This is a genomic window from Pseudidiomarina halophila (assembly GCF_003987215.1).
In the GTDB taxonomy this organism is placed as follows: Bacteria; Pseudomonadota; Gammaproteobacteria; order Enterobacterales; family Alteromonadaceae; genus Pseudidiomarina; species Pseudidiomarina halophila.
Map to the genome: position 1 here is coordinate 1 of NZ_PIPW01000004.1, position 57,501 is coordinate 57,501.

Genomic DNA, 57,501 nt, shown 5'->3' on the forward strand with positions numbered 1-57,501 from the left:
TTTATGCCTGCAAAACAAACAGCAAAAGCGTTGTTCGTTGCTCGTACGTTCGGCGTTGCCTCACTGCTCGTACGCTACGCTGCTCGTTTGTAATTCGAACAGCGTAGCGCACGAACAACGAACAGCGAAGCGTACGAACAACGCTCTTGCTCTTATCACTTCTGCATATCTTAGACTAAAGTCAACTGAGCAGTCTCGTGATCCATTGTTATCATTGTCGCACTAAAAATAAGTGTCACAAGATTCATGAGAGGTTCAGACAATGCAGATAAATAAAACGCTACTCACAATGATAAGCGCTGGAGTCGTAACTGGCACCGCAGCCTTTAGTACCGGCGTGTTCGCTCAGGAGCAAGAGGGTACTGCAATAGAAGCTGAAGAGCGCATTCAGGTTATCGGCTCCCGGTTATCGATGCGCACCGCGACCGATGGTGCGGCTCCGGTTGATATTATTTCCAGTGAAGAATTAACGGCTAGCGGTATTACCGAAACCGCCCGCGCATTACAGTACGCAGTGCCAAGCTTTAACTTCCCTTCTTCATCTATTACCGATGGATCTGATGCAGTACGACCTGCGTCATTACGCGGTTTATCACCTGATCACACCCTGGTTCTGGTCAATGGTAAGCGGCGTCATATGAGTGCATTGGTCCACTTAAATGGTACCACCGGTCGGGGTAGTTCCAATGTCGATCTTAATGCTATCCCAATCTCGTCGATAAAGCGTATCGAAGTATTACGTGATGGTGCCGCTGCGTTGTACGGCTCAGATGCCATTGCCGGCGTAATCAATATCGTCCTCAAAGATCAAGCTGAGGGCGGCAGTCTGACCGCAGTCACCGGGCAAACATACGAGGGTGATGGTGAGCAGTATAAAGTCCACGGTAATGTTGGCTTCGAATTAGGTAATGACGGACATCTAACCTTATCTGCCGAATATCACCATAAAAACAAAACCAACCGCGCTGGTTTTGATCCACGCCAGCAGTATCCTCTGGTAGACGGTGAGCTTGACCCACGTGAACAAACGTTCGATCGCCTGAATCACCATGTCGGCGATGCCGAGTTTGAGAACAAAGCATTGTTTGCCAATGCCAGCATCGCTCTGGGCGACGGTGAGTTATACGCATTCGGTGGGGTAAGTGACCGCACCACGCAATCTGGTGCATTCTACCGGCGCGCGCTTGATTCGCGGAATATCATCGAAGTTTATCCGGATGGCTTCTTACCTCTGCTGACACCGGAAACCAGTGACGTCTCAGGCTACGTCGGCTACCGGTTTGATTTGGGTCAGTGGCAAGTTGACGCGAGTACGGGCTACGGCGAAAGCGAGTTCCAATACCGCGTCGAAAACTCAATAAACGCCTCAATTGGTCCCTCTTCGCAAACTGAATTTGATGCCGGAACTCTCATCACCGATGAAATGACCGCGACCGTCGATTTTTCACGCTTTGTTCCCTTTGTAAATAACTCGGATCTTTCGGTTGCCTTTGGCATTAGCTACCGTGAAAACAGTTATCAAATACGCGCTGGTGAGGAAGCTTCTTACATCGATGGCGGTTATAACGGACGTGCAGCGGGGAGTCAGGGCTTTACTGGCTTTAAACCTGAGTCGGAAGTTGACCAGTCACGCGATAATACCGGCGTCTATGTTGAAGTCGAGAATATGCTCACCGCCGATTTTCTGTGGGGAGCAGCAGTTCGTTATGAAGATTATTCTGATTTCGGTAGCAATACCAGCTGGAAGGTATCAGGCCGCTACGACCTAAGTGACGAATGGGCTATCCGTGCCACGGCAAACACTGGCTTCCGCGCACCCAGCGTGCAGCAGTTGTATTTCTCCAACATTTCGACACTTTTTGTCGATCGGGGCAATGGCTTACAACCTGAACAAAGCGGAACCTTCAACAATATCAGCGATGTAGCGCGCGAGTTAGGCATTGAAGGACTTGAGCCGGAAGAATCGCAAAGCTTTAGCGCTGGATTAGTATTCAATGGTTATGATGGCTTCACTCTGACTATAGATGCGTTCCAGATTGCCATCGATGATCGCATTATTCTCTCCGGCGACGTCAGTCCGCAAGACTCTGCTGCTGTAGCAGATGCTCTGGCTGCAAGTGGTGCGGATAATGCACGGTTCTTTGTAAATGCTGTCGATACCACCACGCGTGGGGTTGATGTTGTGGCATCGAAAACCTTCCAGTTCGCTGAGTACGGTGAACTGCGCACGCAACTTGCTTATGGTTACAATAAAACCGAAATTGATGACGTCAATTTACCGGCGCTGCTTGATGGTCTGGAAGACAACCTGTTCGATGGTGTAGAACGCACCCGGATGACACGCTCGGTGCCAAGAAACAGCGGTAGCATTGCGTTTACCCATACCCTGAGTGATTTAGAAACACGATTGGCATTTAACTACTTCGGCGATTACACACTGGAGAATAGTCAGGGCGTACAGACAGAGTTTGGCGCTAAGTGGGTGACCGACTTGTCAGCTAAGTATCGTCTGAACAACCAGCTTTCAGTAAGTGCTGGAGTACAGAACCTATTTGACGAGTATCCTGATAAGCAACGTCCGGGCAGTCAGTTCAATGGTATTTTCATGTACCCGCTGACTAATGCGCCATTTGGTTTTAACGGCGGCTATTACTATGCCGAACTGACGTATAACTTCTGATCCCTGCGTCGTTAAACCTTTGTCAAAACCGCCACTTTGTGGCGGTTTTTTTATACCAAAAAATCCTATTCTCAACAATAGTCGTTTTAAAACAATCACCTAACATGCTGGCACGTTTCTTGTATTACTTTAGGGGCAACGTCTTGAAGTGCTATCTATTGGAGAACATCATGGGAAACAAATCTACCTGGTTATGGGTTGTCGCGGCAATTATCGGTCTGGCACTTTTCGGTGATGAAGTACTGGGTTTGCTGGGTGCAATTATCGGCTTGGTAATAAGTATTGGTATCACTGGATTATTGATGATCGCAATAGCGCTGGGTGCTTTTGCTTTAGTGGTAATGGTCGGCGGTAGTGTTGCGGTGGGCTTGATGGTCGCTGCTGTAGCTTTGGTGGCAGTCTTATTTAGTTGGTTGTGGCCGTACTTGTTGTTATTCGGAATCATCTACTTATTGGTTCGTAAACGTCCGAAAGCTGTGTAAACTAAAGCCTTCTTTGATGAATGAATAAGGCAAAGTTATGAAACAGCTGGTGGTAGGCTTGGTGTGTTTGTTACTGAGTGTCAGTGTGCAGGCAGCGCAAGTCGAAGTTACTGAAGCATGGGTGAAACCAACGATTCCGGGTACCGTTAATGGTGCCGGTTATATGGTCGTGCGCAATCATGGTGATAAAGCAGTAACCCTACGCGGAATAGAGACTGCGGCGGCGCGTGCCGCTGAGGTGCATCAGCATGTGACCGGTGAAGACGGCATGATGCGCATGCGCCGGGTACCTGAGCTGGTGATTGGCCCTAACGAGTCTGTGACCTTTGAGCCTGGCGGCTACCACGTGATGTTCTTTGGTGTAAAGATTCCGTTTAAAGTGGGCGAAGAGGTTGCTTTTCAACTGCAGTTCGCTGATGCTGAGGCGCTAACGGTGAACGCCGAAGTGCGGCCGTTGCACTAACCTAAAATCTTCGCTCAGAATCGCAAGGAAAGTTGTCATGGTAGATGGTAAAGGTATCAAACTCGCCACACTGCTCGCGTGTAGCGTTCTCTCTGCGCCTGTCGCAGCCGATACAGTATTTGGGGTTTATGCCGGCGGGCAGTTTTGGCAAACGGACACCTCTGGCAGTTTCGGCAGTACTAATAACAATCCAGAGTTTGCCTTCGACGACGAGCAACAAAGTAGTTATTACCTTGCCCTGGAGCATCCGATTCCGTTATTCCCGAATTTAAAAGTACGGCATAACGAGCTCGTGAGTAACGGCCAGCAACGATTGAGTCAGGACTTTAGCTTTTTCGGCACTACCTTCAGTGCGGACAATCCCATAAATTATCAAACTGACCTTAGCCACACCGACTACACGCTCTATTATGAGCTGTTTGATAATGACCTGCTGACTTTTGATCTGGGTGTCACTGCCAAACGCGTGGAAGGCAATCTTGAAGTGCGTAGCCAGGAATTCATGCGGGCGAGCGCAACTGATGGGTGGATACCGACACTTTACAGTCAGTTACGGGTTGGTATTCCAGCTACGCCGTTTACCGTTTACGGCATTGCAAATGCGTTGAGCATTGACGACTCGAAAATTGAAGATTATGAAGCTGGGATTGAATACCGGGTAGTAGAAAACCTGGCTGTCGACCTGAATCTGCAGCTCGGTTACCGCGTCTTTAATATCGAGCTCGATGATTTAGATAACATCTACAGTAACCTTGAGTACCGCGGACCCTATCTGGGTCTCGAGGTACATTTTTAGGCTTATCCACCGTAGGGTGTTACCGTCGCGGCATCAAGCTGATAGCCAACCACGGCGAGCTCACCATCGGCCCGTTCAACTGTGACAGTGCCTTCGACCCAAACCGGGTTGAAGGCCTGACGTATCGGATAACCTTCCGGGAAACGAACCAACAATACCTGATTTGGTGGCGGTGGCGGCACGTGAATACAGGCGCCTTCATAGGGCACTAACAAGAACTCGGTGACCTTACTGTCTTCAGCTTGTAGCTGCACCACAAATCCCGGAATACGAATCTTCTGGCCATCTAAAGCTTCCACCACAGGCGCGTTTATTTCAGGTTGGCCCATCGCTTCAGGATTCATGTCATAGTAAGCCTGACTGCGCACCGGCGGTGGCGTGTAACCTTCAGGAATCAGGTTCTTCCATTCGATCTCGCGATAATCACTGGCACTGGCCGCTCCTACGGAAAACAATGCCACGACCGCCAAACTCGCTAACCAACTTTTCATCATAACTTCACCGTTAATCCATCAGCTAAAGCATTGCGATAGGCTCGCCATGCCGGATAGAAACTTAAGACGATGGCAGCGCCAATAATGGCTGCCAACAAGTATATTTCCCGCAAGGTTAACAGGCTGGCGGTGACCTGGATGCCCAGAGTGTTTTGTAACATATCAGCTCCGAGTACCAAAACTGCATAGAGCGCACCGGTACCTAATGCGGTACCTAAAATAGTGACCGCAGCGGCTTCGCAGACCAGCAGTCCCAGAATGGTGACTGGACCGGCACCAATAGATCGTAAGACCGCCATTTCGCGCCGACGTTCACGTAAACTGGCTAAAAGCGTGGTCAGCATGCCTAATAACCCGGTAATGACGACCAGTACTGAAATGGTCATCAGAGCGCGTTCGAACAGGTTTAAGGTGCGCCAGAAGTTCTGCAGTGCAAGACCGGGCATAATTGCTGACAAAGCTTCTTCATCATAGGTGTTTATCATGCGCTGCAGGCGCAGCGCAAAGGCGCGGTTTTCCAGGCCAAGCAGCACGGCACTCAAAGTATAGACCGGCGGTGCGGCCGACTCGCCTTGCTGGCTGTCAGCATGAGCGTAATCATGGGCGCTGTCATTGTCATGGGCGTGGTCACCAGCATGCTCATCGGCGTGTTCATCTTCCGGCTGATACTCGCCATGTACCAGTCCCTGACCGGCCAACGGAATAAACACGCCGCGGTCAATAGGAGTACCTGTGCGCGCCAGCACGCCTGCTACGGTAAAAGGATGCGCATCATGGGTGCTGAAACTGATATCGCCCGTACCATGGGATATGGTGACAGGATCATCGACGTTTAATTGCAACTCTGCAGCTGCCTCAGCACCTAGCACGGCGACAGTAGGCGTGGTATGGCTGGAAAAATCGGCGCCTCGCGCAAAGCGTAAAGGCTGTTTGCTGCCATACTGAAAGTGTTCAAATAGTGCGTCAGTAGTGGCAATTACCGGTAAGCCCTGCACACTATCACCCATCGCCATGGGGATATGCCATTCGACGCTGGGGAGTTGCTGAAGATAAAGGTAACTCTCCCAGCTCAGAGTGTTGGATAGATTGCCGATATGAAACACGCTGCTTAACAGGAGTTCCGTTGAACCGGTACGCGCGCCAACAATCAAGTCGGTGCCAGATATGGTGTTAGCGAAGTTTTCCTGGGTTTGCACACGGATACGCTCAACGCCAAGTAGCAATAAGGTACTTACGGCGATGGCGACAATGGTGAGCCAGACACTACCGCGGCGGTTCCACAAACTCGCTAAGGCTAGTTTAAACATGCTCACCTGCCGCGGCCTGATTGATTTCCTGTAACTCGATCGCGCGTGGAAAGTGGGGCGCTAGCGTCGCGTCGTGCGTGACAAAGAGTAAGGTGGTTTCTTGCTCTGCACAGGCCTCAAACAATAGCTGAATAAAGTCATCGCGGTGGGCCTGGTCAAGTGCCGAAGTGGGTTCATCGGCGATAATCAGTGCTGGGCTGCCCAATAGTGCGCGGGCTGCTGCAACCCGTTGTTGCTGGCCGACACTCAGTTGATGAGCGGGCTGCTGCTGTTGCTCCGCGCTCAGACCCAGTCGATCCAGCAAAACTGTGGCGCTTGCATTAATGGATGTTCCCGCCAGCCGTTGTCGGCGCGCCGGCGCGAACTGGCAGGCAAGGGTGACATTAGCAATGGCCGACAAATAGGGAAGCAGATTAAATTGCTGAAAAATATAACCAATCTCATTGGCGCGTAAGCGATCACGCTGGTGCTGGTTAAGCTTGGCAAGATCATGGCCAAGCACTTGCACTTGTCCGGGTGCGGTGGTGTAAATGCCCGCAATAAGACTTAACAGGGTAGATTTACCGCTACCGCTCGCGCCACGCAACAATACCCGCTCACCACGGGCGAGAGAGAGCTGTGGGATGCTCAGTAACGGCGACTGAGCACCCGGCCAGCTAAACTCAAGTTGATTTAGCTCAACACAGGTGCTCATTTGGCTTATTTAGCTTGTGCGCGTTCGAATGAGCTCAGGATTTCATCTTTAGCTTCATTGATGTCGCCCCAGCCTTCAATTTTCACCCATTTGCCTTTTTCGAGCTCTTTGTAATGCTCAAAGAAATGGGTGATTTGTGCTTTTAGCAGCTCTGGCAGGTCGTTCACATCTTTGATGTGATCATATTCTTTGCTCAGCTTGCTCACAGGAACAGCGACAACCTTAGCATCCTGACCTGCGTCATCGGTCATTTTCAAAACGCCAACGGGACGACATTTGATTACTGAACCAGGTTGTAATGGATGAGGTGTGGGCACCAGTACATCAACCGGGTCGCCATCAAGAGATAAAGTGTTGTTCACGAAGCCGTAGTTGCAAGGGTAAAACATTGCAGTAGACATAAAACGGTCGACCCAAAGGGTACCGGTTTCTTTGTCGACTTCATATTTGATTGGATCCGCATTGGCTGGGATCTCAATGATGACATTGACTTCTTCTGGCAAGTTTTTACCTGCACTTACATCACTCAAACTCATGATCGTTCCTGTTTGCTTAATTATGATAGAAAAATTAGGTGACTTATTATACGTCGGTTGCCGTCGAATGCGAATCCTGCGAGTCGGTTAAGTACTCCAAACAGGTTGTTACTTCCTGTGCCGAGCCTAAAATAACACCCACGCGTTGGTGTATGTGTTCAGGCTGCACTTCGAGAATCCGCTGTTCACCGGTATGCGCCAGGCCGCCGGCTTGTTCAACCAGCATCGCCATCGGGTTACCTTCGTACATTAAGCGTAATTTGTAGGGCTTATTGGGTTTGCGGTTATCGCCGGGGTAGGTAAATAACCCGCCACGGCAAAGTACGCGATGGACGTCGGCAACCATTGCCGCGATCCAGCGCATATTAAAGTTTTTGCAGCGTGGTCCGGTTTCACCCGCCAGTAAGTCGTCAACGTAGTGACGCATCTGCGGTTGCCAATGGCGATAGTTCGACATATTGATGGCAAACTCACAGGTCTCATTTGGTATTTCGATATCAGTATCAGTAAGTAAGAATTCGCCCACTTTCTGATCCAGCGTAAACATCCGTACGCCGCGACCTGTGGTGAACACTAACATGGTCGATGGACCATAAAGGACATAGCCTGCTGCTACCTGGTTAGTTCCCGGTTGCAGAAACATATCCTCACCTGAGGTGGTCTTGTCAGGTGTCGGCAGAATTGAAAAGATGGTGCCGACCAGGCTGTTGATATCGATATTAGAACTGCCATCGAGCGGATCAAAAGCGACCAGGTACTCGCCCGTTTTTTCGCCTTCAACGATCCCATCTTCTTCTTCAGAAGCGACCGCGCGAACATGTGGGTTTTCCAGCAGAATATCTTTAAGCAGCTGATTCGCAAGAACGTCGAGCATTTTTTGCGTTTCGCCCTGAATGTTCTCGTCCAGAGTGGAGCCGAGCACGCCAGCCAACTCACCTTGATGGAGGCGGAATGAAATTTCTTTGGCACAAATCTGCAGTGTATTTATGACTGAAAGAAGTCCCTCATCGACCTGATCACGGCGTAAAGTGGGAATTAAGCGTTGCATAACGTCCTCATTTGATGTGCTGCTCAAAATCGCGGCTAAGTTTACCGCAAAAAGAGGTAAAATGCCTGCAAGAATCTCCGTAAATTATGCCTGCATGCTACACTAGCCCCGTTTTTTAGCGCACGCAGTAATGCGATGGAACCACTGGACGAAATTATGCACATTCATATTCTTGGTGTCTGCGGCACCTTTATGGGCGGAATAGCCGCGTTGGCGAAGGCTATGGGGCACCATGTTACTGGCAGCGATGCTGCAGTCTACCCACCTATGAGCGATCAACTGGCGGCGTTGGGTATCGATGTTTACCAGGGGTATGATCCGGCTCAGCTTGAGCCACGACCTGATCTGGTCATCATCGGCAACGTGCTTAGTCGTGGTAACCCTGCGGTAGAGGCGGTGCTGAACCAGCGTATTCCGTATCGTTCCGGCGCCCAGTGGCTGCATGATGCCTTACTGCAGGATAAATGGGTACTCGCAGTCGCAGGTACCCATGGCAAAACGACCACCGCCAGTATGTTGGCCTGGATTTTAGCGCAAGCGGGTTATCAACCGGGATTTCTGGTGGGTGGCGTGCTGGCGAATTTTGGCTGTTCCGCACAACTTGGTGCAAGTGACTTCTTCGTTATTGAAGCGGATGAATACGATACGGCATTTTTTGATAAACGTTCCAAATTCGTACATTACCAGCCGTCAACTTTGATCCTGAATAATCTTGAGTTCGATCATGCGGATATCTTCCCTGATCTCGCGGCAATTCAGACCCAGTTTCATCATTTGGTTCGGATCATTCCGGGCTACGGTAAAATCATTTATCCGGTTGCTGACAGCAACATCGCCGAAGTGCTGGAACGCGGTTGCTGGAGTGAGCGGGCGACATTGGCATTGGCTGCCGACGGACCTGCCGCAGACTGGCAATTTGAGCTCAGCCAAGCCGATGCCAGCAGCTTTGTTGTCAGCCACGGCGCTGCGAGTGCGAGCGTATCCTGGGGGCTGGTCGGTGAACACAATGCCGCCAACGCCGTAATGGCAATGGCGGCGGCGCATCATGTTGGGGTCCCGTTAGACGTGTCCGCTGCGGCTTTAGGCGAGTTTAAAAACACCAAACGACGACTGGAATTGCTGGGTAGCCCAAATGATATTGCGATTTATGATGATTTTGCGCATCATCCGACGGCTATTACGAGCACACTCAATGCGTTGCGTGCGAAAGTCGGATCTGCGCGCATCGTTGCGGTACTTGAACCTCGCTCGAACACCATGAAGCGGGGCGTTCATGCCGACCAGCTCGGTGCAGCACTAAGTGCCGCCGATGCCTGCTTTATGTTACAGCCTGAAGGGTTACAATGGACCATCGCGGATTATGTTCCTGCGGCCACTGTGGCTCATTCGGTCGATGAACTTGTGGCGCAGCTGATGCGTACTCTGGAGCCTGGTGATCAGGTTTTGATCATGAGTAATGGCGGCTTCGGTGGCTTACATCAACGCCTGCTGCAAGAATTAGCTGACCAGAAATAAACAAAAGGTAGCTCTATGACGGTTTCAAGCCAGGCGATAACACTCGCCATCACCGGCGCTTCGGGTGCACCTTATGCGGTGCGTTTGTTAGAATGCCTGCTGCAGCAACAGCAGCAGGTTCATGTGCTGATGTCGAGCGCCGCGCGTGTGGTTTTCGCCACCGAGCTCAACTGGCAGCTACCTGCGGCTCCGCAAGCGATGGGTGATGCCTGGCGTGAGCACTTTAAGGTTAGCGGCGAACAATTGCAGGTCTATGGCAAAGAGCAGTGGTTCGCGCCTTCAGCGTCAGGCTCGGCTGCGCCAAAACGTATGGTGGTGTGTCCGTGTTCCACGGGCACCTTGTCAGCAATTGCCAGCGGCGCCAGTGATAACCTACTGGAACGCGCTGCAGACGTGGTTATTAAGGAACGCGGGCAACTGCTATTAGTGCCGCGGGAGATGCCACTCTCGGCGATACATCTGGAAAATATGCTTAAATTGGCGCGCTTGGGAGTCACAATTATGCCCGCAGCGCCAGGTTTCTATCATCAGCCAAAAAGTATTGATGATTTAGTTGATTTTGTGGTTGCGCGGGTGCTTGATCACCTCGGTTTAGAGCAAACTTTGCAGCCTCGCTGGGGCTACGGAGAGGAGTCGTAATTCGACATGAAAGCTTTATCGATTAGTAACTTACGAAAGACCTACAAAGGTGGGTTTGAAGCCTTAAAAGGTATTGACCTCAATGTTGAGGAAGGTGATTTTTTTGCCTTATTAGGCCCCAACGGTGCCGGTAAATCGACCACCATCGGCATTATCTCGTCGTTAGTAAATAAGACTGAGGGTAAGGTCAGTGTGTTTGGTTATGACCTCGACACCCAGTTGGTTGAGCTAAAACGCCAAATCGGTCTGGTACCGCAGGAGTTTAATTTCAATCAATTTGAAACGGTGCGTCAGATTGTCGTAAATCAGGCCGGTTATTATGGTGTGCCACGCCAGGTTGCCCATGAGCGCGCTGAACACTATCTCAAACAATTGGGATTATGGGACAAGCGTAATGATCCGGCACGTATGTTATCAGGCGGTATGAAACGCCGGCTGATGATTGCCCGGGCCCTGTTGCACGAACCCAAACTGTTGATTCTTGATGAACCCACGGCCGGTGTCGATATTGAGTTACGGCGCAGCATGTGGGACTACCTGCTGGAGATTAATAAGCAGGGGATTACGATTATTCTGACCACGCACTATCTCGAAGAAGCCGAGACCTTATGTCGCAATATCGCCATCATTGATCACGGGGCAATTGTCGAGAACACCTCAATTAAGCGCTTATTGGCGACCTTAAATCGTGAGACCTTTGTGCTCGATTTAAGTCGTGACGAAGATCAGCGCATAGAGCCTCAGCTAGAAGGTTTCACTATGCGGCAAACGGATGACCACACCATTGAAGTTGACGTGGAAAAGTCGCAAGGCCTGAACAAAGTATTTGATCAGCTCAGCGCACAAAACATTAAAGTATTGTCGATGCGTAATAAGGCGAATCGTTTGGAAGAGCTATTCGTCGACCTCGTGGAACGTGGTCGTTCGGCAAAATCAGCAGCGGGAGCTTAACATGACAGCGTCCTACAGTTTTATCGCGCTAAAAACCATCTGGATTAAAGAATGCACCCGCTTCCTGCGTATCTGGGTGCAGACCTTAGTGCCACCAGCCATTACCATGACCCTTTATTTTGTCATCTTCGGCAGTATTGTCGGTGAGCGTATTGGCGATATGAGTGGCCGTCCCTACATGGAGTTTATTGTCCCTGGACTGATCATGATGTCGGTGATCACCAACTCCTATTCGAATGTTGCATCCTCATTCTTCAGCGCGAAATTTCAGCGCAATATAGAAGAAATGCTGGTTGCGCCGGTGTCGACGCCGGTGATTATTGCTGGCTATGTTGGTGGTGGTCTGGTACGCGCGTTAATCGTCGCAGTGATCGTAACCTTAGTGTCCTTTACCTTTGTCGAAAACGTGAGTATTAATCACGCGGGTATTCTGGTGCTGACAGTAGTGCTGACCTCGACGCTGTTTTCACTGGCGGGGTTAATCAATGCAATTTACGCCAAAACCTTTGATGACATTTCCATTGTGCCGACCTTTATTCTGACACCCCTGACTTACTTAGGTGGGGTATTCTTTAGTGTCAGCTTATTGCCAGGCATCTGGGAAACTGTGGCGCGTGCCAACCCGGTGTTGTACATGGTCAATGCGTTCCGCTATGGCTTTCTGGGTGTTTCTGACGTCAATATTAGCGTCGCGCTGAGCGTGATTATTGGCTTTAATCTGGTGTTTTTCGTCACTGCTTACACCTTGTTGCAACGCGGGATAGGTATTCGTTCGTGAGTGCAATGGAATCGCGCCCGGTGACTACCAATCAGCATGGTAATCACGAGGATTTGACCCAAGTGGTGATGCGCCACCTGCGTTCGCCGTTTAAAAAGCCCATCCAGGAGCACAATCGTGAGGCCTTTCAGCAGGCGGCACAAGCGGTTGCTGAATGGCAGGGACCGATTATTTTAGATTCATGCTGCGGCGTCGGTGAAAGTACCGCATGGCTGGCGCAGGAAAATCCCGATGCGCTGGTGATTGGCGTGGATAAATCCGCGCATCGGTTGCAACGGCATGCCAACTATCAGACCGCTGAAGCCGGCCAGCGCTATTTGCTGGTACGCGCCGATTTACAGGATTTCTGGCGCCTGGCGGTTGAAGCTAACTGGCAATTGCGGCAGCACTATATCTTGTACCCGAACCCCTGGCCAAAAGCTGCGCACTTAAGCCGCAGATGGCACGGCAGCCCGGTATGGCCCTATGTAATGGCGCTCGGTGGCGAACTGGTGATGCGGTCCAATTGGGTCACCTATCTGACCGAAGTCGCAAGCAGCCTTGCCTTGGTCAACTGTACGGCCACGCTGCAACCGCTGCTCGCCAAACACCAGCCCATTACGCCGTTTGAACGTAAGTATCAGCGCAGTGGTCAGCAGCTCTGGCAATTAACTGCTACGCTGCCAGAAGATAGTCGCTATTTTTCTGCCATCGAGGCAGAATAATCAGCCTCGCGCAAGGCTGGCAACATAAGAAGGGTTACTACTTTGAGTGATCACGTTTTTGCTGAAGTGAGTGAAGAAGCGTTATTAAAGATTTTTACGCTGCCAGAAGCTCCGGATTCGACCTTAGGTCGCATTGAAAAGGACTTGTCAGAAAACCTGATGGGCTTTCTCGGCGAGCACATTGTGGCGCGCGAGAAACCTTTGCATGAAATTGAAACCAATTTTTCCGCCAGTGAAGTACCGGAACAGCCGCGCTATGTTTCCGATCATACCGAGTTTCTGCTTGATAATTTAGTGGCCCACTCGGTCCATACGTCGTCGCCACGGTTTATTGGCCATATGACGTCGGCGTTGCCATATTTCTTGCTACCGCTGGCCAAGCTAATGGTGGGTCTGAACCAGAACCTGGTAAAAATAGAGACCTCGAAAGCGTTTACGCCACTTGAACGTAATGTGCTGGGGATGCTGCATAATCTGGTTTACAGTCGGGATAAGAACTTCTATCAGCGTTGGATGCACAGTGCCCAGCACTCGCTTGGCGCCATGTGTTCAGGCGGTACGGTGGCGAATATTACGGCGCTGTGGGTGGCCCGCAACCTGTTACTCAAGCCCGCGCCGGGCTTCGCCGGAGTGGCTGCCGAGGGCTTTGCCGCAGGATTAAATCACTATGGCTACAAACGCCTCACGGTGATGGTATCTGAGCGGGGCCATTATTCGCTTTCCAAGGCGGCCGATATACTTGGCATTGGCCGCAATAATTTAATCGGCGTCGCTACCGATGATCGCAACCGTATTCGTATCGATAAGTTGCGCGAGGCATGTGAGCAGGTTGCCGCCGATGGTGGCAGGGTACTGGCCATTGTCGGTGTTGCCGGCACGACTGAAACGGGCCACATTGACCCCTTACCTGAGCTTGCAGATTGTGCCGCCGACATTGGCGCCCATTTCCATGTTGATGCGGCGTGGGGCGGGGCTACCCTGATGTCCAATAAGCATCGCCACCTGCTGGCAGGTATTGAACGCGCCGACAGCGTCACCATTGATGCTCACAAACAAATGTATGTGCCAATGGGTGCTGGCATGGTGCTGTTCAAAGAGCCTGGCATGGTTCGCGCGATTGAACACCATGCCGAATACGTGATCCGTCATGGTTCGAAAGATTTAGGTGCGCATACCATGGAAGGCTCACGGCCGGGCATGGCAATGCTGGTCTATTCGGCCATGCACGTGATGGGTCGTCGTGGTTACGAGTTGTTGATCGACAAAAGTATCGAAAAAGCCAGACAGTTCGCTGAACTTATCCGGCAACAGGATGACTTTGAGGTCATCACGGATCCGCAGCTTTGTCTGCTGACTTATAGGTTCGTGCCGAAACAGGTGAAAGTTGCGCTGGAACACGCCAGTGTTGATCAGGTGCGCCGGCTTACGCCGCATTTGAATGCCATTACCCGTTTTGTGCAAAAGCGGCAACGGGAGGCGGGACTATCATTTGTCTCGCGGACAAAATTAACTCCGGCACATTATCACCGTGAACCCACAGTGGTATTTCGCGTGGTGTTGGCGAATCCATTGACGACCCGGGAAATGCTTGAAGACGTATTAAAAGAGCAGCGTGAAATTGCTGCTCAGGCGATGGGATTGCGTGGTGCGCTGCATACGGAAATGCGTGAACTGGGCTTACTTTCACACAACTAAACGAGCAGCCCGCAACAGTTAGCCGTTGCGGGTAAACTGCAAATTATCGATAAGCCGCGTGCGGCCTAAATAAGCTGCAACCAGCACCACCAGTTGGTCATCGTCAGCCGTTGCTGGCAGTAAATCACCCTGCCGCTTTAACTCTAAATAGTCTACCCGGAAGCCGCTTTCCTGCAAGGCGATGCGCGCTGTCGCCAGCGCCTGCTCAGGATCGACGCCATCGTGCTGAATCGCCTGGGCGATACCTTGCAGCACCTGGTAGATAAGCGGCGCAAGCCTGCGCTCTGAAGCAGATAAATAGCCGTTACGCGAGCTTAACGCTAACCCATCATCCGCCCGCTCTGTTGGCATGCCCATGATCTCTACCGGAAAGCTGAGATCCTCAGTCATCAGGCGAATGACCTGCAATTGTTGATAGTCTTTCTCACCGAAGATAGCCAGGGTCGGCTGCACCATATTAAACAACTTCGCAACCACGGTTGCCACCCCGCGAAAATGCCCTGGTCGACTTGCGCCACATAGAATATCTGAGGTGTGCGGTACTTCGATCGAGGTTTGCGCGTCGAGTCCACGTGGATAGACATCACTGACCTGGGGCGCAAAAACCGCATTAACCCCGCGCTCGGCAAGCGCCTGACAGTCGGCATCAAGAGTGCGGGGATAACTGTCGAGGTCCTCGTTAGCACCAAATTGCATGGGGTTAACAAAGATACTGACCACCACCTGATCTGCGTGCTGCTGTGCTAAGTCGACAAGTTTTAAGTGGCCTTCATGGAGGTTGCCCATAGTGGGTACCAGCGCCAATGTTCCCTGTTGCTGATTGCGCCATGCCCGCAATTCTTCGCGGCTTTTAAACAACTGCATGGTGCTATCCCTTAAAGCTATGTTCGGGGCCGGGGAAGCTACCTTCCTTAACCTGCTGCACATACAATTTAACAGCTTCGCTAAGGTCACCCGCTTCGGCCAGGAAATTCTTCACAAACTTAGGCAAATAATCGCTGTTCAGGCCAAACATATCGTGCATGACCAAAATCTGGCCGTCACATTCGGGACCTGCGCCAATGCCAATGGTAGGAATGGTTAGTTTCTCAGAAATACGCTTAGCTAATGAGGTCGGAACGCATTCAAGCACCAGCAGTTGGGCGCCTGCTTCCTGCAATGCCAGTGCCTGACGCACAGTGTTATCCGCAGCGCTGGCTTCTTTGCCTTGTACTTTATAGCCGCCCAGAACATTCACCGATTGCGGCAGTAATCCCAGATGAGCGCAGACCGGAACACTACGTTCGACCAGTGTGCGAATCGTATCAAGCAACCAGTCGCCACCTTCCAGTTTGACCATGTTGGCACCGGCACGCATCAGTTTAGCGGCTTCCAGACAGGCCTGTTCAGGTGTGGCATAACTCATAAACGGCATGTCGGCAATGACAAAAGCATCCGGCGCACCATTACGCACTGCTTGCGTGTGGTAAGCAACATTCTCGGTAGTTACCGGAAGTGTACTGGACGCCCCCATAATGGTATTTCCGAGGGAGTCGCCGACCAACATAAAATCGACGTCGCACTGCGCGAAGAGTTTCGCAAAGGTAGCGTCGTAAGCGGTTAACGAGGCAATTTTTTCGCCTTCGGCTTTCATTTTAGCGAGTTTGGCAATCGTCGTTGCGGCCATAAGGGATCCTTAACGCCAGGCTTAAGAGATGCTTCGATTGTATCAGGTAATTTTTACCAGGTCATGGCTGGCAAGCGCACCTAATAAATCGGCAATGGCGCGGCCGTCGGGCAGCTGTAAATCGGGGGCTAACTCGATGAGAGGCAGCAACACAAAGTCGCGTTCACTAAGGCCAGGGTGGGGAACCTGCAATCGATCGTGCTTAAGCGTTAACTGATTGTAGAGCAGCAAGTCCAGATCCAGTGTGCGAGCACCCCAACGTCTGCCGCGAACCCGACCAAACTCATTTTCCAGCTGCTGCAGGAAGTCGAGTAAGGCAAGTGGGGCCAGTTCCGTTTCAGCGGCAAGGACAGCGTTCACGTAGTCAGGCTGATCTTGTGGCCCCATCGGTTTGCTGCGGTAAAAACCAGAGCAGCGGCAGTTGCTCAGTTCTGGTACCTGCTGCAGGTGCTCGAGTAGTTTTCGTAGGGTTGCTACCGGGTCACCTAAGTTGGCGCCCAGCGCAATATAAACCTGGATCATGAGCTTGCTGGTTTACCTGGTTTCTTACGGCGCCGACCACCACGACGACCACGGCGTTTTGCCGGCCGCTCGTCGTTATCGGGGGTGGCTGCAGGTGCAGGGGCATGCTCCTGCTGTTCGGTCCAGAATTGCGCCAGCTGACTCAGTTTTTTCTGCTCAAGTGGTGTTGCGGTAGCAGCGCGTAGTAACAGAAAATCATAAGCGGCACGAAAGCGTGGATGGCCCAGCAATGTTTTAACGCGTTTGCCTTTGGCGCGCTCAAGACGTTGCTGAAGTTGCCAGATTTCACGCGCCGGAATGGTAAAGCGTTTCGGTACTGCAACACTTTGCATCTGTCGACCGATAACGTCGGCTGCCGCGATATTCATGGCATCGACAGGCGGTAAGCCACTTTCGAACATCAGTTCTTCCATCCGGGCCTGCAGCGGCCACCATAACAGCGCTGCAAATAAATAGGCCGGGGTGATACTTAAGCCTTTGGCGATACGGCTGTCGGTATCGGCAAAGGTTTGGCGCAGCAACTGATAAGGAGCTTCTTCTGGCGCTTTTAAGTAATTCTTTAATTGCGGAAACAACTGTTGAAACAGGTGGTAATCACTTAGCATTTCGAAATTGGCAAGGGCTTTGCCAGCAGTGAATAGCTTCAGGCATTCTTCAAACAACCGCGCCGGGGGAATATTCTGTAATAACTGCGCGTGTTTACGGATGGGATCAGCCACACTGGGATCCATTCGCATTGATAATTTAGTGGCAAAGCGGATGGCGCGTAACATGCGCACCGGGTCTTCGCGGTAACGGGTTTCCGCATCACCAATCATGCGTAGTACGCCGTTGTTGATATCACGTACACCGTTGGCAAAATCGTGAATCGAAAAATCGGCGATGTTGTAATACAGCGCGTTTACAGTGAAGTCGCGACGTTGCGCATCTTCTTCGATCGTGCCATAGACGTTATCGCGTAACAGCATGCCGTCGTCATTACGCTTCGCGTGTTTCTGCGTCTGTTCGGTTTCTTCTTCTTCGTCGCTGTGATGACCGCGAAAGGTAGCCACTTCAATGATCTCGCGGCCGAACATGATGTGGGCCAGACGGAAGCGGCGTCCTACTAAGCGGCAATTGCGAAACAACTTTTGTACTTGCTCAGGCTTAGCGTTTGTTGCGACATCGAAATCTTTGGGTTTGATATCCAGCAGGAGATCACGCACACAACCGCCAACTAAATAAGCTTCATAGCCTGCATTGTGCAGTCGATAAAGCACTTTCAGGGCTGGTTCGGCAATATCTTTGCGCGAAACCGGATGCTGATCACGCGGTATCACCAAAGGCTTCGCAAGAATATTGCGAGGTAAGTCCGAAGGTGCTTCGGTTTGCCGCATCGCCTTCTTGGCGAATGCTTTTATGCGGTTGATAATAGTTTTGTCTCCTAATCAAACCTCTGGTGTAGCTATATACTGCGTATTGTAGCGGGTACTGAAGCATCAGGAAAGATACTTTGCCCGCCACGCTATGGTTGCTTGCTGCAATAACTCAGCGCTTGAGTTACTTGGCTCAATACCAGTAAGTTCTAAAAAATCAAACGCCGCGCCGAGTTGCTCTGGAACATTGTTGGCCTGTAAGGCTGGCGCGTGATTTTGTTTACTGAGCTTACGCCCGCTTGGATCAAGCGCCAGCGGCACGTGGGCAAACCGTGGTTCGCGGTTACTGAGTTGCCGCCACAACGCCAGTTGCCAACTGGTCGCCGTTAACAGATCTGCGCCACGGACAATATCGGTAACGCCCTGGGCATGATCATCGACGACCACCGCAAGCTGGTAGGTATACAGCTGGTCACGCCGGAACAACAGGAAGTCTTCTCGGGCAAACAGTGGCTCGAGAGTGACGTCGCCCCGCAGACGGTCGTTGAATTTGGTAGTTGGCTGGTCATTTCGAAAACGCACGGCGCTGCCGGTTGCAGGTCGCTGACGGTTGCGGCAGTAGCCGGTGTAATGGGCGCCGCGTGCCTTAATTTGTTTGCGCGTGCAGGTGCAGAAGTAGGTCAAACCCTGTGCGTGTAGCTGTTCGAGCGCATCCTGATAGGCCGGGTCACGTTCAGATTGATACCACACATCGCCATCCCAGTGCAGGCCGTGCTGGTCAAGCTGAGTTAAAATAGTATCGGCAGCGCCGGCAACGGCGCGTGGTTTATCGACATCTTCAATGCGTACCAACCACCGGCCGGCATGCGCTTGTGCGTCGAGATAGCTGGCTACAGCAGCCACCAGCGAGCCAAAATGAAGAGGCCCCGACGGGGTCGGGGCAAAGCGTCCGCAATACGGGAGACCTGTCGCCATATCAGGCGCCGGTCATTTGCTTCTCTTTAATTTCCGCCAGGGTCTTGCAGTCGACACAGAGGTCAGCTGTAGGCCGGGCTTCGAGCCGGCGAATACCAATTTCGATGCCACAAGAATCACAGAAACCAAAGTCATCTGCTTCAATTTTTTGCAGCGTTTTTTCGATTTTCTTGATCAGTTTACGCTCGCGGTCGCGGGTGCGTAGCTCGATGCTGAACTCTTCTTCTTGCGCAGCACGATCAACGGGATCAGGAAAGTTAGCCGCTTCATCTTTCATGTGATGCACGGTGCGATCCACTTCCTCGCGCAGCTGGTTACGCCATACTTCCAGAATTTTTCGGAAGTGCGCGCGCTGCTTTTCGTTCATGTACTCTTCGTTTGGCTTCTCCTGATAAGGTTCTAAGCCAGCTTGTGCCAAAATGCCATGAGCTTTTTTCGGCGTTCCTTGAGGCATTGTGGATCTCCTGTATGAGATGATTCTTCAAAAAAGGTCGGTACATATACCAGAAAGCCAGACCCTTCGCAATTTTATTTGCTGGGTAATTCGCCAACTGCATAAATGCCTTGCGGCGTTATATCGGTTTGCAGTGCATAAAATTCAACCCCCAGCTGTTTAGCCTCAACAGCGAGGGCAGCATAGCCCGGGTCAATATGTGCTGCGGCCTGCACAGTGTTAACGTCACTATGCAGCACACAGTAGATTACCGCAGCACGATGCCCGTCACGGCGCATGTCGATCAGACTATGTAAGTGCTCACTTGCGCGTTTACTTACTGTGTCGGGGAAGTAGCCCTGCTGCTGCTCGGCCAAAGTGACACTTTTAACCTCAACAAAAATCCGCTGGCCCTCGCTATCCATACCCTGCCAGTCAATCCGGCGGTTATCGTAGCCGTAACGCTGCTCGGCGCGAAGTTCTGTTAAGGGTCCGATCCCTTCAAATAAAGCTGTTTGCAGCGCCTCGCCGACGACCGCGTTGGCCCGTTGAGTGTTGACGCAAAGGCGCGCGCCAGTTGCAGTTCTGGCCAACTCCCAGGTGTAGCGGTACTTGCGCTTAGGGTTTGCTGAAGCGCTTAACCAAACCCGCATGCCTGCTTCGGCGCAGCCCGTCATAGCGCCTGTATTTGGGCAGTGGACGGTCAATGCTTGCTCTGGCGTAGCGTGTTCAGGCCAGTCCGGATGGTAGACATCGGCGAGGAAACGCTTGTAGCGGCGGACCAAAAAAGCCTCGCGCAAAGGGTTGTCAAACTGCATTGCCAGCCTCATATAGTTGCAATACGATATACTTAAATTGATTCGCAACCTTAATGGGAGCTGTAAAGCATGTCTACTGCATTAGCCGTATTTGTTGTTAAGCAAGAATTTTCTGACGCCGCCTGGAAAAAGAGTGCCGCCGTAATTATGGGCGAGCAGGGCGCGACCATTTATGTCGGTAGTGACGAAGCGGAAAACTTACGAAAGATTCAAAAAGCCGGACGGCAGCTGGATTCACTCGGCGTGAGCAAAGTACAGCTGCAGGGCGACGACTGGGATTTCGAACGGCAATGGGCGTTTGCCAACGGCTATACAGACACTCGCAGCAAAAACTCGATCCAGTGGGCCAGTGATGCCGATACTCTGGGATCTATGCGTGAGCTGGTGAACTGGTCGCGCGAGCTGACGAACCTGCCACCTGCGGATATTTACCCGGCATCCCTGGCAAAACGCGTATCGGAAAAGCTCGAAGCTATCGCGCCAGAACATGTCAGCTCCCGGGTTATCTCCGGTGATGAGCTGCTTGATGAAGGTTGGGTTGGCATTCACACCGTAGGCCGTGCCAGCAAGCACAAGCCGTGTATGCTGATTGTTGATTACAATCCCAGCCAACAGGACGATGCGCCTGTTGATGTGGTTCTGGTTGGTAAAGGCATTACCTTTGACTCGGGTGGCTACAGCATCAAGTCAAGCGAAGGCATGTTAGCAATGAAGTGCGACATGGGCGGTGCCGCAACAGTAGCTGGCGCGCTTGGTCTGGCCATGCAAAAAGGCTTGCAAAAACGGGTACAGCTGGTGCTGTGCTGTGCAGAAAACCTGATTGATGGTACTGCTTATAAACTCGGTGACGTTATCACCTACAAAAATGGCACCACCGTGGAAGTGGTCAATACTGACGCCGAAGGTCGGCTGGTTCTCGCCGATGGCTTGCAGTACGCCGGTGAAGTCGGCGCCAGACTGGTGATGGATGCTGCTACCTTAACTGGTGCGGCGCAGATGGCCGTAGGTAACGAGTACAATGCGCTGTTTAGTGTCGACGATGAGCTGGCCAACAAAGCCTTAGCCACTGCGGCGCAACAACGTGAGAATCTATGGCGACTACCACTGCATAACTGGCATAAAGAAAATACTCCTTCGGCGTTTGCGGATTGTGCTAATAGTCGGCCGCAAAAAGGTGGCGGTGCTGGCGGCGCGAGTAACGCAGCGGGCTTCCTGTTACGTTTTGCGCCAAATGAAGGGAAAGGCTGGCTGCATTTCGATATAGCCGGTGCTTACCACAACAGTGCCAACGCCATGTGGGCAACGGGCGCAACAGCGCTGGGTATGCGTACCATAGCGGCGTTGTTGCAATCTGCTAACGACTAAGTGGACACCCCCACAGATTTGCCTGTTGCTGCGCTGGTTCCTGAGGTTCTGGCGCAGCTTGATGGTGCTAAGCTGGTACTACAGGCACCGCCCGGCGCCGGTAAATCCACTTACCTTCCATTAGCATTACTGCAGCAGGGCCATTGGCAACAGCAGCGGATCCTGCTGCTACAGCCACGGCGTCTGGCTGCGATTACCATCGCTCATTATCTTGCTGAACAACTCAATGAACCCGTCGGTCAAAGCGTTGGCTACCATGTCCGTGGTGAGCAAAGGTTTCAGGCGGATACCCGGCTGCTGGTGATCACCGAAGGTATTTTTGTCCAGTACCTGCAGCAGGATCCAGAACTACGCGATGTTGCTGTGGTGCTTTTCGATGAATTTCATGAACGTAATTTATTCAGTGACCTTGGTCTGGCGATGCTGCTTGAGGCTTTGCCATTGCGACCTGATCTGGGTTTGTTAATTATGTCTGCCACATTACCTGCACAAACTATTGCTGCCTGGTTGGGTGATGCTAAGGTTCTGCAAAGTGCGGGGCGGCAGCATCCGATTACTCTGCATCATCGGCCCCCGAAAGCGGGGCATGACTGGCTACCCCATTGTGCCCAGGTCATCGGTGAAGCTTTACAAACTGCCGAGCGCGGAGTGCTGGTGTTTTTGCCGGGCTGGCGTGAAATCCACCAGTTGCATCAGCGCTTACAACTTCCTGCCGAAGTGTTGCCATTACACCGGCAGCTACCTCTGGCTGCCCAACAAGCCGCATTACGGGAGCTACCTGCAGGCCAAAAAAAGGTGGTACTGGCGACTAACATTGCCGAAACCAGTCTCACCATTCCCGGAATTGATGTGGTGGTCGACAGTGGTCGCGAGCGGCGCTCGATTTTTTATCCCCGGCATGGCATCAGTCGCTTACAGACACAGCGCATCAGTAAAGCATCCGCAACACAACGAGCCGGGCGGGCTGGCCGGCTTGGTCCCGGGCAATGCTACCGGCTCTGGAGTCAGAGCGACGAGCAGAGTATGCGTGACTACGATGATCCGGCTCTGGTCACTGATGATCTCAGTAGCGCCGCATTGGAAGCCAAGCGTTGGGGATCTGAATTGCAGGATTTGCAGTTTTTATCCCCACCGAACGCCGTGCATGTGCAGGTCGCTAATCAGCAGTTAAAAGCGCTGGGTATCCTCGATGGGCAGGAGCAGTTGACGGGCTTAGGCGAGCGGGTGGCAAGTTATGGCGCGGAGCCGCGTATTGCCCGCATTGCTGTTGCGGTCGAACAGGAAAGTGAAAAGCGGCGTGGTGAAGCTGCGTTACTGCTGGCCCAACTTGAGCATCCGCCGCGGCAGCCAGAGCAGTTTCCTCTTAGTGCGGAAAAGTTACAGGGCGAGGCGCGTAAGCGCTGGAAGTTTTGGTGCCAGAAGTTTCGGGTAAAATCATCAGTCACTGATCTGTCAGCTGCCGCAGCTATCGGGTTAGCACTTTGGGGCTATGGCGACCGCATCGCCCGCCGCCGCGGTGAGGCGAATAACCCGGGTACCAGTTATCGCATGGCATACGGCGGTGGCGCAAAATTCCATCATGCCGATGGCCGCGGCGGTGATGAGTGGTTGCTGGTACTGACCATGAATTTCAGTGAAGCACAGTCGGATGCCATCATCGGCTGTGCCTTGCCATTAACTCCGGCCGATTTGCAGCACCCGGCATTGACCCTGGCGTGGCAGCAAGAATTGCAGCTTAGTGGTCCTAAGCAACGCTTTGAAATCGTCGAAGTGCAACGGCTCGGCGCCTTGCTGGTGGCCCAGCGCGCCGCCAGAGTACAGCCAGGTAATGCTGAGCGGGTACAGCTGCTGGTTAACTACGTGCAGGCGAATAACAGTGAGGTGATTAACTGGCAGTCGGTGACGGAGTTATTAGCTCGTTTGCGGCTTGCGCAAAAACACCTGGCAGCACATGAGCAGCAGGCCTGGCCTGATTTCAGTAATGCTACCTTACTTAATGAGCTGACAGTGTGGGCGGCTCCTTACTGGCAGGCGATCAAAAACCTCGAGGAGTTGCGGCGCTGGTCTCCTGCGCAAGCACTGCTGGCGCGGCTTAATTACCAGCAACAGCAGTTGCTCGATGAACTTTGTCCTCAGCATTGGGTTGCGCCAAGTGGTCACCGCCATCGTATCCACTACCACGCTGATGAAGCTGAGAGTGCAACGAATGCGGCAACCAGCGTCAGAGCCAGTGTCGCACTGAAACTGCAGGAAGTATTCGGCGCGCCAGTATCACCCACCATCTGCCGCGGCGAGGTGACCTTAACGCTGGAGTTGTTATCGCCTGCGGGCCGACCGTTGCAGCGCACCAGCGATCTGGCAAGCTTTTGGCAGAATGCTTATCAGCAGGTGAAAAAGGAAATGAAAGGCCGCTACCCCAAACATCCGTGGCCAGATGACCCGCAACAAGCGCTGGCCACCCGTAAGACCAATCGCTTTCTTTAAATTTAGCGAAAATTATCAGCGAAAGGGTACACATAGCGAAAAAGCACAGTATCCTAGTGAGTCTCTGAAACAGGAACACAGATGCCGATGCGCTTTTTGCTAAAGACTCTGGCCAAGCTTGCCCTTGCGGTGATCATTACGCTTGGTTTTTACGCCATTTATCTCGACAGTTCGCTGACCAAGCGTTTCGCCAGCGAACGCTACCAGGCGTCGGCCATCGTCTACGCCCGCCCGCTGACCTTCGAACCCAGCGCGCCGTTACGACTGTCACAGGTGTTGGCAGAGCTGCAGCAGTTGCGTTATCTGGAAACCAGTGACTTAGCGCAAAGTGGGACCTATCGCCGCAACGGCAATCAGCTGGAGATCCATCGTCGACCTTTTGATTTTGCGTCCGGTCCGGAGATGGCGCAACGCGTGCGGGTAAGCTTTGCTAATGGGCGTGTGAGTGGGGTCGTGAGTTTACCTGATGGGCGACCGCTAAATCGTTTTCAGCTCGACCCACTGGTGCTCGGTCAGGTTACCGGTGATAAGGGTGAAGACCGGCTGTTGGTGGGGCTGGAACGGGTTCCTAATCTGTTAATCGAAACTTTGCTGCTGATAGAAGATCGCGATTTTTATCATCATGCAGGGGTTTCCTTAAGCTCGATTGGCCGCGCGGCACTGGCGAATATTGTCGCCATGGAAACCGTGCAGGGTGGCAGCACACTTACTCAGCAACTGGTTAAAAACCTTTATCTGACGCGCGCCCAAACCCTTTGGCGTAAAGCGAATGAAGCATTGATGGCGCTCATCATCGACTTCCGTTTCAGCAAAAATGAAATCCTTGAAACGTATTTTAATGAAATCTACTTTGGCCAGGACGGTGGCAGGGCGATACATGGCATCGGGCTGGCAAGTCGGTTTTACTTTGGTAAATCCGTAGAAGAACTGAAACCAGCGGAAATGGCGATGCTGGTGGCTATTGTTAAAGGCCCTTCTTACTATAATCCGCATCGTTACCCGGAGCGGGTTAAGCAGCGCCGCGATATGATCCTGCAGCTCATGTTCGCTGAGGATTTGCTGTCACAACCGGCGTACCTGGCAGCTCTTGATGAACCATTGGTGGTGCCTAAGGGACCGCGCGTCGGGCAAACCTGGGCACCGCATTACCTTGCTCAGGTCAAAACCGAATTGAGTCAGCTCAATGTACCTAAGGATTGGGCTCAGCAGGGACTGCGGGTATTCACCTACTTTGATCCACTGGCACAAAAGATAGCTGAGACCAGTGTGGCCAATCAGTTACCACGGTTGAGCGAGGCGCAGGAATTACAGGCGGCAGTGGTCATCGCCGAACCGGAACATGCCAGTGTGGTCGCACTGGTCGGTGACCGCAAGCCGCAGCAAGTGGGTTTCAATCGCGCCACTATGGCGATGCGGCAAGTTGGCTCACTGATAAAACCGACCATTTACGGGTTGGCGCTGGAACAAGGCAGTGGTTATCATCTGGGTACAATTTTAGAAGATCGGCCGATGGAGTTGCAGGAGGCCGACGGGACCATCTGGAGCCCGAATAATTATGACGGTGAGTTTCGCGGTAGCTTAATGCTTTACGATGCGCTGGCGCAGTCGCGCAATGTTCCTGCGGTGCGCCTGGGTATGAGCGTTGGCATTCCGGCAATCGTTACCAGGTTGACTGCGGCAGGAATCGACACGCCCATTCCGGCTGTTCCGTCATTGACCCTGGGCTCAGTCGAGCTGTCACCGCTACAGGTCACTGAACTTTACGGTGTGTGGGCCCAGCAGGGTCGTTACCGCAGCTTTGCGACGATTCAGGCACTGACGGATCACCGTGGTATTGAGTTTTATCAGCGCCGTCCACCGGCGGGCTATGAAGTCTTTGATGAGGTAACCACGGCATTGGTTAATTACGGCCTGCGCGGTGTGGTCAATGAAGGCACAGGTAAAGCACTGGCACAACTGTTCGGTGTTGACGCGCTGGCGGGCAAAAGTGGCACCACAAATGATTACCGGGATAGCTGGTTTGTGGCCTACGATCAGGACAAACTGGTGACTGTTTGGCTTGGCCGGGATGATAATCAGCCTATTCACCTGACAGGTAGTTCCGGAGCTTTACCCGTAGTTGCAGAAATTTACAGTCAGCTCGGGGTGCGGGCGTTGGCGACACAACCGCCAGAACCTCTGCAGTTGAGTGCTTTCCATCCGCAGACGGGTGTTGTCATTCCGCTGGATTGCCCGGAGCAACGACGCTTTCCGGCGTATCCGCAGAACTTGCCGGAACAGGTGAACTGTGAAGGTGAGCTTGAGGAACGTTCGTGGTGGGAGAAGCTTTTTGATTAAACTCCTCACCACCACTAAGACAATGACTTTAGTCTTGCTTTAACTCGGCAAAAGCGACGTCTGCGGCTGCTAAGGTGGCATCAATGTCCGCATCAGTATGAGCTGCGGACATGAAGCCGGCTTCAAATGCCGATGGTGCCAGATAAACCCCCTGGCGCAGCATGCTGTGATAGAACTTACGGAAATGCTCCATATTGCACTGCGTCGCCTGAGCATAGCTTGTCACTTTGGCATCCGTACTGAAGAAGAAGCCAAACATAGAGCCCGCGCGATTGGTGGTAAATGGAATCCCGGCAGCGTCGGCCCGCTCTTGCAGCCCGGTAACTAAACGTTCAACTTTAGCGTTGAGTTGCGGATAAAGTTGCTCGTCATCGAGCTGTGACAACGCGGCAAGACCGGCGGCCATAGCAACAGGGTTGCCCGACAAGGTTCCGGCCTGATAAACCGGACCTACCGGGGCGATGTAATCCATGATTTCACGTTTACCGCCAAAAGCACCCACTGGCATGCCGCCACCGATGACCTTACCTAAGGTGGTTAAGTCAGGTGTGACCTGATAAAACTCCTGTGCGCCACCACGCGCAACACGGAAACCTGACATCACTTCATCAAAAATCAATACGCTGCCATAGTCATCACAAATCTCGCGTAAGCCTTCTAAAAAGCCTGGTGCGGGCGGAATGCAGTTCATATTGCCGGCCACTGGCTCAACGATAATAGTAGCGATGTCGCTGCCATGTTCAGCGAAAATAGCGCGGACCGAATCAAGGTCGTTAAAGGTGACCGTCAGGGTGTGTTTGGCAAAATCTTCCGGAATACCCGGCGAGTTAGGTACGCCAAGCGTTAATAAACCCGAACCCGCTTTAACCAGCAGAGCATCGGCGTGGCCGTGGTAACAACCTTCAAACTTAAGGATCTTGTCGCGTCCCGTGTAGCCACGCGCCAGGCGGATTGCGGTCATAGTGGCTTCGGTGCCCGAGTTAACCATACGCACCTTCTCGATGGAAGGTACTAAGGCTTTGATCTTCTCCGCCATGGTGATTTCACTAGACGTCGGCGTACCAAAGCTTAGTCCGCGCTCTACTGCCGCGTGGGTGGCCTCACGAATCGCAGCGTTATTGTGACCTAAAATCATCGGGCCCCAGGAACCCACATAGTCAATGTAACGTTGGTCATCGGCATCGAACATGTAGGCACCGTCAGCGCGTTCAATGAAGATAGGTGAGCCACCGACACCGTTAAAGGCGCGTACGGGCGAATTAACGCCGCCGGGAATGGCGAGCTGAGCTTGGGCAAATAAATCTTCAGATCGAGACATCGTGATCCTCTTTACTGTGAGTTAGACGTTGCGTTTGTCGCTGTACCAGTTGACTTCGCATTCGTAGTCCTGGACTTGATCGACCACGCCAAGGGTGAGCGCAAACAACGCCATTCGAATAAGCACGCCATTGTCGGCTTGACGGAATATGGCCAAATTAGGATTTTGGTTCAAATCATTATCAAGTTCGTTCGCTTCCGCCCGCGAGTCGCGCGGTAACGGATGCATGATGACCGTGTTGGGCTTGTAATGTTTGGTGTAAATCTCGCTGTTTAAGCGGAACTTGCCACGGTATTGATCCGCTTCTTGTGGCGAGGTGAAACGCTCTTGTTGGATGCGCGTTTGATAAATAATGTCAGCATCTGAGCTGCCACTGACCTGATCGGTCACGTTAACTTCATGACCAGCGTTGCTTAGCGCAGACATAACGCTGTCGGGCATCATTAATTCGCGTGGTGAAATCAGTGTGAAACGCACATTATCGTACAGCGCCAGTAGTCGCGACAGTGAATGCACCGTACGACCAAATTTGAGGTCGCCCATCATACAGATGTGCATACCATCGACAGTATGGCCATGATACGCCAATTCTTTTTTGATGGTGTAAAGGTCAAGCAGGGCTTGCGTCGGGTGCTCGTTGGCGCCGTCACCACCGTTGATAACAGGGACGCGGCTACCTTCGGCAAATTCTGCAACTGCGCCGGATTTTGGATGGCGCATTGCAATAACATCGCTGTAGCTGCTGAGCACCCGAGCGGTGTCATACAGTGATTCGCCTTTGGCTAACGCTGAACTCTCCATCCCGGTGGTTTCCCGAACTTCGCCACCGAGCAGGTTAAATGCGGTGCCGAAACTCACCCGGGTACGTGTTGAAGGTTCAAAAAACAGGTTACCGAGAATCGCTCCATCGAGCACGCGCGTGCGTTTTTGTCGACGTGCGTAGGGCAGCATGCGGTCTGCCACTGCGAAGATCTCGTCGATACTGTCCCGATTGAATTGGTCAACAGAAAGAATGTTGGCGCCAGTGAAGTTCATGTGTTGCGGCCTCAGTGATTAACAAAAAGAGTAGCGAAAAGTTGATCAAACACTGGACCGTTATACTAGCAGATAGCGCAGCTAAAAAGAATGTTCGCCACTAAAATGGCTTGAGTATTGCCAGCAATACGATAGCGAACAGAGCGAGTACCGGAATCTCGTTAAAGATACGATAGAATTTATGACTACGGCGATTGCGGTCGTGGCGGAAGTCAGCCAGCAACTTGAAACAGTAGATATGGTACGCATATAAAAAGGCAACCAGGAGCAATTTAATATGCATCCAGCCGCTTGCCGCAAACCATGCGCTGCCGTACGCGACGATTAACCAGAGACCAAACACCAGCGTCAACACGGCAAAAGGCGTGACAAAATAGAGTAAGCGGCGTTCCATCACTTTAAGCTGGGCACTGACTTCAGCTGATTCGGTCTGGGCGTGATAGACAAACAAGCGCGGCAGATAGAAAATTCCGGCGAACCAGGCCACCATAAAGATGATGTGCAGGGCTTTCACCCAGAGTAAAGTCATTGTCTATTCCTTGTAAGCTGCGTAGCATGTCGTGCGTTCCATGATAAGAAGAGCCGCCATGAATGAGAAGCAAAAATTTACCTTAATTGTCGGAGCTGCTATTGGCTCGCTTGCCTTAGGGTACCTTATTGGCGCCGGGCAAAGCTGGTATTTACTGGAGCGCGTAAACACCCTTGAGCTCCAGGTTGAACGCTTGTACGAGCAAGTTGAAACAGCGGACTATGAGAAGCACATTGCCGAAGTCGAATTAGGTATTGAACGTGCCGCCAGTGAACAGTTGCAGCAAGACCTTGCGGTAAGGCAGGACGAAGTACTGGCATTAAAGCGTGAACTCGCGTTTTACCAAAAAATTATGGCGCCGGAGCTGGAAGCTCAAGGGGTGGTGATCGACGCCTTTGAACTGCGTCCGTTGCGACAGTCCGGGCATTATCAGTTTCGTTTGGCGGTGGTGCAGACGGATCGTCAGCGTGGCGGGGTAAAAGGCGTTTTGGGCTTAACCTTAAATGGCTTATTGAATGGCGATAAAGTTGTACTCGATCTGTTTGAGTTAGCCGAACTGCCCGACAGCGAGAAAGAATTTAGTATGCGTTACTTTAAAGTACAAACCGGCAGCTTTCGCTTGCCTGAAAACTTTGAGCCGGAAAGCATTGATGTACGGGTGAATTTAGAAGGAACAGGAAATACTTTGCTGGAACGTACGTTTTTGTGGAGCGAGCTGGCGCAGACGCCCGCCGGCAATACTTGACCCTTTTACTCAGGTACGAGAAAATAGCGTTCTAACCATCGGAGGTAGTAAACGAATGACTGATGCAGCGCAAGCGATGCCTATCCAATTTACCGAGGCAGCCGCAAATAAAGTGAAAACCCTTATCGCAGATGAAGAAAATCCTGCGTTGAAGCTGCGTGTGTACGTAACAGGTGGTGGTTGTTCAGGGTTTCAGTATGGCTTTACGTTCGATGAGAAAGTAAACGCGGGCGATATGGAAATTGAGAAGAACGGTGTCATCCTGGTGGTTGACCCGATGAGTTTGCAGTATTTGGTTGGCGGTACGGTAAATTACGAAGAAGGCCTGCAAGGGGCACGTTTCTTTGTTGAGAACCCTAACGCGACCACCACCTGTGGCTGTGGTGCAAGCTTCGCCGTTTAAGCCAATATCATCATTGCTCGTAAGTAGAGTGAATGATGCCTTCCTGTCAGCTTTACGTTAGAATGCCTTCTTCATTTGCAGGGGAGGTATTCTATGAGTTCTTATGCGGCACATATAGCAACAGTGCAAGCGCGGTTTGATGCGGCACTGGCTGCCACCAACTTCGATTCAGTATTAATTTACGCGGGCCAACCGCGAGTTGCCTTTCTTGACGATAATCCTGCGCCGTTTAAAGTGAATCCTCTGTTCAAGTATTGGCTACCTGTTACTGAAAGCCCAAAAAGTGCGATTTTTTATGAACGTGGGCAAAAGCCTGTGTTGTTTCTGTTTCAGGCACGCGACTTCTGGCATGCTCCGGTTAAAATTGAACCCGCTGAATGGCAGAACCACTTCGAACTTGTGGTGATTGACGATTTAGCACAATTAACGAGCAAGCTCGGCAGTAAAATCTACGATGCGGCCTTTATCGGTGAAGATTTTGCCGAGCCCGTGGCGAGCTGGCAGGTGCAGGCACATAATCCGCAGGCACTGCTTGACCATCTGCACTTTCATCGAGCGATCAAAACCGATTGGGAAGTGGAAAATCTGCGTCTTGCCAATGAACTTGCTACTCGTGCGCATCTGGCCGCGCGTGATGCGTTTCTGGCAGGTAAAAGCGAGCTTGAAATCCATCACGCCTATCTTGCAGAAATTAATTTTCGCGAGAGCCAGTTACCCTACAACAGCATCGTAGGTCTGAACGAACACGGTGCTATTTTGCACTATGACGTTTATGAGACTAAAGCGCCGGCCGAGAGCCGCTCTTTCTTAATTGATGCTGGCGCGACCTACAATGGTTACTGTGCGGATATTACCCGCACTTACGCCCGTGAAGATGGCTTCTTTGCTGATTTGGTGGCGGCAATGGACACTGCGCAGCAAGACTTGCTGACTGAAATCAAGCCCGGCGTCGATTATTACCAGCTGCATGTTTCTCAACACCTCAAAGTTGCTCAGATCTTAAGTGATTTCGGCTTCGTCAAAGGGTCCGCACAAAGCATTTACGAGCAAGGCTTCACTAGTGCGTTCTTCCCGCATGGCCTCGGTCATTTTATCGGACTTCAGGTGCATGACGTTGGCGGTTTCCTGCGTAATGATCGGGGTGATACCTTTGATCGCGATCCGCGTCACCCATTCTTGCGATTGTTACGTCCAGTGGAAGAAGGTCAGGTCTTTACTATCGAACCAGGACTTTATGTGGTCGATCAGTTACTGGAAGCGCATGCTGACGCGAAAGAACTGAACTGGGATCGCATTGCTGAGCTGCGCCCTTATGGCGGTGTGCGTATTGAGGACAGTATTGTTGTGGGTGCAGAAGGTAACAACGAAAACCTTACCCGCGATGCGTTCGCGAAACTGGATGCCTGAGGTAAACCAGCTTAAGGAAGGAAAAGTCCACCGAGTACAGTGGCGCGGCTAGCGCCCGTCACTGCCGGAAGATTACCAGGTTGGCGCAGCATGTACTGCTGTGCCAGCCAGGCAAAGGCCATCCCTTCCAAATGCTGTGGATCGACGCCTAAGGCCGTAACGCTTTGCCAGTCAGCCTCAGGATAGTGCGCCGCTAATCGTGCCATCAGATGGCTGTTGAAGGCGCCTCCGCCAGCGACGAAGACATTACTGACCGGTGCTTTAGTACTTTGTGTCAGCCCCTTAGCTACCGTTGCGGCAGTAAATTCAACCAGGGTAGCCTGAATATCTTCGCCACGCCAGGTCTGCTCTGCTTCACCGTAGCGCTCAAGGTAGCCGAGTAACCAGTCGTAGTTAAAATACTCGCGCCCGGTGCTTTTTGGCGGCGACTGCTGCACATAGTCATCGGCGAGCATGGCTTCAAGCAACTCAGCAAGAACCTTCCCACTTGCGCCATAAGCCCCGTTAGCATCGTAGCCAACGTCCGAGTCCGGGTGCTGTAACTGGTACCAGAGGTCCAGCAAGGTATTGGCCGGGCCGGTATCAAAACCCGTTACCTGATTATCCGCGTTCGTCAGTACGGTAATATTTGCTATACCACCTAGGTTAAGCACTGCAGCTGAACTGCCTTTAGCTATACGCTGGCGGAACAAAGCTTCGTGAAATGCCGGAACCAACGGCGCTCCCTGACCACCTAAGGCGATATCTTTGCGGCGAAAATCTGCCACTACGGGAATGCCGGTTAGCGCGGCCAGAGTATTGGGATCGCCAAGTTGCATGGTGTAGGGCGTCAGGGCGTCAGGCATATGGCGAACGGTTTGCCCATGGCTGCCGATAGCGGCAACGGCCTGAGGCTTTGTCTTCGCCAGCCGCAGCAAGTTAATAACAACCTCGGCGCTGTATTCAGCAAATTGCCGATCCGCCGTAGCCAGGCGGTGCAATTCGTTGTTTCCAGGGCTGCACAAGTGCTGTAACTCAGCTTTTAAGTCTGCCGGAAGAGTTTGGCAGTAGTGGTGTAGTAGCTTGGGTTGGCTGCTGCTGAAGTCGACCAGCACGGCATCAAGTCCGTCCATGCTGGTGCCTGACATCAGACCAATATAGAGCTGATCGCTCATAATCAGCGCATGGCCAGGAAGACGCGCTTATTGTCTGCCAGCATCGCTAAACGCTGTTCAGCAATTTGCTTGAACTCTGGCATTTCGCTTGCGGTCAGTGATTCGGCCTCTGGGAACTTCACGGTGCGCGGGTTGCGATGCACCCCGTCGACCAGAAATTCATAATGCAAGTGAGCACCGGTGACCCGGCCAGTGGCACCAACACGACCAATCAGGTCGCCTTGTTTTACGCGGTCACCGCGTTTTACTGTACGTTTGCTCAAATGCAGGTATTTGGTGACGTAACGCTCACCGTGCTGGATAAAGACATAGTTGCCGTTCAGATTATTGTAGGCACTGGCGATGACTTTGCCGCTACCCGAGGACATGACCGGCGTACCAACATTGGCGGCGTAGTCGATGCCATTGTGCGGTCGCACGCGCCCGGTAACTGGGTGCAGGCGACGCGGGTTAAAGCTTGAACTGATATAGGTAAACTTCACCGGCGAGCGCAAAAATGATTTACGCATAGCATTGCCGTTGGTGGCGTAGTAGTCGCCATTACTGTGCAATATGGCCTGAAACTTACGGTCCTGATTCACGAATTCAGCAGCGAGTACGCGACCGTAGCCAACAAATTCGCCGTCGACATATTCTTTTTCATAGATGACCGAAAACTCATCGCCCTTGCGTAAGTCGAGGGCAAAATCGATATCCCAACCAAAGATGTTGGCGATACTCATGATCTGGTTTTCGGTTAAGCCTGCGTTAATACCGGCATTCCAGAAACTGGACTCAATTTCCGCATAAGCGAAAGCTTCCTGGATTTGCACTTCTTTGGTATCGATCTCGCTGGCGTAACCTTGCTCAGTCTGGCTGACAATGAGGGTATCGATAGGGCTAATCTGATAGGCCAGCTGCAACAGTTGGCCGTCAGCATCCCTGGCGAAACGCAAGGTATCACCCGGATGAATCTTTAGCAGGTATTTATTGGCTTGTTTATCGCGCGTTAAGCGATAAAGTTGCTGGGGTGTAAACCCCATCACGTCAAAGATGCGTGCCAGGCTGTCGCCGGATTTGACTTCGTAGCCACTCCATTGGACCGCAGGCTCAACAGGTTCCTGTACCGCAATGGTGTCTGCGGCTGCAGTTGAGTCGACCGCAGGCTTAAGCTGCACTGCTGATGTTGCCGGTGCCGTGATTTGATCTTTGAGTTTGACCGGGATCTCAAAGCGCTCACCTAAAATGAGTTGTTTGTCAGCAAGCTTAGGATCAGAGGTATTACGCGACGCGGTCGCTTGCTCTGATGGCAGCAACATGACAATTAACGTCGCGAGGCAGACCCCCGACAATAAAAGCTGGTGACGTCGTGGCAATTGTTTAAGAAAACCTGCCATTCTTAGAGTTAATACCTTCATATACTTCCTGAAGTTAGCGCGTTGGAAAGCTCGATTTCCCCTAGTTCTTGTCGCAGAATAATACGAAGTGCAAGCTTTTTCCAGTCGCTTTACCTTTATTTCCGCTTAAAAGACCGTGTTAAATAGCATACAATGTACCGTTTCGGGAAGTATACCGGGTCAGTGTCTATAGCTTAGGAGTATGAAAGTAATGACAAAATCAGCGGCGGATGCGTTTGCAGAGATAGCACGAGGTACAGAAGAAATTCTGCTCGCCGACGAACTTAAAGATAAGCTCGCAAAAGGCAAGCCTTTGGTGATCAAGGCCGGATTTGACCCGACAGCGCCCGATCTACACCTTGGTCACACCGTGTTGATTAATAAAATGCGGGCATTCCAGGACCTGGGCCATGACATCGTCTTCCTGATCGGTGATTTTACCGGCATGATCGGTGACCCAACGGGTAAAAACGTAACCCGAAAGCCGTTATCACGTGATGATGTGATAGCCAACGCGCAAACTTACAAAGAACAGGTTTTTAAAATTCTGGATCCGAGCAAAACCCAGATCCGCTTTAATTCAGAGTGGATGAATGAGTTGGGCTCTGATGGCATGATTAAACTGGCGGCACGGCAAACCGTCGCGCGCATGCTGGAACGTGATGACTTTAAAAAACGTTATGCGAGCGGTCAGCCGATAGCTATTCATGAATTTTTGTACCCGCTGGTGCAGGGCTGGGATTCAGTCGCATTACGCGCAGATGTCGAGCTTGGTGGCACGGATCAACGCTTCAATTTGCTGATGGGGCGCGAACTGCAAAAAGATGAAGGGCAAATTCCGCAAACGGTCATTATGGTGCCGTTACTTGAAGGCCTGGACGGTGTGCAAAAAATGTCTAAATCGCTGGGCAATTACGTCGGCATTACCGAGCCAGCGAACGATATGTTCGGTAAGCTGATGTCGGTATCTGACGAACTTATGTGGCGCTACTTTGAATTGTTGAGTTTCCGGCCGTTAGAAGAGCTGGCAGAATTTAAGCAAGCGGTCAGAGATGGTGCCAACCCACGCGATTTCAAAGTGTTGCTGGCCAAAGAAATCATTGCCCGGTTTCATGACGAAGCGGCGGCGGATGCAGCGGAACAAGATTTCGTGCAACGTTTCAGTAAAAATGCAATTCCCGATGACATGCCGGAAGTGACAGTAGCTGCACCAGAGGGTGAGATAGGTATTTGCTATCTGTTGAAAGAAGCCAACTTAGTCAACTCGACTTCTGATGCGATGCGGATGATCAAGCAGAACGCGGTGAAAATAGATGGTGAAAAAGTTACCGATACCAAGCAAATGATTGCAACCGGTACTTCAGCTGTGTACCAGGTTGGTAAGCGCAAGTTTGCGCGGGTCAGCGTAGCTTAACCCGCCGCCTCAGGATTTTCTGCCTGCCAGCGCTGGCCATCAGGCCAGCGCAGCAGCGTCATATGTTCACCCCAGACACAGCCAGTATCGAGACCTATAACGTCATCGCGTCCGGTGTTGCCCTGCAGTGCCGCCCAGTGACCAAAAATCAGCGTAACTGGTTGCGGTTGCCAATACACGAACCAGGGTTTCAGCCCTTCAGCTTCTGTTTCCTTCGAGGGTGTACCTTTCGCCTGCAAGTCCAGACATTGTTTTGCGTCTAAAAAACGCATACGGGTAAAGGCATTAATTATAAAGCGGATACGCTCGGGGCCAGCTAACTCTGGCGACCAGCATGGCGGCTCGTTGCCATACATGGTTTGCAGCCATTGGCTAAGCTTTTGATGGCGCCAGGCGCGCTGCAAACTGACACTGACTTCCTCAGCAAGCTCCGCTGCCTCGGCAAGGGACCACTGTGGGTAAATGCCCGCATGCGTCATGACGACGTCATCAACCTGTCGTAACAAGGGTTGCTGGACCAAAAACTCAATCCATTCCTGCTTCTGGGCTTTAGGTAGCGACAACAGCGCATCAAGTTGGTCTTTGGGGTTGGCTTTACGCACACCGGTTAATACTGCGAGCAGGTTCAGGTCGTGGTTACCAAGTACACACTTTGCCGCACTGCCTAAATCACGCAAACGCTGTAAACAGGCTAATGAATCAGGACCGCGGGCGACAAAATCGCCGACGCCCCATAGCTCATCAAATCGGGCATCGAATTTTACTGCTGCCAGCAGTTCATCAAATTGACTGACACAACCCTGCAAATCTCCAACAAAATAGCGTGCCATCAGGTGCTCCGGAATTAGTGCAGAATATTCGGCACAGCGAGCCGGAATGATGGGATCTCGACGTCAAATTTTTCACCATCAGCCGCCACCATGCCGTAGTGTCCCTCCATGGTACCAATTGGCGTCGCCAGTACCGTTCCGCTGGTGTAACTGAAGGACTCACCGGCGGCGATATGTGGTTGTTGGCCGACCACGCCGTCGCCTGCTACCCGGGTGATCTTATGATCCGCATCGGTGATGCGCCAGGCGCGGTTGAGCAGTTGCACAGTTTGTTCGCCATCGTTGCTGATGGTGATGGTATAAGCAAAAACATATTGACCATTATCCGGCGCCGACTGGGCGGCAAGGTAATGGGTTTTTACTTCAATTCGGATGTTGTTCGTGCGCGTCGTATCACTCATAAGGCACCTTGGTTTTCATAATACCAGTTGGCAAGGCGACAAAAGTCGGCCACTGATAGTGTTTCCGGACGTGCGCCAGGGTCGATACCCAAAGCTTCGAGTTGTTCCTCGGCAATATGCTGTTTCAAGTTATTGCGGATGGTTTTGCGGCGTTGATTAAACGCGACCAGACAAAGTTTTTGCAAGGTTCTGAAATCGTGTACCGGGTGCGGCGGCTCAGTGTAAGGCGTCAGTCGCACCACTGCTGATTCCACTTTTGGTGGCGGCGTAAACGCGCCGGCCGGCACCGCTAGCACGGGTTCCACCATACAAGCCTGTTGCACTGCTACGGTTAGTCGACCGTAAGCTTTAGTGCCTGGCTCAGCTGCTAAGCGGTCCACCACTTCTTTTTGCAGCATAAAGTGCATGTCGGCGATGGCATCCATCTGGTTCAGCAAATGAAAGATAATTGGGGTGGAGATATTGTACGGAAGATTTCCGAACACTCTTAATTTCTGTCCATCCTGCTGAAACTGATGGAAGTCAGTTTTTAAGGCATCGCCACGGTAAACAGTGAGTTTTTGCTGTAAAAACGGGTGCTGCTCCAGCCGGTCGGCCAAATCGCGATCAAGCTCTACCACGGTCAGGTGGTCAATACGGTCACAAACCGGCTCGGTAAGTGCGGCAAGTCCGGGGCCTATCTCGACCAGCTGCTCGTCCTTTTGCGGATTAATTGCATCGACGATGGCATCAATCACAAAGGTGTCGTGCAGAAAGTTTTGTCCAAAGCGCTTACGTGCGCGGTGTCCCAAATGCGTTTTTGTCATTCCGTTACCATGGTTAATGCGGTCTCTAAAGCATAGCAGGCACTGCCAATGTCAATCGTACCAGTGCCGGCCTTGTCCAGGGCGGTGCCGTGGTCGACCGAAGTGCGAACAAAGGGCAAGCCGAGGGTGATATTTACGGCATTGCCGAAGCCCCGGTATTTTAGCACGGGCAGGCCCTGATCGTGATACATGGCGATCACTGCGTCGGCAGTCTCCAGATAATGTGGCTGGAATACAGTATCTGCCGGCCAGGGGCCGCTGACGTCAATGCCTCGTGCCTGCAATGTCCGGAGCGCAGGCGCGATATGTTCAATTTCTTCGAGGCCGAGGTGGCCCTGTTCGCCGGCGTGAGGATTCAGTCCGCACATTAATAGCTTCGGGCGCTGGCACTGAAAACGCAGACTTAATTCGCTGGCGACGATTTCCGTAACACTTTCAATCAGTGGCTGGGTAATGGCTGCCGGAACCTTACTTAAGGGTAAGTGCGTAGTAACCAGTGCCACGCGGAGTCCTTCCGTGGCAAGCATCATCACGACCTGGCGGGTGTTACTGAGCTGGGCAAAGAACTCGGTATGGCCGCTAAAAACGATACCCGCATCATTAATCACACCCTTATGTACCGGGCCCGTCATGACCGCGTCAAATTCTCCACGCATGCAGCCTTCGCCGGCGTGGCGCAGCAAATCCAGAACATAATGACTGTTGGCAGGCTCAAGTTGACCGGCGCGTACTGGTGCGGCGAGTTCATGCTCTGCGACCAGCAGGGTGCCCGGCGGCCACAATTGCGGCGGTCGGCTGGGCTCATAGTCTTCACAGGAAACGACAAGACCGAGCTGTTGGGCTCGGTCTTGCAGGAGTTGCTTGTTGCCAAGTATCACCAGTTCACAGGGCCATTGCTGTTGTACCAACTGCTGTACCAGATACAACGCAATGTCAGGCCCAATACCGGCCGGTTCGCCAGAACTATAGGCGATACGCTTCAGACTCATTTAACAACCTGTTCGATGTATGCCTGGTCGCGGATCTCTTGTTGCCAGTTTTCCAGCTCTTCCTGGTACTTACGGCGGAATAACAACTGGTATGCGCGATTTTGCTTACTGCGCTCGGTCGCATCCTGAATACGGCGATCGAGAACTTCCACAATGTGCCAACCGAACTGCGACTTGAATGGTTCACTGATGACACCAACTTCAGCGTTATCGACGACTCGTTTAAATGCAGGATCATAAACTTCGGTCTGTGACCAACCTAAGTCGCCGCCCTGACTGGCTGAGCCTGGATCTGAAGAGTGCTCGCGAGCCATATCTTCAAAGCTTGCTTCGCCAGCGACGATTTGCGCCCGAATTTCTTCCAGTTTTTCTTTGGCACGCTTATCAGAGAGAATCACCGATGGCTGCAAAAGAATATGACGGGCATTTACTTCTTCAACTTCCACGGTTTCTAAACCGCGGGTATCAGCAACTTTCAGAATGTGAAAGCCGACGCCACTTTTGATTGGACCAATCAGATCGCCTTTCCGTTTGTCACGTACAGCCTCGGCAAATAAAGTTGGCATGGCATTGATGTTCATCCATCCCAGGTCGCCGCCTTCCAGCGCCCGTGAACCTGATGAGGACGATACGGCGGTTTCGGCAAAGTCAGCGCCTTTACGTAGTAGTTCAAGCAGTTGCTCCGCACGTTCGCGGGCATCCTGCACTTCATCACTGCCACTGCCGTCACGCAAACCAACGAGGATGTGACTCAAGCGGTATTCGACTTCTTTCTCGTTCATCTCTTCAAGCATTTGCGAGAGGTTATTAATCTCTTGCGGTGAAATATAAACGCGTTCGCGTACTGCGCCGCGCTGAACTTCGCCTAACATCATTTCCTTGCGTACCGATTCACGGTAGCTTGACCAGGTACTACCAAGGCGTTCGATTTCATTGCGTAACTGATCGACGGTCAGGTTTGATTCCTGGGCAATCCCCTGGATAGTCTGCTCTAGTTGTGCGTCACTGACTTCGATACCCGCACGGCGGGCGATTTGCAGTTGCACTTCCTGCAGCACTAAACGGTCGATAGCTTGCACACGCAGCACTTTGTCGCTGGGCAAACTCATATCCTGCTCGGCTGCGTTGCGCTTGATCTGTGCCAACATGGCGTCGACTTCGCTTTGCAAAATCACGCCGTCATTTACAATAACTGCGACACGGTCGAGCACTTCATTGGCCTGCACAGATACTACGCTGCTTGCGATTGCCAGCCATGCAATGCTCACTATCTTCAACATCTTGTTCATGAAAACTACCTAGTTGCTTAAATAAAACGGGTGGCGATAGCCAAACAGGCTCTGCTCGATAAGTTCCAGCAGGTTACCATTGTCAGAGCCAAGCCCCTTAATTATGAATTGTATACTGACCCCATTATCGAACTCAGGTTCACCCGATAATGGATCAAATTGTTGTAATTCCAGATTGCGATTGACACGACGGTAAGCACTGACTCGCACAGCCCAACAACAGTCGTTGTACTGTAACGCAAGAAGTGCATCGTTGGTACGCTTCTGCTGTAAATCGTAGTACCAATTCGTGGCGAGTTGCCATTTCGTATTCACTTGGTAGACCGTCTGCAAGCCCAATTGTTCGATATCATCGTTAAGAATATTGGTCACCTGCCGATGACTTAGCTGCACGAGGTTACTCTCATTGACGCGATACTCAACCGCAGTTTGACTCTTACGGGTACTTTCCTGTTCGAGGTCGTACTGCACCGCCCCGTTCACAAACACGCGCTGCCCCAGCCGGAACCGCGCTTCAAACGCCAGGTCGGAACGGTCGTCAGAGACCTGGCTCGCTTCATCAAAAAGATTTACCCGGCTATCATCAAAATAATAAATTTGACCGACGCTAAAGCGCATCAACTCCCGCGCACTCTGATTGAATACGCTGGTTGAGGCACCAATGGTGACCTGATTGGCATCAGCGATACGGTCAAGCCCGGAAAAGCGACGGGCACGGAACAGGCCGCGGTAATCATCCTGCATCAGCGTTGAATCATAGATGCCAATGTCGGATTGTTCGCGGTAGGGCACATACAAGTACTGTATTTGCGGTTGCAGGGTTTGCCGGTAGTTGGCGTTATCCCAATTAAACTGACGCTCGAGATTTAGTCTGCCGCGCATCCGGAACTGTGGTAAGCCGCGCGACGGGTTCTCACTTAACCCCGCTTCGTTGGCGGCCTGGTCGTAATAGGTGTAACTGTAGCTAAGCTCAGTTAACCAGTCGTAGGCAGGCTCCTCGATCGAGAGATTGACCTGCGGTTCGATGTGGAAGCGCGAGGCATACTCGCTACTATCTTCCTGATTACGAAAATGGGTCAACTCAGAGAAAAGACCATACGACAGTATGCTGGGGCCTTGCCATTCAGCCTGGCCGACAATCTGCGGCACGGTGCGAAAAGGTGAACGATAGTTGCCTAAAATCTCAAAATCTTCGGCTCGTAACATGACGTGTATGTTGTCATCCAGATAATCCAGGCGCGCGTGACGGTAGATTTGCGCATCGGCACGACCGGCAAAATCGCTGCCAAAATCATTCAGGTAGTCATCGTCACTAATATCTAATGCATTAATATAGGAGCGCCAGTGCTGGCTCCAGTTCTGTTCATGCTCGACCCGCCATAAGTAGCGTGAGTCGGATGTCGCTAAACTTTCGTCTTCATTCAGATAGGCAAGATTGAGTTGTCCGAACCCATCTTCGGTGAGAACCCGATATTCTGCTTGCATCTGCAAACCACGTTCAGCCATGTAACGGGGAGTAATGGTGGCATCCTGGTTTGGTGCGATGTTGATGTAATAAGGCAGCTCAAATTCAAAGCCGTTCTTCTGTGAAGAGCGAATGGTCGGAAATAAAAAGCCGGTTTTGCGCTCATCTGTAATTGGGAAATTCAGATAGGGTACATACAACACTGGCACCCCGAACAGTTCAAACTTGGCGTGCCAGGCTTCACCCCAGGCCTCGTCTTCATTGATGCTGATTTCTTGCGCACTTAGTTGCCATGCAGGATCATCGGTCGGACAGGTAGTGAAGGTAGAACCTTCGAGTAAAACCTGCTCCGGTGCAATAGACAGGATCTCTGCTGTACCATGGGCGCCGGTATCAATAAGCTGATATTCGGCACCCGCCAGATAGGCGCGGTTGGTGCCCGAATTAAGCCGGAAGTTCTCACTGGCTACCTGCACGTAGCCATCAGTGAAACGTGTCGCGCCACTGGCATTGATATTGCCCGTTGCTTGGTTCACAGTAGCTTGTTCAGTCAACAGGTATTGGTCGTTGAACTGGACTTCGACATTGCCGGTAAATGATGCAATTGAAGTTTGCGAATCAATGTCAGCTTGATTGGCTCGGACGCCGATGGCATCGGTGCTAAGGTTACGGATAGGTTTGAGTTCATCTAACTGGAATAATGGTGCACGGACCGGACACTGGCTGAGAAATTCTGCGTTGTCCTGAGCCTGCGCTGCGGCGACAGTGGTGCCGCATAGATAGAGGCTTATGCCCCAGCAGGCTCCGCGAGTGAATAAATGCATGTTAGTGATGACTCAACTTTGTCCTTAACAATGTGGAAGGTATGATAAAGCAAATTTACTTTGCCTGCCATTTGTGAGCGAGGAAATAGCGTGGAAAATAAACGAGAAGTAAAGTTGCAGGCGTGGTGCGAGGCCGTGACCGGGTATCCACAGCAAGATCTGCAGCCGGTTTTCGGTGATGCCCGGCCCTGGCGTTATTACCGTACCCACGACGGACTACGTAGCCTGATTGCCATTGATACCATGAATACTGAGGCGGCACTGAATAATTATCTGGCAGTGGCAGATGCCTATAGCGAGCGCGATGTTGCCGTTCCGGAGTTAGTAGCAGTGAACGAACAGCGCGGCTTCATGCTGATGACTGATTTGGGGTCAAGCTTGCTATTGAGCCACTTAAGTGAAGCTTCGCTTAGTGAGTGGTATGCCAAAGTCTTCGTCGATCTTGCCGATATTATGACGGTAACTGAAACCCAAAACGGTCCTTTACCTAAATTCGATGCCGCGCAACTGCAGGCTGAACTGGATCTGATGTACGAGTGGTTAGTAAAGGCTCACTTACGGCTTGAGTTCAGTGACGCAGAGGAAAAGGTCTGGAAGGACTTTTGTGCGGCATTGATTGCCAATGCTGAAGCACAGCCGCAAGTTGGGGTGCACCGAAAATTTCACGCCCGGAATGTGCTGGTTCAGGGCGATAAATCCCTTGCTTACACGGGTTTTCATGATGCGGTAGTAGGCCCGATCACTTATGATGTGGTGAGTTTACTGCGTGATTGCTATGTGCGCTGGCCAGATGACCAGGTGCGCCGCCTGGCGGCAGAATGTTACGATTACCTACGCAATCAGCGTAAGGATTTGGGGTTAGATGCAGATGCTGCAATCTGGCAGCGCTGGTTCGATTTAATGGGCTTACAACGCCACGCTTATGCAAGTGGCTTGTTTGCACGCCGTTATCGCCGTGACGGTAACCCGGGATACGTGCAGGATATTCCACGAAATTTGGCATATCTCCACGATGTTGCTGCTATCTACGCGGAATTCGAAGATTTTCGCGTAATTTTAAAAGACCGAATTTTGCCCGCCTTGGCGGCATTAGATTAAGTACGAGGAGTATGCATGTTTTGGGGTAAAGTGCTTGGCGGTTTCTTCGGTTACCTGTTTTTAAAGTTACCGGGTTTGTTTCTGGGTGTGCTGATCGGACATTGGTTTGACCGGGCGCTACAGCAGTCAATGCGCCAGGGTGGGGTGGTTAATCAGCATCTGTTTGTCGATACCTTGTTCGCCGTGCTGGGGCATTTGGCAAAGTCGAAGGGTCGGGTAACCGAACAGGACATCGATTACGTTAATGCGCTGATGCAGCATCTCAAGCTAAGTGATGATGCGCGTAGCCGGGCACAGGAAGCTTTCCGGCAGGGGAAAAGTGCCGATTATCCGCTGGTCAATAAAGTCAGTGAGTTCCGTCGGCAAGTCGCGTGGCGGCGTGATATTTTGCAATTCTTTATCGAGCAGATTCTGATTGTCGCGCTGCACGATGGCAAATTGGATCAGGCTGAGTACGACGTGTTATTGCGTATCACTCAGGCGCTTGGCTTCCGTCGCGCGCAACTGGACGTCTGGTTGCAGATGGCGCAGGCTGGTCAGCGGTTCCGGGGCGGCCGTGCTGGCACCAGCGGTGCCACCCAAGCGAGCCAAATCGACGATGCCTATGCGGTGCTGGGCGTTGACCGCAAGGCGAGTTTTGCTGAGGTGAAGAAAGCTTACCGGAAGCTAATGGCTAAGCATCATCCGGATAAATTAGCAGCGCAGGGCCTGCCGGAAGAAATGCGGGCGTCGGCACAAGAGAAAGCGCAGGAAATTCAGGCGGCCTACGAACTTATCAAAAGTCAGCAGGGCAGTGAAAGTTAATAGCCTGGCCACTTAGCGGATGCTGAAAACCGATCTCTTCAGCATGTAGAAGTAAGCGCGATGCGGCAGCGTAAGCTGTCGCATCAGCATAGAATTTATCCCCGAGGATCGGTGTTCCCAATACCTGCATGTGCACACGTAGCTGGTGTGAACGTCCAGTAATCGGAAATAACATGACCTCACTCGATTGGCCGTCAAAACCAAGCACCTGATAGCGCGTTTGCGCGTGGCGTCCCGCCAGCAGATCAATCATCTGCCGCGGGCGGTTCGGCCAGTCACACCGCATGGCCAGATCAATCAGGCCTGCAGTGGCTGGAAGCTTCCCAGCCACGCGGGCGCGGTAATACTTATGAACCTTGCGTTGTTCAAACTGGCGTTGCAGATGTGCCTGTGCGGTTTTGTGCAGCGCCAGAACGATTAAGCCTGAGGTTGCCATGTCCAGTCGATGCACCACCCGTGCGCCCGGTAACACCCGCGTTACCCTTGCCCAGACCGAGTCGCGATGAGCTGGATCTTTGCCTGGCACACTTAATAACCCCGGCGGCTTATTCACCACGACAATGGCTTCATCGCGGTAAACGATGTCCAGATAGGGATCCGTCGGCGGTGCATAATTGAGTAGCGTCATGCAGGCGAATTCACCACGATACGAACGCTATCAAGCTGCAGCATCGGCTTGGCCAGCGCAGCTCTGAGTTGCTGGTGCCGCGCCTGTAATGCATCGATTTCACTTTGTCGAACTGCTGGATTACGTTGTTTTAATTCCCGCATGCGTTGCTGCGCACTCGCCATGCGTTGTTCAAGCAACTGCTCCGCCTGATCCAGCAGCACTTGCTGCTGCGCTTCGGCCGGTTGCCAGGCTGTGTGGATGTGCTGTTGGATGTTTTGCCGCAGCTGTTGCAGCAAGGCGCGGGCTTGTTTTTTGTCGACAAACTGCAGCTGTTTATCAAATGCTGCAGCCTGCACCCGCGCCGTAAGGTCACGGCCCTGACTATCCAGCAGAATACGAATGGCTTGTTGCGGATAAAACTCGTGCGCTACCAATTCCGGCGCTGTGGTCAGTTGACTGGTATAGCTCAGCTCGATAAACCACGCCCCGGCGGGCAGCGCCCGATTTTGGATCAACGCCACGCTGGTGCTACCAAAACTGTCGGTACTCAATAATTCCAGGGCATGCTGTACCTGCGGATGGTCCCAACTGAGGAATTCGACCTGTTCATTCGCCAACGCATAATCGCGTGAGAAGGTCACGGTAAGACCATCGTCGGGTAAACCAGGCAGCTGTATACGCATATGTTCCGTCGGTCGCAACCAGCCACTTTCGGCATTGAATTCATCGTAATCAAGACCAAAACGGTTCCAGAAATCATGCATGAACTCAGTCAGTTGCTGCTGGCGCTCATCGGCGGCAATGGCCGCCAGTATGGCGTCAGCCTGTTGCGGACGGTAGGCGTTCAGCTCCTGCAAGCGATCCCTGCCTTGTTTAATCTGCTCACGCAGCTGTTCAGCACGTTCGGCAGTTGCATCCAGCACCTCGGCAAAACCAAGTTCGTCATGGTAATCGCCCGTCAGAAAAGCCTGCAGTTGCTCATGGAACTCATCGTAAAGCATGGCACCGACGGCGTTAGGAGCACGAAACGCCTGCATAGCCTCATACCATTGGTACAAGTAAGCGTCACGACTGTCAGTCAGATACGGAACGTGGATTTGCACGGTTTCGGCTTGGCCCAGGCGATCGAGACGGCCGATACGCTGCTCGAGTAGATCCGGATGTGTAGGTAGATCAAACAGCACCAGATGGTGAGCGAATTGAAAATTACGACCCTCGCTACCGATTTCCGAACAAAGCAGGATTGGACAGCCGTCTTCCGGGCTGGCAAAGAACTCCGCGGCACGATCGCGCTCCAGCAAACTCATGCCTTCATGAAAGACCGCGGCATGAATTCCGTGCTGGATGCGCAAGAAGTCATAGAGTTCCTGCACTTGTGCCGAGGAGTGACAGATGAGAATAAATTTTTCCGCTTTATGGGCACTCAAAAGCTGTTTTAACCAGCTGGCTTTGGTAGCGAAGGCCTCACCATCATCAGCGTCTAGTGCCACCGGGTGACACTGGCGTTCCGGAAAGCCGCCGACATGTGCCCGGCTATTGCGAAACATTAAGCGCCCGGTGCCATAGTGGTCGAGCAAGCGGTCAAGAAGCTTATCCGCGCCAACCCTGGCCAATACTTCGGCCAGTGGCGTCAGCTGCTGGTAGCTTTGCTGCTCGGCAATAAATTGCTCCAGCGAATGGAAGCGGTCAGGGTCGAGTAGCTGCAGCCGCGCAAAGTGGCCGTCCAGCCCCGCCTGTTCAGGCGTGGCGGTGAGTAGTAGTACGCTGGGGATGGCCGTGCAAAGCTGTTGCAGCTGGGCAAAGTGTGCAGTCTTTGGCGCGATTCGATGGGCTTCATCGACAATTAGTAAATCAAAATCAGCGGCAGCCAGTTGCGTTTGCCAGCGTTCACTTTGCAACAGACTTTGCGGCACCACCACCAGTTGCTCAGCGCTGAACACATTGTCGTGTTCTTCCACGGTTTGCTCACAGCGCTCTTGATCAAACAGACTAAAGGCTAACGCAAAGCGGCGTTTGAGCTCGATCAGCCACTGATGACAGAGGCTGTCCGGCACGATAATCGCCACGCGCTGGCTGCGACCACTGAGCAGCCGGCGTTGCAGGATGAGCCCGGCTTCGATGGTTTTGCCCAGGCCAACCTCGTCCGCGAGCAACACTCGCGGTTGATAGCGATCTGCGACCGTGTGAGCGATATAGAGCTGATGCGGTAACAGTTGGGCGCGGGCACCGAGTAAACCGGCCACCGACGATTGTTGCCAGCGCTGCAGATGGCGCTGTGCTTGCTGGCGCAGACGGTACATATCAAGGCGGTCAGTCTTGCCGGCCAATATGCGCGTAAGCGGATGTTGCGTGGCGACCTGGGCAGCCAGCTGGGCCTCAGGCAAACTGGTGGTCTCCTGAGTGTCCTCACGCTGACCGATGTAATGCAGAATGCCGCCTCGGTTTTCCACCTCAGTCACGCGAAAGAACCAACCGTCAGCGTGCTGACCACGATCATCGGGCAGCAATCGATAGCGGGCCAGAGGTGCTTGCTGACTGGCATAGTGACGGATTTCACCGGTGGCCGGGAACAAAACCGTGAGCATGCGACCTTCGACTTGGGTCAATAACCCGAGACCTTGCTCCAGTTCTGTTTCGCTTAACCAGCGTTGACCTGCCACATATGTGTGCACGCTATCTTCTGACATCCAAAAACCTCTACGATTGAGTACGCTCGTGGGCGTAAAAACAAAGGGCGCACATGGTAGCTAAATTTTTTTCAATGTTCACACCATTTTCATGAAAACTGCGCTAGTCTTAAAAGTGCATGGCAAGCAAAAATTATAATTAAACTTCATACCTGCTTGAGGTCGCGCATGACAGAAACAACGCCCAAATACTATCTGTTAGACACCAATATACTACTCCACGAACCCCTCGCCTTCCTGAATTTTGATGAACACAACGTTGTAATACCCATGGTCGTGCTGGAAGAACTCGACAATATCAAAGACCGCCACAAAGATGTCAGCCGCGAAGCACGGGTGGCCATTCGTTCGCTGGAGGATGCATTAAAAGATGCCAGCCCGGAGCAAATTATCGAAGGTGTGCCGCTGAGCCGCATGCAGGGTGCGCACCACGCCGAAGGCACCCTGGCGATTTACCCCGATTACCAGTTAAAGCAGACCGAATCGGCGCTTAACCTGTCAGAGAATGATCACCGTATTATCCAGGCCGCTATCGAGTTACAGAAAAAACATAAAAGCGCCAAGATCGTACTGGTGACCAAAGACATCAACATGCGCCTGAAGGCCAAAGGCGCAGGCGTGAAGTATGTCGAGGATTACCGTACCGACCAATTGATCGATGATATTCGCTTTTTATCCAAAGGCTTTGTTGAGCTGGACGGCGATTTCTGGCAAAACGTTGGCGAGGTGACCAGTGTACAGGAGGGTCGTGAAACCTTTCACGAGGTCGAACGCGAAGTGTTGCCCACGGTCTTTCGTAATCAGTATTTGATTGATGAAACTGAGCTGTTCGCTGCCAAAGTTGTCGGTTATGACGAACAGAATGTGCGCCTGCATGATTTAGGCTTTGAACGAATGATGAGTTACCACGCCTGGGGAATTCACCCGAAGAATATTTATCAGGCGATGGCGATGAATGCGTTACTCGATCCAAGTATTGATCTGGTGATCTTAACGGGTCCGGCAGGTAGCGGTAAGACCTTGCTGGCGTTGGCTACGGCACTTGAGCTGGTGGTTGAACAGGGGATTTATGAAAAAATAATCGTTACCCGCAATACGCCAGAGATTGCTGAATCTATAGGCTATCTGCCAGGTACGGAAGAAGAAAAAATGGCGCCCTGGCTGGCGGCAATTACCGATTCGTTGGAAGTGCTGCACAAAAACGATGAAAGCATGGAATCGAGCCTGAATTACATCATGAATAAGGCCAATATCCAGTTTAAGTCGTTGAACTTTATGCGCGGACGAAGCATTCAAAATGCCATCGTATTATTAGATGAGTCGCAGAACCTTACCGCGTCGCAGTTAAAAACCATTATTACCCGTTGTGGTACCGGCACCAAAATTATTTGCTCTGGTAACCTGGCGCAAATCGACAGCTATTATCTGACCGCAGTGACTTCAGGTTTAACCTATATTGTGGAGCGTTTTAAAGATTACCCCGGCAGTGCCACGGTGAATTTAAATGGTGTGGTGCGCAGCAGTCTGGCGCAATACGCAGAGGAGAATTTGTAGCCTCACGCGCGGCGCTGGCTCATGTAGTCCTCCAGAATGAGCTGCGCCGCAGCACTGTCTATTTTGTCTTTACTAAGTTGACGAAAGCCGCCACGAGCGAAGAGTTCTTCTTTGGCGGCAACCGTTGTTAAACGTTCGTCTTGCAGTTCAACGGGCAAACCAAAACGGCCGTGCAGGCGATTGGCAAATTTACGCGCAAGCTCGGTTAGCGGTTGTTCAGTACCATCCATGTTCAAAGGCAAACCCACCACCAATGTTTGAGGCTGCCATTCCTTTAGGATTGCTTCGACCCGCTGCCAGTCTGGCTGGCCGTCTTTGGCTTTTAACGCGGCCAGCGGCGAAGCGGTGCCGGTAATTGTCTGACCCACGGCGACGCCAATATTGTGGGTGCCAAAATCAAAGCCCAGCAGCTGACTCATGCGTGGCCAGCTCCAGGGCCAAGTTGCCAGGAATGAAAACCCAGCTTCTCAGTGGCTTTCTGCCAGCGTTCGCTGATCGGCGTATTGAACAAAATATCGGGATCCGCGGGAATGGTCAGCCAGCTGTTATCCGCTAGCTCCTGTTCGAGCTGTCCGGCATCCCAGCCAGCGTAACCCAGGGTAAGCAAAAACTTATCCGGTGCCTTGCCACTACCCATCGCTTCGAGGATATCTTTGGATGTGGTGATCATCACCTCGTCACTTATGCGTGCCGAGCTGCGCCATTCTTCGTCGGGCGAGTGCAGTACAAAGCCGCGGTCACGGGCCAGCGGACCGCCGGCAAAGACTTGTCGATCGAACATCAGTGAATGCTCAGGCACAATAATTTCAAGCTGCTCCAGCAGCTTAGCGACATTGAGCTCAACGGGTTGGTTGATCACCAGACCCATGGCGCCATCTTCATTGTGCTCACAAATATAAGTGACCGAGCGATGAAAGAACGGATCCTCCATGTTTGGCATGGCGATCAAGAAATGGTTCTGTAAATTCGTTAATGCTTCCATAACTGCCTTATGCCTTACGGCGTGCCTCGATGGCTTCAAATAGTTTACCGGCGATATTAATGTCATATGCGGTTTCGATTTCACGCATGCAAGTGGGGCTGGTGACATTAATCTCGGTAATGCGGTCACCAATGACGTCGAGTCCAACTAAAAACAGGCCGCGACGTTTCAGTTCAGGCCCCACTTCACGCGCTAACGCCCAGTCGCTATCACTCAATGGCTGTGGTCGGCCGCTGCCACCTGCTGCCAGATTGCCGCGGGTTTCCCCGGCCGACGGAATGCGTGCCAACGCATAAGGCATGGGTTCACCATCAATGATGAGAATGCGTTTATCGCCGTCTTTAATTTCTGGCATATACCTTTGAATCATAGCAAATTGAGTGCCATGCGCAGTCAGGGTTTCGATAATAACGCCCAGATTATTGCCGTCGCTGCCGACCCGGAAAATCGACGCGCCGCCCATGCCGTCCAGGGGCTTCAAAATAATATCTTTATGCTCCTGATGGAAGCTGCGGATTTGTTCTGCGTTGCGCGTGACAATGGTCGGCGGGGTAAGATGCGCGAACCAGGCGGTAAAGAGCTTTTCATTGCAGTCACGTAAACTCTGCGGTTTATTGACGACTAAGGCTCCCGCTTCTTCAGCCAGTTCGAGCATGTAGGTTACATACAGGAATTCGGTATCGAACGGCGGATCTTTACGCATCATAATTACGTCAAAATCAGCCAACGGCTGCTCGGTAACACCCTCGAGGTGGTAAAAATCTTCGGCTTGATCAACTACCGAGACTTTACGCGCCCGCGCCATGGGTTTGCCAGCGATCAGGGAGAGATCGGACATTTCCAGATAAAAGCATTCGTAACCCCGTGCCTGCGCTTCAAGCAGTAACCGGAAACTGGTGTCTTTATAGGTCTTCACAGTGGCAATGGGATCCATAATCATTGCTAACTTCATAAGGTTACTCCTGCATTGAAGGCGTCGCTAAATCGCCAAACTGATATTGCATGACACTAAGTGCCGTTAAGGCTGCGGTTTCTGTACGTAATACACGTGGGCCCAGGCGTACCGGCTGAAAGTCAGCTGCCGCGGCCGCCGCCACTTCAGCTTCGCTTAAACCGCCTTCGGGGCCAATCAGCAGCTGCACCTGAGCATTGGTCAATTGCTGTTCCTGGAGCGCTTTCTGAGCTTGTGGATCAAGCGTCAGACGCAACGCCGGTTCAAGTTGCCCGAGCCAGGCTTCCAAGCTAACAGGTGCGTGGACTTGCGGCACTACGCTACGGCCACTTTGTTCACAGGCTGCGATGACAATTTTTTGCCATTGCTGCTGTTTTTTTTGTAATCGATCGCCACTTAGCTTCACGCCACAGCGTTCCGTGAATAGCGGGGTGATGCTATGCACGCCAAGTTCGACGGATTTTTGTAGGACAAAGTCCATGCGGTCGCCACGGGAAACGCCTTGTCCGAGATGGATTTTCAGCGGTGATTCAGATTCATTGGCGTTCATTTCTGTAATCTTTACGCGCACGTTTTTCTTTGACGCCGCCACGATAACCGCCTGATAATCCTGACCATCCCCAGTAAACAGCAGAAGGGGCTGTCCCTCCTGCATGCGTAAAACACGGCCGACATGGTTGGCAGCTTCGGTGCACAGGTCGAGCTCCTGGCCGACGCTAAGCGATGGCGGTCCTGCCTTCGCCGAGCTGCTTTCAGCACTAGTTGTAGCAGTACTTGTGACTCTACTTGTGACTCTACTTGTGACTAAAGGATGATAAATTCGCGGTACTCGCATAACATGATCCTAATTTCGTTTACGACATCATCTTACCAGAAGGAAACCTTTTATGGCGATACAGCAGCAACTGATTCAGTGGGCGAGTGCAGCTACACTTGTCACTGCGGTAGCTTCATCAGCAAACGTATGGGCGCAGGATGCACACAGTTACGCCAAGCTTGATGAAGTCACGACTCCACATCTGGAGTTAGATCTGACGATCGATTTCGCGGAGAAGCGTCTTACGGGCACAGCGACTTACGATTTAGCACGCCACGGCGACGCGGATAGCATTCACCTTGATACCCGCGAACTGCGCATTCACAAGACCGAAATCTGGCAGGATGGCGCGTGGCAGGAAACTGCTTTTGCGCTAGGCGAACCCCATGAGACCTTAGGCCAGGAGCTGACAGTAGCTATTGGTGAGAGCAGTGACAAGTTGCGTATTCATTACGAAACAGCGCCAACCGCCAGTGGTCTGCAATGGCTGACACCGGCGCAAACCGCGGGTAAAGAACATCCGTTTATGTTCAGCCAGTCACAACCGATCCATGCGCGCAGCTGGATTCCGATTCAGGATACGCCAGCGTTACGTCTGACATACAATGCGGAATTACGGACACCGGAAGGATTGTTGGCGGTCATGAGTGCCGATAACAGCTTGAGTGACAACCGCGATGGTTCCTACAGCTTCACCATGCCGCAGGCGATACCACCTTATTTGATCGCGATTGCCGCCGGCGATCTGGAAATTAAATCGATTAGCGACAACGTGGCGGTATTCGCCGAGTCCTATATTGTTGATGAAGCTGCCTGGGAATGGGCTGACACACCGGCGATGATCGAAGCAACGGAAGAAATGTACGGTCCGTATCGCTGGGATCGCTATGATTTGCTGGTACTGCCACCTAGCTTTCCTTATGGCGGTATGGAAAATCCACGCTTGTCATTTATTACGCCCACCGTGGTATCAGGTGATCGCTCATTGATCAACTTGATTGCCCATGAGTTGGCGCACTCCTGGTCTGGCAATCTCGTTACCAATGCCAGCTGGCGCGATCTCTGGATCAACGAAGGTTTTACCAGTTATGTTGAAAACCGCATCATGGAAGCGCTGTTTGGCGAGCGTCGGGCACAAATGGAGCTGGCGCTGGGCTATCAGGATCTGTTGGCTGATATGTCGCGTTTAGCACCGCAAGATACGGTGCTCAACATCGATCTAGGCACCCGCCACCCGGATGATGTGTTTTCAAATGTGCCTTATGTAAAAGGTCAGTTATTCCTGGTTTATCTGGAGAACAAGTTTGGCCGGGAAAAATTTGATGCCTTCTTACGTCAGTACTTCGATGACTTTGCTTTCCAAAGCATCTCGACTGCTGAGTTTAAAGATTATCTGGCGAAAAACCTCCTCGCGCGGCACCCGGATGTGGTCAGCATGGATAAAATCAATGAGTGGATCCATGAACCAGGTTTACCCGCCGATGCACCGCAACCTGAATCTGATGCCTTTGCTCAGGTTGAGAAGCAAATGCAACGCTGGTTAAAAGGTGGCAAGTTGCAAACCCTGGATTGGACCACTCACGAGTGGTTGCATTTCATTAATAATTTACCTCTGGATATCTCTAGCACCAATATGCAACGGCTGGATAACGACTACAATTTAACCGCAAGCAAGAACGCTGAAATTGCGCACGCGTGGTTGAAGTTGGCGATTACCAAAAAATATGAACCAGCACGCGAACGTTTACGTAACTACTTGCTTACCATTGGTCGCAACAAGCTTGTCAGTCCGTTGTATCGGGAACTGGCGAAGACCCCGGAAAACCTGAAGTGGGCGCGCGAAGTCTACGAACAGGCGAAGCCTGGCTATCATCCGTTGACGCAATCCGTTAACGAAGCCTTGTTGTATCCGCAAAACTAAGCAAAAAAAGGAGTAAACCATGCCACTAGCTATAGGCTACGCAGCACACGCAGCAGACCAGGAACTCGAGTATTTCGAATTCGACCGCCGCGAGCCAACCGCTCTCGATGTAGAAATTGAAATTGCCTACTGTGGTGTGTGTCACTCAGACTTGCACCAAGTGCGCGACGAATGGGGCGGTAATACGGTGTTTCCTTGCGTACCAGGGCATGAAATTGTCGGTAAAGTTACCCGCGTCGGCGACAAGGTCAGTAAATTTAAGGTCGGCGATACAGTAGGTGTGGGCTGTATGGTGGACTCGTGCGGGCATTGTCACAGCTGCGATGAAGGGCATGAGCAATACTGTGAAAACGGCTTTGTAGCTACCTATAACGGGGAAGACAAGCACTCAGGTGGGGTGACTTATGGTGGTTACTCAAATCGCATCACGGTCACCGAAGAGTTCGTGCTGCGGGTTTCCGATGACGCCGATCTTGCTGGTGTTGCACCGCTTTTGTGTGCCGGTATCACGACCTACTCACCATTGCGTTACTGGGGTGTGAGCAAAGGCCATAAAGTTGGCGTAGTAGGCTTAGGCGGCCTCGGTCACATGGCGGTCAAACTGGCCAAAGCCATGGGCGCAGAAGTGGTGTTATTCACAACCTCGCCAGGCAAAGTCGACGATGGCAAACGCTTGGGCGCCGATCATGTGGTCATTTCAAAAGACGAAGACGCGATGAAAGCCTGGGTTAATTCCCTCGACTTCATCCTTAATACTGTCGCTGCACCACACAATCTTGACGAATATCTGGGTTTGTTACGCTTAAACGGCACCATGTGTCTGGTAGGCGTGCCGGCGGAGTCACATCCGTCACCAGCGGTGTTCAATCTGATCGCGAAACGCCGCAGTCTGGCGGGCTCGTTGATCGGCGGAATCGCTGAAACACAGGAAATGCTCGACTTCTGCGCAGAGCACAATATCACTTCAGATATCGAGCTCATTGCGATGGATGACATTAACGACGCTTACGAACGCATGTTAAATAGTGATGTGAAGTATCGGTTCGTTATTGATATGGCAACCTTGAAACAGCGATAAAGACTTTTAGACGTCTAAAAGTAGAAAGCTGGGCGTAGTTTCGTTAAACTACGCCCAATTTTTTAAGTCTGAATCAGCAAAAATAGAGATACACACACTATGGCGAAGCACCTTTTTACTTCTGAATCAGTTTCAGAAGGGCATCCAGATAAAATCGCAGACCAGATTTCAGACGCTGTTCTTGACGCTATTTTGGCGCAAGATCCGCGTGCGCGAGTGGCCTGTGAAACCTATGTGAAAACCGGCATGGTGTTGGTCGGTGGTGAAGTATCGACCCGTGCCTGGGTTGATATTGAAGAGCTGGCGCGTAATACCGTGCGTGATATCGGCTATGTGCATTCCGACATGGGCTTCGACGCAGACTCTTGCGCCGTTCTGAATGCTATCGGTAAACAGTCTGCGGATATTAATCAAGGTGTCGATCGGGCTTCGCTTGAAGAGCAGGGCGCCGGTGACCAGGGCTTAATGTTCGGTTATGCGTCAAATGAAACAGACGTGTTAATGCCTGCACCTATTACCTATGCTCACCGGCTGATGCAACGCCAGGCAGAAGTGCGGAAGAACGGTACCTTGTCCTGGTTGCGTCCGGACGCAAAAAGCCAGCTTACCTTTATCTATGAAGATGGTAAGCCGGTCGCCATTGATACCGTAGTCTTATCAACGCAACATTCAGAAGGGATCAGTCAGGCGGATTTACGTGAGGCTGTGATCGAAACCATCATCAAACCGGTACTGCCGGAAGAGTGGTTCCCGGTGAATCAGGAACGGATCTTTATTAACCCAACGGGTAAGTTTGTCATTGGCGGACCTATGGGTGACTGTGGACTGACGGGTCGTAAAATTATTGTCGATACCTACGGCGGCATGGCACGCCATGGCGGTGGTGCATTCTCAGGCAAGGACCCATCGAAAGTGGATCGCAGTGCTGCCTACGCGGCGCGTTACGTTGCTAAAAACCTGGTGGCCGCAGGGCTGGCAGAGCGCTGTGAAATCCAGATCTCCTATGCCATTGGTGTTGCCGAACCGACTTCGATCAGCATCGAAACTTTTGGTACCAGTCAGTATAGCGAAGAGCAACTGATTGCCGTGGTCCGCCGTCATTTTGACTTGCGTCCGTTTGGCTTAATTCAAATGCTTGATCTGGAGCGGCCGATGTATCTTGCCACGGCAGCCTACGGCCACTTTGGTCGCGACGAGTTTCCATGGGAAAAAACAGACAAAGCAGAAGTGCTTCGCGCTGACATCTGATTTGCTTAGAAGCCCCGAATTGTGGAGAATACGCCCATCTAGTGAGCATTTTCTCAAGCAGCAATTCGGGGTTATTTGTTATGACGATAGCAGTTTCTGAGCGTAAGCATCTCGCCAACGCCATTCGTGCCCTCAGCATGGATGCGGTTCAACAGGCCAACTCAGGCCACCCGGGCGCACCCATGGGGATGGCGGATATCGCCGAGGTTCTGTGGCGCGATTACCTGAAGCATAATCCCGAGAACCCCGACTGGGCTGACCGCGACCGTTTTGTGCTTTCAAATGGTCATGGCTCCATGTTGATTTATTCATTGCTGCATTTGACCGGCTATGAATTAACCATTGAAGATTTGAAAAACTTTCGTCAGCTGCACTCAAAAACCCCAGGTCACCCTGAATACGGCTATACTCCGGGCATCGAAACAACTACTGGTCCCTTAGGTCAGGGTCTTTCTAATGCTGTTGGTATGGCGCTTGCCGAGAAAGTTCTTGCTGCCCAGTTCAACCGTGATGGCCATGAAATTATCGATCACCACACTTACGCCTTTTTAGGCGATGGCTGTTTGATGGAAGGTATTTCCCATGAGGTCTGCTCGTTAGCGGGTACCCTTGGTCTGGGCAAGTTAGTAGCATTTTATGATGACAATGGTATTTCTATCGACGGTGAAGTTGAAGGCTGGTTCACTGATGATACCGCGAAGCGTTTTGAGGCCTATGGCTGGCACGTTGTAGAAGACGTTGATGGCCATGACCCCGATGCCATTCAGCACGCCATTGAAGCAGCTCGCGCTGAAATTGCACGGCCAACCCTTATTATCTGTAAAACCATCATTGGCTTTGGTGCGCCGAATAAACAAGGTTCAGAAAGCTGTCACGGTGCACCTTTAGGCGCCGATGAGATTGCCGCAGCGCGGGAACAGCTGGGCTGGCACTATGATGCGTTTGAAGTACCTGCTGAGGTTTACAACGCCTGGTCGGCGAAGAACGATGGCGTGAAGCGCGAGCGCGCGTGGAATCAACGCTTTGAT

Annotated in this window: 53 protein-coding genes (1 of these 53 only partly in view); 24 read left to right on the forward strand and 29 right to left on the reverse strand. The window is 52.0% G+C overall.

The features are described 5' to 3' along the window. Positions 1-262 precede the first annotated feature (262 nt). From CWI69_RS10790 to CWI69_RS10805, 4 genes are all read left to right on the forward strand, one after another. On the forward strand, positions 263-2,680 hold the full coding sequence (locus tag CWI69_RS10790; protein ID WP_126764269.1) for a TonB-dependent receptor plug domain-containing protein: 2,418 nt from the start codon (positions 263-265) through the stop codon (positions 2,678-2,680). A 170-nt stretch (positions 2,681-2,850) separates the two neighbouring features. Beyond that, entirely contained in the window at positions 2,851-3,162 is a 312-nt protein-coding gene (locus CWI69_RS10795) for a hypothetical protein (protein WP_126764270.1), read from the forward strand. 37 nt (positions 3,163-3,199) lie between these two features. Beyond that, positions 3,200-3,625, forward strand: a complete 426-nt coding sequence (locus CWI69_RS10800; RefSeq protein WP_126764271.1) for a copper chaperone PCu(A)C — start codon at positions 3,200-3,202, stop codon at positions 3,623-3,625. Positions 3,626-3,662: 37 nt separating this feature from the next. Then, on the forward strand, positions 3,663-4,421 hold the full coding sequence (locus CWI69_RS10805; RefSeq protein ID WP_126764273.1) for a TIGR04219 family outer membrane beta-barrel protein: 759 nt from the start codon (positions 3,663-3,665) through the stop codon (positions 4,419-4,421). Between the two features lie 2 nt (positions 4,422-4,423). Here CWI69_RS10805 and CWI69_RS10810 read toward each other — a convergent pair whose 3' ends face one another. Genes CWI69_RS10810 through CWI69_RS10830 form a run of 5 tightly spaced genes read right to left on the reverse strand, consistent with a single transcriptional unit; the run spans position 4,424 to position 8,500 of the window. After that, positions 4,424-4,915, reverse strand: a complete 492-nt coding sequence (locus tag CWI69_RS10810; RefSeq protein ID WP_241971101.1) for a DUF3299 domain-containing protein — start codon at positions 4,913-4,915, stop codon at positions 4,424-4,426. Continuing rightward, positions 4,912-6,222 carry an ABC transporter permease gene (locus tag CWI69_RS10815; protein WP_126764274.1) on the reverse strand — a complete coding sequence of 437 codons (1,311 nt, stop codon included), beginning with the start codon at positions 6,220-6,222 and terminating at the stop codon, positions 4,912-4,914. The genes CWI69_RS10810 and CWI69_RS10815 overlap by 4 nt, the downstream gene beginning before the upstream one ends. Then, positions 6,215-6,916 (reverse strand): ABC transporter ATP-binding protein, encoded by a 702-nt coding sequence (locus CWI69_RS10820; protein ID WP_126764276.1) that lies wholly within the window; start codon positions 6,914-6,916, stop codon positions 6,215-6,217. The genes CWI69_RS10815 and CWI69_RS10820 overlap by 8 nt, the downstream gene beginning before the upstream one ends. A 5-nt stretch (positions 6,917-6,921) precedes the next feature. Further along, the gene (gene ppa / locus CWI69_RS10825) at positions 6,922-7,452 is read right to left on the reverse strand and encodes an inorganic diphosphatase (protein WP_126764277.1); all 531 of its coding nucleotides are present in this window, start codon (positions 7,450-7,452) and stop codon (positions 6,922-6,924) included. Positions 7,453-7,498: 46 nt separating this feature from the next. Continuing rightward, the gene (locus CWI69_RS10830) at positions 7,499-8,500 is read right to left on the reverse strand and encodes a class 1 fructose-bisphosphatase (RefSeq protein ID WP_126764279.1); all 1,002 of its coding nucleotides are present in this window, start codon (positions 8,498-8,500) and stop codon (positions 7,499-7,501) included. Between the two features lie 156 nt (positions 8,501-8,656). Here CWI69_RS10830 and mpl point away from each other — a divergent pair, with 156 nt between their 5' ends. From mpl to panP, 6 genes are read left to right on the forward strand one after another with little or no spacing between them, the layout of a single operon-like run. After that, positions 8,657-10,015, forward strand: a complete 1,359-nt coding sequence (mpl, locus tag CWI69_RS10835; protein WP_126764501.1) for a UDP-N-acetylmuramate:L-alanyl-gamma-D-glutamyl-meso-diaminopimelate ligase — start codon at positions 8,657-8,659, stop codon at positions 10,013-10,015. A gap of 15 nt (positions 10,016-10,030) precedes the next feature. Next, positions 10,031-10,654: a flavin prenyltransferase UbiX gene (locus tag CWI69_RS10840; protein WP_126764280.1), complete on the forward strand. Its 624-nt coding sequence runs from the start codon at positions 10,031-10,033 to the stop codon at positions 10,652-10,654. 6 nt (positions 10,655-10,660) lie between these two features. Beyond that, a complete protein-coding gene (locus CWI69_RS10845) occupies positions 10,661-11,605 on the forward strand; it encodes an ABC transporter ATP-binding protein (protein WP_126764281.1) in 945 nt (314 codons plus the stop codon). A 1-nt stretch (position 11,606) separates the two neighbouring features. Then, entirely contained in the window at positions 11,607-12,383 is a 777-nt protein-coding gene (locus tag CWI69_RS10850; RefSeq protein ID WP_126764283.1) for an ABC transporter permease, read from the forward strand. Beyond that, a complete protein-coding gene (gene trmB / locus CWI69_RS10855; RefSeq protein ID WP_241971102.1) occupies positions 12,380-13,087 on the forward strand; it encodes a tRNA (guanine(46)-N(7))-methyltransferase TrmB in 708 nt (235 codons plus the stop codon). The genes CWI69_RS10850 and trmB overlap by 4 nt, the downstream gene beginning before the upstream one ends. A gap of 42 nt (positions 13,088-13,129) precedes the next feature. Then, on the forward strand, positions 13,130-14,782 hold the full coding sequence (gene panP / locus CWI69_RS10860; protein ID WP_126764284.1) for a pyridoxal-dependent aspartate 1-decarboxylase PanP: 1,653 nt from the start codon (positions 13,130-13,132) through the stop codon (positions 14,780-14,782). 18 nt (positions 14,783-14,800) lie between these two features. On the opposite strand, the gene panC is transcribed toward panP, so the two are convergent. The 7 genes from panC to sfsA form a co-directional block, all read right to left on the reverse strand. Then, the gene (gene panC / locus CWI69_RS10865; protein WP_126764285.1) at positions 14,801-15,646 is read right to left on the reverse strand and encodes a pantoate--beta-alanine ligase; all 846 of its coding nucleotides are present in this window, start codon (positions 15,644-15,646) and stop codon (positions 14,801-14,803) included. A gap of 4 nt (positions 15,647-15,650) precedes the next feature. After that, entirely contained in the window at positions 15,651-16,448 is a 798-nt protein-coding gene (panB, locus tag CWI69_RS10870; RefSeq protein ID WP_126764286.1) for a 3-methyl-2-oxobutanoate hydroxymethyltransferase, read from the reverse strand. A gap of 42 nt (positions 16,449-16,490) precedes the next feature. Then, positions 16,491-16,970, reverse strand: a complete 480-nt coding sequence (gene folK / locus CWI69_RS10875; protein ID WP_126764288.1) for a 2-amino-4-hydroxy-6-hydroxymethyldihydropteridine diphosphokinase — start codon at positions 16,968-16,970, stop codon at positions 16,491-16,493. Then, a complete protein-coding gene (pcnB, locus tag CWI69_RS10880) occupies positions 16,967-18,346 on the reverse strand; it encodes a polynucleotide adenylyltransferase PcnB (RefSeq protein WP_126764289.1) in 1,380 nt (459 codons plus the stop codon). The genes folK and pcnB overlap by 4 nt, the downstream gene beginning before the upstream one ends. 102 nt (positions 18,347-18,448) lie before the next feature. After that, on the reverse strand, positions 18,449-19,300 hold the full coding sequence (gene gluQRS, locus CWI69_RS10885; protein WP_126764290.1) for a tRNA glutamyl-Q(34) synthetase GluQRS: 852 nt from the start codon (positions 19,298-19,300) through the stop codon (positions 18,449-18,451). A 1-nt stretch (position 19,301) separates the two neighbouring features. Then, positions 19,302-19,754 carry an RNA polymerase-binding protein DksA gene (gene dksA, locus CWI69_RS10890; RefSeq protein ID WP_126764292.1) on the reverse strand — a complete coding sequence of 151 codons (453 nt, stop codon included), beginning with the start codon at positions 19,752-19,754 and terminating at the stop codon, positions 19,302-19,304. Positions 19,755-19,828: 74 nt separating this feature from the next. Further along, on the reverse strand, positions 19,829-20,551 hold the full coding sequence (gene sfsA / locus CWI69_RS10895; protein WP_126764293.1) for a DNA/RNA nuclease SfsA: 723 nt from the start codon (positions 20,549-20,551) through the stop codon (positions 19,829-19,831). Positions 20,552-20,620: 69 nt separating this feature from the next. Here sfsA and pepB point away from each other — a divergent pair, with 69 nt between their 5' ends. The 3 genes from pepB to mrcB all read left to right on the forward strand — a co-directional run bounded on the left by pepB (position 20,621) and on the right by mrcB (position 26,737). Beyond that, positions 20,621-21,916 (forward strand): aminopeptidase PepB, encoded by a 1,296-nt coding sequence (gene pepB, locus CWI69_RS10900; RefSeq protein ID WP_126764294.1) that lies wholly within the window; start codon positions 20,621-20,623, stop codon positions 21,914-21,916. Next, a complete protein-coding gene (hrpB, locus tag CWI69_RS10905; RefSeq protein ID WP_126764296.1) occupies positions 21,917-24,400 on the forward strand; it encodes an ATP-dependent helicase HrpB in 2,484 nt (827 codons plus the stop codon). Between the two features lie 81 nt (positions 24,401-24,481). Then, a complete protein-coding gene (gene mrcB, locus CWI69_RS10910) occupies positions 24,482-26,737 on the forward strand; it encodes a penicillin-binding protein 1B (protein ID WP_126764297.1) in 2,256 nt (751 codons plus the stop codon). A 28-nt stretch (positions 26,738-26,765) separates the two neighbouring features. Here the strand turns inward: mrcB and hemL are convergent, their stop codons facing one another. From hemL to hemJ, 3 genes are all read right to left on the reverse strand, one after another. Beyond that, positions 26,766-28,055, reverse strand: a complete 1,290-nt coding sequence (gene hemL / locus CWI69_RS10915) for a glutamate-1-semialdehyde 2,1-aminomutase (RefSeq protein ID WP_126764298.1) — start codon at positions 28,053-28,055, stop codon at positions 26,766-26,768. Positions 28,056-28,076: 21 nt separating this feature from the next. Beyond that, the gene (locus tag CWI69_RS10920; RefSeq protein WP_126764299.1) at positions 28,077-29,090 is read right to left on the reverse strand and encodes an aspartate carbamoyltransferase; all 1,014 of its coding nucleotides are present in this window, start codon (positions 29,088-29,090) and stop codon (positions 28,077-28,079) included. A 100-nt stretch (positions 29,091-29,190) separates the two neighbouring features. Further along, positions 29,191-29,619, reverse strand: a complete 429-nt coding sequence (gene hemJ, locus CWI69_RS10925) for a protoporphyrinogen oxidase HemJ (RefSeq protein WP_126764301.1) — start codon at positions 29,617-29,619, stop codon at positions 29,191-29,193. Between the two features lie 58 nt (positions 29,620-29,677). Here hemJ and CWI69_RS10930 point away from each other — a divergent pair, with 58 nt between their 5' ends. The 3 genes from CWI69_RS10930 to pepQ all read left to right on the forward strand — a co-directional run bounded on the left by CWI69_RS10930 (position 29,678) and on the right by pepQ (position 32,174). After that, entirely contained in the window at positions 29,678-30,364 is a 687-nt protein-coding gene (locus tag CWI69_RS10930; protein WP_126764302.1) for a DUF6776 family protein, read from the forward strand. Positions 30,365-30,419: 55 nt separating this feature from the next. After that, positions 30,420-30,767 carry an iron-sulfur cluster insertion protein ErpA gene (erpA, locus tag CWI69_RS10935; RefSeq protein WP_126764304.1) on the forward strand — a complete coding sequence of 116 codons (348 nt, stop codon included), beginning with the start codon at positions 30,420-30,422 and terminating at the stop codon, positions 30,765-30,767. A gap of 93 nt (positions 30,768-30,860) precedes the next feature. After that, positions 30,861-32,174 (forward strand): Xaa-Pro dipeptidase, encoded by a 1,314-nt coding sequence (gene pepQ / locus CWI69_RS10940; RefSeq protein WP_126764306.1) that lies wholly within the window; start codon positions 30,861-30,863, stop codon positions 32,172-32,174. An 11-nt stretch (positions 32,175-32,185) separates the two neighbouring features. On the opposite strand, the gene CWI69_RS10945 is transcribed toward pepQ, so the two are convergent. Together CWI69_RS10945 and CWI69_RS10950 are read right to left on the reverse strand one after the other, a co-directional pair. Next, positions 32,186-33,328 (reverse strand): anhydro-N-acetylmuramic acid kinase, encoded by a 1,143-nt coding sequence (locus tag CWI69_RS10945; RefSeq protein WP_126764308.1) that lies wholly within the window; start codon positions 33,326-33,328, stop codon positions 32,186-32,188. A 2-nt stretch (positions 33,329-33,330) separates the two neighbouring features. Further along, positions 33,331-34,725 (reverse strand): peptidoglycan DD-metalloendopeptidase family protein, encoded by a 1,395-nt coding sequence (locus CWI69_RS10950; protein WP_241971103.1) that lies wholly within the window; start codon positions 34,723-34,725, stop codon positions 33,331-33,333. A 190-nt stretch (positions 34,726-34,915) separates the two neighbouring features. Here CWI69_RS10950 and tyrS point away from each other — a divergent pair, with 190 nt between their 5' ends. Beyond that, the gene (gene tyrS, locus CWI69_RS10955; protein ID WP_126764309.1) at positions 34,916-36,118 is read left to right on the forward strand and encodes a tyrosine--tRNA ligase; all 1,203 of its coding nucleotides are present in this window, start codon (positions 34,916-34,918) and stop codon (positions 36,116-36,118) included. On the opposite strand, the gene CWI69_RS10960 is transcribed toward tyrS, so the two are convergent. The 6 genes from CWI69_RS10960 to CWI69_RS10985 are packed head-to-tail and all read right to left on the reverse strand — an operon-like array spanning position 36,115 to position 42,722. Continuing rightward, on the reverse strand, positions 36,115-36,948 hold the full coding sequence (locus CWI69_RS10960; protein ID WP_126764310.1) for a symmetrical bis(5'-nucleosyl)-tetraphosphatase: 834 nt from the start codon (positions 36,946-36,948) through the stop codon (positions 36,115-36,117). The genes tyrS and CWI69_RS10960 overlap by 4 nt on opposite strands. A 14-nt stretch (positions 36,949-36,962) precedes the next feature. Then, on the reverse strand, positions 36,963-37,349 hold the full coding sequence (gene apaG, locus CWI69_RS10965) for a Co2+/Mg2+ efflux protein ApaG (RefSeq protein WP_126764311.1): 387 nt from the start codon (positions 37,347-37,349) through the stop codon (positions 36,963-36,965). After that, positions 37,346-38,155 (reverse strand): 16S rRNA (adenine(1518)-N(6)/adenine(1519)-N(6))-dimethyltransferase RsmA, encoded by an 810-nt coding sequence (rsmA, locus tag CWI69_RS10970; protein ID WP_126764313.1) that lies wholly within the window; start codon positions 38,153-38,155, stop codon positions 37,346-37,348. Before rsmA ends, apaG begins: the two co-directional genes overlap by 4 nt. Further along, positions 38,152-39,144: a 4-hydroxythreonine-4-phosphate dehydrogenase PdxA gene (gene pdxA / locus CWI69_RS10975; protein ID WP_126764315.1), complete on the reverse strand. Its 993-nt coding sequence runs from the start codon at positions 39,142-39,144 to the stop codon at positions 38,152-38,154. Before pdxA ends, rsmA begins: the two co-directional genes overlap by 4 nt. After that, the gene (gene surA, locus CWI69_RS10980) at positions 39,141-40,433 is read right to left on the reverse strand and encodes a peptidylprolyl isomerase SurA (protein ID WP_126764316.1); all 1,293 of its coding nucleotides are present in this window, start codon (positions 40,431-40,433) and stop codon (positions 39,141-39,143) included. The genes pdxA and surA overlap by 4 nt, the downstream gene beginning before the upstream one ends. A gap of 9 nt (positions 40,434-40,442) precedes the next feature. Continuing rightward, positions 40,443-42,722, reverse strand: coding sequence for an LPS-assembly protein LptD (locus CWI69_RS10985; protein ID WP_126764318.1), 2,280 nt, complete (start codon positions 42,720-42,722; stop codon positions 40,443-40,445). A gap of 90 nt (positions 42,723-42,812) precedes the next feature. Between CWI69_RS10985 and CWI69_RS10990 the strand changes: the two genes are divergently transcribed. Then, a complete protein-coding gene (locus tag CWI69_RS10990) occupies positions 42,813-43,820 on the forward strand; it encodes an aminoglycoside phosphotransferase family protein (protein WP_157984269.1) in 1,008 nt (335 codons plus the stop codon). A gap of 15 nt (positions 43,821-43,835) precedes the next feature. Further along, entirely contained in the window at positions 43,836-44,624 is a 789-nt protein-coding gene (djlA, locus tag CWI69_RS10995) for a co-chaperone DjlA (RefSeq protein WP_126764321.1), read from the forward strand. Here djlA and CWI69_RS11000 read toward each other — a convergent pair. Together CWI69_RS11000 and CWI69_RS11005 are read right to left on the reverse strand one after the other, a co-directional pair. Then, on the reverse strand, positions 44,596-45,252 hold the full coding sequence (locus tag CWI69_RS11000) for a pseudouridine synthase (RefSeq protein ID WP_126764323.1): 657 nt from the start codon (positions 45,250-45,252) through the stop codon (positions 44,596-44,598). The two genes, djlA and CWI69_RS11000, sit on opposite strands and share 29 nt — an antisense overlap. Then, the gene (locus tag CWI69_RS11005; RefSeq protein ID WP_126764324.1) at positions 45,249-47,921 is read right to left on the reverse strand and encodes an SNF2-related protein; all 2,673 of its coding nucleotides are present in this window, start codon (positions 47,919-47,921) and stop codon (positions 45,249-45,251) included. Before CWI69_RS11005 ends, CWI69_RS11000 begins: the two co-directional genes overlap by 4 nt. Positions 47,922-48,089: 168 nt before the next feature. Between CWI69_RS11005 and CWI69_RS11010 the strand changes: the two genes are divergently transcribed. Next, complete coding sequence (locus tag CWI69_RS11010; RefSeq protein WP_126764326.1) at positions 48,090-49,475, forward strand: PhoH family protein; 1,386 nt, start codon at positions 48,090-48,092, stop codon at positions 49,473-49,475. A gap of 2 nt (positions 49,476-49,477) precedes the next feature. Here the strand turns inward: CWI69_RS11010 and ruvX are convergent, their stop codons facing one another. Genes ruvX through CWI69_RS11030 form a run of 4 tightly spaced genes read right to left on the reverse strand, consistent with a single transcriptional unit; the run spans position 49,478 to position 52,244 of the window. Beyond that, positions 49,478-49,894: a Holliday junction resolvase RuvX gene (ruvX, locus tag CWI69_RS11015; protein ID WP_126764327.1), complete on the reverse strand. Its 417-nt coding sequence runs from the start codon at positions 49,892-49,894 to the stop codon at positions 49,478-49,480. Continuing rightward, entirely contained in the window at positions 49,891-50,457 is a 567-nt protein-coding gene (locus CWI69_RS11020; RefSeq protein ID WP_126764329.1) for a YqgE/AlgH family protein, read from the reverse strand. Before CWI69_RS11020 ends, ruvX begins: the two co-directional genes overlap by 4 nt. A gap of 7 nt (positions 50,458-50,464) precedes the next feature. Then, complete coding sequence (gshB, locus tag CWI69_RS11025) at positions 50,465-51,409, reverse strand: glutathione synthase (protein WP_126764330.1); 945 nt, start codon at positions 51,407-51,409, stop codon at positions 50,465-50,467. 4 nt (positions 51,410-51,413) lie between these two features. Continuing rightward, positions 51,414-52,244, reverse strand: coding sequence for a 16S rRNA (uracil(1498)-N(3))-methyltransferase (locus CWI69_RS11030; protein WP_126764332.1), 831 nt, complete (start codon positions 52,242-52,244; stop codon positions 51,414-51,416). A 52-nt stretch (positions 52,245-52,296) separates the two neighbouring features. Between CWI69_RS11030 and CWI69_RS11035 the strand changes: the two genes are divergently transcribed. From CWI69_RS11035 to tkt, 4 genes are all read left to right on the forward strand, one after another. Beyond that, complete coding sequence (locus tag CWI69_RS11035; RefSeq protein WP_126764334.1) at positions 52,297-54,147, forward strand: M1 family metallopeptidase; 1,851 nt, start codon at positions 52,297-52,299, stop codon at positions 54,145-54,147. 19 nt (positions 54,148-54,166) lie between these two features. Further along, positions 54,167-55,225 (forward strand): NAD(P)-dependent alcohol dehydrogenase, encoded by a 1,059-nt coding sequence (locus CWI69_RS11040; RefSeq protein WP_126764336.1) that lies wholly within the window; start codon positions 54,167-54,169, stop codon positions 55,223-55,225. A gap of 99 nt (positions 55,226-55,324) precedes the next feature. Beyond that, the gene (metK, locus tag CWI69_RS11045) at positions 55,325-56,473 is read left to right on the forward strand and encodes a methionine adenosyltransferase (protein WP_126764338.1); all 1,149 of its coding nucleotides are present in this window, start codon (positions 55,325-55,327) and stop codon (positions 56,471-56,473) included. An 80-nt stretch (positions 56,474-56,553) separates the two neighbouring features. Then, positions 56,554-57,501: the beginning of a transketolase gene (gene tkt, locus CWI69_RS11050; protein ID WP_126764340.1), read on the forward strand. It continues 1,065 nt past the right edge of the window; only the first 948 of its 2,013 coding nucleotides appear in the window; its start codon is at positions 56,554-56,556; its stop codon lies off the right edge, out of view.

Excerpts from the sequence above, each read along its gene's own strand:
- CWI69_RS10930 (WP_126764302.1), top strand. The coding sequence starts at position 29,678 with ATGAATGAGAAGCAAAAATTTACCTTAATTGTCGGAGCTGCTATTGGC.
- CWI69_RS11035 (WP_126764334.1), top strand. The coding sequence starts at position 52,297 with ATGGCGATACAGCAGCAACTGATTCAGTGGGCGAGTGCAGCTACACTT.
- erpA (WP_126764304.1), top strand. The coding sequence starts at position 30,420 with ATGACTGATGCAGCGCAAGCGATGCCTATCCAATTTACCGAGGCAGCC.
- tyrS (WP_126764309.1), top strand. The coding sequence starts at position 34,916 with ATGACAAAATCAGCGGCGGATGCGTTTGCAGAGATAGCACGAGGTACA.
- mpl (WP_126764501.1), top strand. The coding sequence starts at position 8,657 with ATGCACATTCATATTCTTGGTGTCTGCGGCACCTTTATGGGCGGAATA.
- pepQ (WP_126764306.1), top strand. The coding sequence starts at position 30,861 with ATGAGTTCTTATGCGGCACATATAGCAACAGTGCAAGCGCGGTTTGAT.
- djlA (WP_126764321.1), top strand. The coding sequence starts at position 43,836 with ATGTTTTGGGGTAAAGTGCTTGGCGGTTTCTTCGGTTACCTGTTTTTA.
- folK (WP_126764288.1), bottom strand. The coding sequence starts at position 16,970 with ATGATCCAGGTTTATATTGCGCTGGGCGCCAACTTAGGTGACCCGGTA.
- CWI69_RS11000 (WP_126764323.1), bottom strand. The coding sequence starts at position 45,252 with ATGACGCTACTCAATTATGCACCGCCGACGGATCCCTATCTGGACATC.
- ppa (WP_126764277.1), bottom strand. The coding sequence starts at position 7,452 with ATGAGTTTGAGTGATGTAAGTGCAGGTAAAAACTTGCCAGAAGAAGTC.
- CWI69_RS10845 (WP_126764281.1), top strand. The coding sequence starts at position 10,661 with ATGAAAGCTTTATCGATTAGTAACTTACGAAAGACCTACAAAGGTGGG.
- ruvX (WP_126764327.1), bottom strand. The coding sequence starts at position 49,894 with ATGAGTCAGCTGCTGGGCTTTGATTTTGGCACCCACAATATTGGCGTC.
- CWI69_RS10830 (WP_126764279.1), bottom strand. The coding sequence starts at position 8,500 with ATGCAACGCTTAATTCCCACTTTACGCCGTGATCAGGTCGATGAGGGA.
- panB (WP_126764286.1), bottom strand. The coding sequence starts at position 16,448 with ATGGCCGCAACGACGATTGCCAAACTCGCTAAAATGAAAGCCGAAGGC.
- hemL (WP_126764298.1), bottom strand. The coding sequence starts at position 28,055 with ATGTCTCGATCTGAAGATTTATTTGCCCAAGCTCAGCTCGCCATTCCC.
- CWI69_RS10810 (WP_241971101.1), bottom strand. The coding sequence starts at position 4,915 with ATGATGAAAAGTTGGTTAGCGAGTTTGGCGGTCGTGGCATTGTTTTCC.
- pcnB (WP_126764289.1), bottom strand. The coding sequence starts at position 18,346 with ATGCGGCAAACCGAAGCACCTTCGGACTTACCTCGCAATATTCTTGCG.
- mrcB (WP_126764297.1), top strand. The coding sequence starts at position 24,482 with ATGCCGATGCGCTTTTTGCTAAAGACTCTGGCCAAGCTTGCCCTTGCG.
- CWI69_RS10800 (WP_126764271.1), top strand. The coding sequence starts at position 3,200 with ATGAAACAGCTGGTGGTAGGCTTGGTGTGTTTGTTACTGAGTGTCAGT.
- CWI69_RS10820 (WP_126764276.1), bottom strand. The coding sequence starts at position 6,916 with ATGAGCACCTGTGTTGAGCTAAATCAACTTGAGTTTAGCTGGCCGGGT.
- rsmA (WP_126764313.1), bottom strand. The coding sequence starts at position 38,155 with ATGACAAAAACGCATTTGGGACACCGCGCACGTAAGCGCTTTGGACAA.
- CWI69_RS10920 (WP_126764299.1), bottom strand. The coding sequence starts at position 29,090 with ATGAACTTCACTGGCGCCAACATTCTTTCTGTTGACCAATTCAATCGG.
- dksA (WP_126764292.1), bottom strand. The coding sequence starts at position 19,754 with ATGCCTCAAGGAACGCCGAAAAAAGCTCATGGCATTTTGGCACAAGCT.
- surA (WP_126764316.1), bottom strand. The coding sequence starts at position 40,433 with ATGAACAAGATGTTGAAGATAGTGAGCATTGCATGGCTGGCAATCGCA.
- CWI69_RS10950 (WP_241971103.1), bottom strand. The coding sequence starts at position 34,725 with ATGAAGGTATTAACTCTAAGAATGGCAGGTTTTCTTAAACAATTGCCA.
- CWI69_RS10985 (WP_126764318.1), bottom strand. The coding sequence starts at position 42,722 with ATGCATTTATTCACTCGCGGAGCCTGCTGGGGCATAAGCCTCTATCTA.
- CWI69_RS10960 (WP_126764310.1), bottom strand. The coding sequence starts at position 36,948 with ATGGCACGCTATTTTGTTGGAGATTTGCAGGGTTGTGTCAGTCAATTT.
- CWI69_RS10850 (WP_126764283.1), top strand. The coding sequence starts at position 11,607 with ATGACAGCGTCCTACAGTTTTATCGCGCTAAAAACCATCTGGATTAAA.
- CWI69_RS10815 (WP_126764274.1), bottom strand. The coding sequence starts at position 6,222 with ATGTTTAAACTAGCCTTAGCGAGTTTGTGGAACCGCCGCGGTAGTGTC.
- CWI69_RS10945 (WP_126764308.1), bottom strand. The coding sequence starts at position 33,328 with ATGAGCGATCAGCTCTATATTGGTCTGATGTCAGGCACCAGCATGGAC.
- CWI69_RS11030 (WP_126764332.1), bottom strand. The coding sequence starts at position 52,244 with ATGCGAGTACCGCGAATTTATCATCCTTTAGTCACAAGTAGAGTCACA.
- pepB (WP_126764294.1), top strand. The coding sequence starts at position 20,621 with ATGTCTACTGCATTAGCCGTATTTGTTGTTAAGCAAGAATTTTCTGAC.
- apaG (WP_126764311.1), bottom strand. The coding sequence starts at position 37,349 with ATGAGTGATACGACGCGCACGAACAACATCCGAATTGAAGTAAAAACC.
- CWI69_RS10805 (WP_126764273.1), top strand. The coding sequence starts at position 3,663 with ATGGTAGATGGTAAAGGTATCAAACTCGCCACACTGCTCGCGTGTAGC.
- CWI69_RS11010 (WP_126764326.1), top strand. The coding sequence starts at position 48,090 with ATGACAGAAACAACGCCCAAATACTATCTGTTAGACACCAATATACTA.
- gshB (WP_126764330.1), bottom strand. The coding sequence starts at position 51,409 with ATGAAGTTAGCAATGATTATGGATCCCATTGCCACTGTGAAGACCTAT.
- sfsA (WP_126764293.1), bottom strand. The coding sequence starts at position 20,551 with ATGCAGTTTGACAACCCTTTGCGCGAGGCTTTTTTGGTCCGCCGCTAC.
- CWI69_RS10790 (WP_126764269.1), top strand. The coding sequence starts at position 263 with ATGCAGATAAATAAAACGCTACTCACAATGATAAGCGCTGGAGTCGTA.
- CWI69_RS10795 (WP_126764270.1), top strand. The coding sequence starts at position 2,851 with ATGGGAAACAAATCTACCTGGTTATGGGTTGTCGCGGCAATTATCGGT.
- CWI69_RS11020 (WP_126764329.1), bottom strand. The coding sequence starts at position 50,457 with ATGGAAGCATTAACGAATTTACAGAACCATTTCTTGATCGCCATGCCA.
- metK (WP_126764338.1), top strand. The coding sequence starts at position 55,325 with ATGGCGAAGCACCTTTTTACTTCTGAATCAGTTTCAGAAGGGCATCCA.
- pdxA (WP_126764315.1), bottom strand. The coding sequence starts at position 39,144 with ATGAGTCTGAAGCGTATCGCCTATAGTTCTGGCGAACCGGCCGGTATT.
- panC (WP_126764285.1), bottom strand. The coding sequence starts at position 15,646 with ATGCAGTTGTTTAAAAGCCGCGAAGAATTGCGGGCATGGCGCAATCAG.
- gluQRS (WP_126764290.1), bottom strand. The coding sequence starts at position 19,300 with ATGGCGACAGGTCTCCCGTATTGCGGACGCTTTGCCCCGACCCCGTCG.
- CWI69_RS10840 (WP_126764280.1), top strand. The coding sequence starts at position 10,031 with ATGACGGTTTCAAGCCAGGCGATAACACTCGCCATCACCGGCGCTTCG.
- CWI69_RS11040 (WP_126764336.1), top strand. The coding sequence starts at position 54,167 with ATGCCACTAGCTATAGGCTACGCAGCACACGCAGCAGACCAGGAACTC.
- hemJ (WP_126764301.1), bottom strand. The coding sequence starts at position 29,619 with ATGACTTTACTCTGGGTGAAAGCCCTGCACATCATCTTTATGGTGGCC.
- CWI69_RS11005 (WP_126764324.1), bottom strand. The coding sequence starts at position 47,921 with ATGTCAGAAGATAGCGTGCACACATATGTGGCAGGTCAACGCTGGTTA.